Consider the following 55,720-nt stretch of genomic DNA (forward strand, 5'->3'; position numbering starts at 1 on the left):
CCTTTAGCGGCGATTCCACCGGCGATCGCGCGAACCTCGGCGGTCACGGAAAATTCGCTGAGCTCGATGAGATCCAGCCGTTCCGCAATCCGTGCGCGCGCTTGTGCATCGGCCTCCAGTGCGATTGGGCGACCGTGCGCGGCATCGCCGAGTGTCACGATATGCGAGAATTCATGCGCGCCGTTCATGTTGGTGGTCCGGGGAGGCGGTTGGTGGCGATCAGCGTTTCGACCGGCATGGCGGCGAGTGCGCTGCGCAGCTTGGCAACTTCGGCCATGACATGCGCGAGCCCGGATTCGGCGGGTGCTTTGCCGCGCCACAGGTTGCGAACCAGCGCGGCGCCAAGCTCGTCGGATCCGTCGGCTGCACGATAGACGCCCAGTCGGCCGCCGAGCGCACCGACCATCCGGCCGATCTGCTTGCCGACGACCATGTCGCCGAAGCCGATCTGGCGCATCTGGCCGTCCATGTCGTTGACGAACAATTCGGTGAGTTCGACCCCCGCCAACGTCTGCGCCGGATCTTCGTCGATCCGGTGCAGCACGAGCGCGAGGACAAGGCTGACCATATCGAAACGGCCATCAAGTGTGTCGGGAACGGTGCCTTCGACATACCAGTGCGGCGCGCGCGCGGCGGCGACCACTGCGTTCCACAAGGGGCGACGTGCCTCGCGCGGGTCGGATCCGGATTTGAAGAATTTGCGAAGTGAGAACATGCGGGCTGCTTAGGAGCATTCGCGCCGGCGGAAAAGGGGTACTGGTCAGCTTGTGGCAAGCTTTGCTGCGGCACAAGCGGCTTGTGCGCCCCCGGCGCTTGCGGTTAAGAGGCGCGAGAGCCAGCGCCGACCGCCGGGAGAAGCGGCGGACAGGCGCCATGGAGATAATTATGACGACTTCGATCCTTTCGCTTTCCGTCCCGCGTGCGCGCCTGGTCGCCCTCGGTCTAGTCGTCGCGCTGACCGTCGGTGGTTGTTCGCAGCTCAAGGGCCGGCAAGGCTATATCGTCGATCCGGTGCTGACTGATTCGGTCTCGGTCGGTGTCGACAACCGCGAATCAGTGGAAAAGACGCTCGGTCGCCCCACGTTCGTCGGCCAGTTCAGCAACAATGAATATTATTATGTGTCGCGCGAAACGCGTCAGTTGGCCTTTGCCAAGCCGCGCCCAATCTCGCAGCAGGTGCTGCGGGTGCGCTTCGATCCTGCCGGTAATGTCGTCGCGGTCGATCGCACAGGGATCGAGCTGGTCAGCAAGTTGAGCCCGTCGGGTGACAAGACTCCGACGCTCGGCCGCAACCGCAGCTTCTTTGAGGATATTTTCGGCAATATCGGTGCGGTCGGCGCGCCGGGGGCCGGCGCTCCTGGACAGTAGGGTCTCGCCCTCGTGACGGCGGGGTTTCTGGCGATATAAGGCAATATCAATCGGCGCCCCTGTCTTTGCAGGGGCGCCGATCTTGTTTTACTGCGCGATTCCGCCCGCTGCGAGAACCGCGAGGGTGACGAGATCGGACGCGGTCGATGCCATCGTCGCGACCTGCACCGGCTTTTCCATGCCAACCAGCATCGGGCCGATGACGGCGCCACCGCCCAGTTCGCGGAGCAGCTTGGCCGACAGATTGGCCGATTGCAGTCCCGGCATGACCAGCACATTGGCGGGCCCCGACAGGCGGCAGAAGGGATAGTTTTTCATCACCTTCGCGTTCAGCGCGACGTCTGGCGCCATTTCGCCTTCATATTCGAAGCCCGGCTGGCGCTGATCGAGGATAGCCACCGCCTCGCGGATATTGTCGAGCCACGACCCCGGCGGGTTGCCGAAGGTCGAATAGGACAGGAAAGCGACGCGTGGTTCATGCCCCATGCGACGCGCAACTTGCGCGGTGCGTTCGGCGATGTCGGCCAGCATTTCGGCCGACGGGCGTTCGTTGACGGTCGTGTCGGACATGAAGATGGTGTGATGCTGGTCGACCAGCACATGGATGCCGAACGGCGTCTTGCCCTCGGCATGGTCGATCACGCGGCGCACTTCGCGCATCGTCTGCGAATAGGTGCGTGTCGTGCCGGTGATCATCGCATCGCCAAGGCCGAGCTTGAGCAGCAGCGAACCAAAGATGTTGCGATCACGATTGACCATGCGTTCGATGTCGCGGCGCAGATATCCGCGACGCTGCAGCCGTTCATAGAGCATGTCGACCATCTGCGGCACATGCGGCGAATTGACGCTGTTGTGGACTTCAAAGCTCTCGGGATCGGCGACGCCCATGGCGCGGAGTTTGTCGTGCAGCCCTTCGCGCCCGACGAGTACCGGGATGCCATAGCCGCCGTCGCGGAACTGGATCGCCGCACGCAGCACGACTTCCTCTTCGCCCTCGGCAAAGACGACACGCTTGGGATTGGCGCGCGCCGCTTCATAGGCGAGCGTCAGCACTGAAGTCGTCGGGTTGAGGCGCGCGCGCAACTTCGTGCGATACGCATCCATATCGGCGATCGGAAACTGTGCGACGCCCGTGTCCATTGCCGCTTGGGCGACCGCCGCGGGGACGATTTCCATCAAACGCGGATCGAAGGGCGATGGAATAATATATTCGGGGCCGAAGCTGGAGGCGCGTCCCCCATAGGCCACGGCGACTTCCTCGGGCACCTGCTGGCGCGCGAGATCGGCGATTGCATAGGCCGCAGCGATCTTCATCTCTTCGTTGATCGCAGTCGCGCGTACGTCGAGCGCGCCGCGGAAGATGAATGGGAAGCACAGGACATTGTTGACCTGGTTCGGATAATCTGACCGGCCTGTGGCGATGATCGCGTCAGGCCGTGCTGCGCGCGCGTCGGGCGGCGAGATTTCGGGGTCGGGGTTCGCCATCGCGAAGATGATCGGCGCGGGCGCCATATCCTTGACCATCTCGGGCTTCAGCGCACCCGCGGCCGACAGGCCCAGAAACACGTCGGCGCCGACCAGCGCTTCGGTGAGGTCGCGCGTTTCGGTCGGCACCGCATGCGCCGATTTCCACTGGTCCATGCCTTCGGTGCGGCCCTGATAGATCACGCCCTTGCGGTCACACATGATGACATTTTCGTGGCGTACGCCCATCGCCTTGATCAGTGCGGTACACGCGATCGCCGCGGCGCCGGCGCCGTTGACCACGACCTTTACCGTCGCAAGATCGCGGCCCGTCAGGTGACAGGCGTTGATCAGCCCGGCCGCGGTGATGATCGCGGTGCCATGCTGGTCGTCGTGAAACACCGGGATGTTCATGCGTTCTTTCAGCGCCGCTTCGATGATGAAGCAGTTAGGCGCCGCGATATCTTCGAGGTTGATGCCGCCAAAGCTGGGCGCGAGCAGTTCGACCGCTTCGATGAAACGTTGGGGATCTTCGGTATCGACCTCAAGATCGATCGAATCGACGTCGGCGAAGCGCTTGAACAGCACCGCCTTGCCTTCCATCACCGGCTTCGATGCGAGCGCGCCGAGGTTGCCGAGGCCGAGGATTGCGGTGCCGTTGGAGATCACCGCGACCAGATTACCCTTGATCGTATAATCATAGGCCTTGGACGGATCCTCGGCGATCGCAAGCACCGGCACGGCGACGCCGGGCGAGTAAGCGAGGCTGAGGTCGCGCTGCGTCGCCATCGGTTTCGACGCGACGATCTCGATTTTTCCGGGGCGGCCATATTCGTGGTAGAGTAGCGCCTCGCGGTCCGAGAATTGCACTTTGCTACCACTGTCCATTTTTCAATCCCCTAAAAGTCACAGGATGTGCATCCACGCCCGTTCCCTAGCGTCGCCATCCGCAAAAAGTAACCGTCAATCTCGACGCTGCGCGCCTTGCCATGTCGCCGTCAATGGCTAAGCAGGGCGAATGCCTGCTACCGCCACCACCCGTGCTCCCCAAATTTCCAGCCCCGCGCCGACTCCTGCCGCGACGCCGATGATGGCGCAATATTGGACACTGAAGGAAAAGGCAGGCGACTGTCTGCTTTTCTATCGCATGGGCGATTTTTTCGAGCTGTTTTTTGACGATGCCAAGGCTGCGGCCTCGACGCTCGATATCGCGCTGACCTCGCGTGGCGAATATGACGGCGCGCCGGTGGCGATGTGCGGCGTGCCCGTCCATGCCGCCGAATCCTATCTCGCGCGCCTGATCCGCGCCGGACATCGGGTCGCGATCGCCGAACAGATCGAAACCCCCGCAGAGGCCAAGGCGCGCGGCGGGTCGAAGGCGCTGGTCGCGCGCGCGATCGTGCGCTTCGTCACCGCAGGAACGCTGACCGAAGAAAGCCTGCTCGAGGGCCGCAGCGCCAACCGCCTCGCCGCGCTTGCCGAAATCGGCAGCGAGGGCGATGTCGCGATCGCCGCCGCCGATATTTCGACCGGGCGGTTCGAGGTCGTTGCGGTGCGCCGCGATGCGGTCGACGCCGAACTCGCGCGGCTTGCGCCGTCCGAGCTGCTGGTCAGCGAAGGTGCGGGCGATGTTCCCGACTGGAGCGTGCGCCAGGTCGTGCGGCGCCCGGCGAGCGATTTTGCGAGCGGTCCCGGCCAGAAGCGGCTCGAGGCGATGTTCGCGGTTCAGACGCTTGACGGCTTTGGCAATTTCACCCGCGGTGAAATGGCGGCGATGGGCGCGATCGCCGCCTATCTCGACCATGTCGCCACCGGCCAGCCGATCTTCCTCCAGCCGCCGGTGCGGCACCAGTCGGGCGACCGGATGGCGATCGACGCTGCGACGCGCGAGAGCCTCGAACTCGTTCGCACGATGACCGGCGCGCGCGACGGCAGCCTGCTCGGGACGATCGACCGCACCGTGACTGCGGCGGGCGCGCGGCTGCTCGCCGACGATCTGGCGAGCCCGCTCACCGATAAGGGCGCGATTCTCGATCGGCTCGACCTTGTCGATGCGCTCGCGCGCGATGCGCTGTGGCGCGGTGAGCTGCGCGCGGGTCTGCGCGCGCTCCCCGATGCCGGGCGGGCGCTTGGGCGCCTCGTCGCGGGACGGGGCGGGCCGCGCGATCTCGCGCAGCTTCGCGATGCGCTCGGCGGCGCGCGGCTTCTGCGCGAGCGTCTCGCGCGGCGTGCCGATCTGCCGCCGCTGCTCGCGCGGCTGCTTCCCGGGCTCGACGGCCATGGCGCGCTCGTTGATGAACTGTCGCGTGCGCTCATTGAGACCCCGCCGGTCGACGCCGCGCAGGGCGGCTATGTCGCCGAAGGCTATGACGCGGCGCTCGACGCGCTGCGCGAAACCGCGCGCGACGGGCGCAAGGCGATCGCGGTGCTCGAGGCGGGCTATCGCGACCGTACCGGCATCGTCTCGCTCAAGATCCGCCACAATGGCGTCCTCGGCTATCATGTCGAGGTGCCCGCCAAGCACGCCGATGCACTGATGCTCCCCGAATCGGGTTTCACCCATCGCCAGACGCTTGCCGGCGTTGTGCGCTTCAATTCGTCGGACCTTCACGAAGCCGCGAGCCGGGTGACGCAGGCGGGCGTTCATGCGCTCGCGGCCGAGGCCGCGCATCTCGAAACATTGACCGAACAGGCGACGCAGCGCCGCGAGGCAATCGCCGCGAGCTGCGACGTGCTTGCGCGCATCGACGTCGCCGCCGCGCTCGCCGACCATGCGATGAGCCACAATTGGTGCCGTCCCGATATTGCCGACGAACCCTGCCTCGACGTCGCCGGTGGCCGCCATCCGGTGGTCGAGGCCGCGCTCGCCAGGTCGGGCGAACGCTTCGTTCCCAATGATGTGTCGCTCTCGCCCGATGACCGACTCTGGCTCGTCACCGGTCCGAACATGGGTGGTAAATCGACCTTCCTCCGCCAGAATGCGCTGATTGTCGTCCTTGCGCAGGCCGGCGGGTTCGTTCCTGCGGCGTCGGTGAAACTGGGGCTCGTCGACCGGCTGTTCAGCCGCGTCGGCGCGAGCGACAATCTGGCGCGCGGTCGCTCGACCTTCATGGTCGAAATGGTCGAAACCGCGGCGATCCTTGCGCAGGCGACCCCGCAAAGCTTCGTCATCCTCGATGAGGTCGGGCGCGGGACTTCGACCTATGACGGGCTCGCGCTCGCCTGGTCGGTGGTCGAGGCGGTGCATGAGGTCAACAAGTGCCGCTGCCTGTTCGCGACCCACTATCACGAACTGACGCGGCTCGCCGAAACGCTGGATGCGCTGTCGCTCCACCATGTCCGCGCGCGTGAATGGCAGGGTGATCTGGTGCTGCTCCACGAACTCGCGGACGGTCCCGCCGATCGCAGCTATGGCCTTGCCGTTGCCCGCCTTGCGGGCGTTCCTGCGGGCGTCGTCAAACGCGCCGAAGCCGTGCTTGCAAAGCTTGAGGCGGGACGCGAGGCGACCGGCGGGCTCGCGGCGGGGCTCGACGACCTGCCGCTCTTCGCCGCGACGCTCGCCGCAGCGCCCGCAGCGGCGAAGGATGCGTTGCGCGAGGCACTGGCGGCGATCGACCCCGACGCGCTCGCGCCGCGCGATGCGCTGGAAGCGCTCTATACACTCAAACGCCTGATGACCGACGCGCCATGAGCGATATGTTCGCCCATCTCGACGACCGCCGCGCGATCATTGATCGGCGCCGGCTCGCAGGCGAGCTCGACGAGATTGCGGCGGACAGCAAGGATGGCGGTGCGCGGCGGCGCGCGATGGTGGCGTTGCTCAAGGCTGCGCTCGACGACGGGCGCGCCGAGATCGAGCGGCGGCTGCTGGCCCGGCCTTCGTCGGGGCGGCTCGCGGCGAGCGCGACGGCCTTTCTGATCGACCAGATCGTCCGCCTCAGCCACGATTTCACGACCGGTCATCTCTACCCCGCGAACAACCGCTCGGCGGGCGAACGGATCACGCTGATTGCGGTCGGCGGCTATGGCCGCGGCGAAATGGCGCCGCACAGCGACATCGACATCGGCTTTCTGACTCCGTTCAAGCAGACGAGCTGGACCGAACAGGTGATCGAGGCGCAGCTTTATACTTTGTGGGACCTGGGGCTGAAGGTCGGTCATTCGAGCCGCTCGGTCGACGAGATGATCCGTGCCGCGAAGGAGGATCTGACGATCCGCACCGCGCTTCTGGAAGCGCGCTTCATCTGGGGAGACCGCGCCCTTTACGAACAGGCGAGCGCGCGCTTCGATGCTGAGGTTGTGGCGGGCAACGCGCGCGCTTTCGTCGCCGACAAGCTCGCCGAGCGCGACGAGCGGCATAAGAAAATGGGCGATTCGCGCTATGTCGTCGAACCCAATGTGAAGGAAGGGAAGGGCGGGCTTCGCGACCTTCACACATTGTTCTGGATCGGCAAATTCATCCACCGCGTCCGCACCGTTCCCGAACTGGTCGACGCCGGACTGCTATCGGCACGCGAGCTTCGCCAGTTCGAGCGCGCCGAAAACTTCCTTCTCGCGGTGCGCTGCCACCTCCATATCCTCGCGGGCCGCGCCGAGGATCGGCTGACTTTCGATTTCCAGCCCGAAATCGCGCGCCGGATGCATTTCGCCGAGCGGCCGGGGAAAAGCGCGGTCGAGCGCTTCATGCAGCTCTATTTCATCCATGCCAAAAGCGTTGGCGACGTTACCGGCACCTTCCTCGCGCATCTCGACGACCAGCTCGCGGCGCGGGGGCGGCGCTTCCTGCCGACGATCCGCCGCCGGCCGGGAAAGCTCAACGGCTTTGTCCTCGATCGCGGGCGCCTCGCGCTGCCGACCGACGGTTTCTTTCGCGACGACCCTGTACGTCTGGTCGAGATTTTCGCGCTCGCTGACAAATATGGGCTCGAAATTCATCCGCAGGCGATGCGCCAGGCGCGTCACGAAGCGAAACTGATCGACGCACGCGCGGTGCGACGGATCGCGCGTGCCAACGCGCTGTTCCTTGATGTGCTGACGTCCCCGCGCGATCCTGAAACGGTGCTGCGCTGGATGAACGAGGCGGGGGTATTCGGCCGCTTTATTCCCGATTTCGGCCGTGTCGTCGCGCAGATGCAGTTTGACATGTATCATCACTATACCGTCGACGAACATACGATCCGCGCTATCGGGCTGCTCGCCAGGATCGAGCAGGGGCAGCTGAAGGAAGATCACCCGCTGTCGACGGTGATTCTGCAACAGATCCAGTCGCGCCGCGTCATCTATGTCGCGGTATTGCTCCACGACATCGCCAAGGGGCGCGGCGGCGACCATAGCGTGCTCGGCGCCGAACTTGCGCTGCGCGTCTGTCCGCGCCTCGGGCTCAGCGATGCCGAGACCGAGACCGTGTCATGGCTCGTGCGCTATCATCTGCTGATGTCGGCGACGGCGTTTAAGCGCGACCTTGCCGATTTCAAGACGATCCTCGATTTCGCCGGGCTGGTGCAGTCGCCTGAACGGCTGCGCCTGCTGCTCGTGCTTTCCGTCGTTGATATTCGGGCTGTCGGCCCCGGGGTGTGGAACAGTTGGAAACGCCAGTTGCTCAGCGAACTTTATGACGCCGCCGAAGAGGTGCTGCGCCTCGGCCACAAGCAGCGCGGGCGTGAATCGCGGATCGCGAGCAAGAAGGAAGCCGTCGCCGACATGCTCCGGCTCGACGAAAAGACGTTTGCCCATCTGGCCCGGCGCCTACCCGAAAGCTATTGGATCGCCGAACCGGTAGAGGTCATCGCCGCGAATCTGATCCACATGCAGAATGCCGGTGATGCCCCGCTGCACATCGCTGCGGTTCCCGACGATGATCGCGGCGCCACATTGGTGATGGTCCTGGCGGCCGATCATGCCGGACTTTTCTATCGCATCGCAGCCGGAATCCACCTCGCCGGCGGCAACATCATCGACGCGCGCATCCACACGACGCGCGACGGGCTCGCGCTCGACAATTTCCTCGTACAGGACCCGCTGGGGCGGCCGTTCGCCGAAGCCGAGCAGATCGTCCGGCTGACCCGCGCGATCGAAGATGCGCTCGCGGGCCGGCAGAAACTGCTGCCGAAGCTCGAAGCGCGCGCGCTGCCGCGCCCCCGTGCCGAGGCGTTCACTATCGCCCCCAATGTCTTCGTGGACAATAAGGCGTCGAACCGCTTCACGGTGATCGAGGTCAACGCGCAGGACCGTCCGGCATTGCTCAACCAGCTCGCCTATGCGCTCTTCCAGTCGAAGGTTACCGTGCACAGCGCGCATGTCGCCACCTATGGCGAGCGCGCGGTCGACACCTTCTATGTCACCGATTTGATCGGCGACAAGATCGACAGTCCGGCGCGGGTGAAGAGCCTCGAGAAGCGTATGCTCGAAGCCGCGGTCAGCAACAGCGATGCGGCGGTCGCGGCCTAGAAATCAAACCCATGCTGAACCGGGGCCACGGTGACCGGCACGCCTTCGAGTTCGAGCATCCGCGCCTTGGATGTCGAGCCGCCGGGGGCAGAGAAACCCCCGATCTTGCCGCCCGCCGCCATGACGCGGTGGCAGGGAATGATCAGGGGGACCGGGTTCGTCGCCATCGCTTGACCGACCGCGCGGGCGTGTTCGGGACCCGCGTCCAGCGCCCGCGCAACAGCGCCATAGGTGGTCGTTTCGCCCCAGCCGAGCGTGCGGACGAAAGCATAGACCTGCGTGAAGAAGGGTGGTTGCTGGCCCGGATCGACCGCGGTTTCGAAAAACTCTATCCGCTCGCCTTCGAAATAGCGGATCGCGGCTTCGACGACCGTGGCTATGTCGGCCGGAGGCTCCGCACGCGCCGCGCCGGGTAAGCTGCGCAAGACGGATCGTTCGGTTTCGGACGCCGCGGGAGCGGGCAAACGAAAGCTCGTGATCGCGGCGCCCCTCCAGCCGATTGCCGCTACGCCAGCCGCTGTTCTAAAAAGCTGATACTGGTCGTGGCTCGCCATACCCGATCCTTCATCGTTGATGCGGATATATAGGGCTGCGTCCGGCCGAAAACCATATAGCCCGCGCCGGCTCAGCCCCGCGCAGGGCCCGCCATGACCGCCGCCGCCGCGAGCAGCCCGCCGTTGAAGCGCTGCGACAGCGCGGCGTCAGGGATGGCGTTGAAGGCATGGATCGCGCCGGCATAGCTGTGCAGATCGACCGGGACGCCCGCTGCGGTGAGGCGGCGTGCATAATCCAGATTCTCGTCGAAGAAGAGGTCGAGGCTGCCGGTCGCGATATAGGCGGGGGGCAGGCCCGATAGGTCCTCGGCGCGGCTCGGCGAAAACCAACCGCGTCTTGCGTCGTCGGCCTTGTAGTCGCCTTGCAGCGCGTTCCAGCCAAAGCGGTTGCTCGCGCGCGTCCAGATGAATTCGCCGGTCGTCGGGTTGCGATAGGGACAGTCCTCGCCGCCGGTGCGGTGATCGAGCATCGGATAGGTGAGAAGCTGGCCCGCGATCGCAGGGCCCCCCAGATCGCGCGCCATGATCGCGAGCGCCGCGGCGAGCCCGCCGCCCGCGCTTTCGCCCGCGACGATGATCCGGCTCGCGTCGAAACCGAGGGTCTCCGCCTGGCCCGCGAGCCAGGTCAGCGCCGAATGGCAATCCTCCTGCGGGGCAGGGAAGGGATGTTCGGGCGCGAGGCGATATTCGACCGATGCGACCGGTACCCCGGCCACAGCAGCCAGCGCGGCAGGCCCGGCCTGCATCTGTTGCACCGACCCCATGACCATCCCGCCGCCATGAATATGGAGGATCGCGCCGCTACCCGGCTTGCTCGCCGCCGGGCGATAGAGAAAGATAGGAATGTCAGGTCCGCTGTGAATCGACGGCACCAATATCTCTTCGGGCGCGATGACCGGCGGCGGCAGGATCGCATAGCTTTCCGCCGCACTGGCGCGAATTTGATCGATCGGTGCCGAGGCGAGATCGACCCGCGGAAAAAGATCGATCAGCGGTGCAATCTCGCGGTCGACGAGGTGACGGGTGTCCATGGTACAACTCTCCCTATTGTCTCGTCGGTGCGAGTGAGCGTCAGCCCCGCAGCACCGCCCCGGCCTTCGCCGCCGCCGCGACCACCTTGTCGGCGATCGCTTTCAGCTCGGCGTCAGTGAAGCTCTTGTCCTGCGGTTGTAGTTCGACTTCGACCGCCAGGCTCACCTGTCCTTCGGGAACGCCTTGCCCGGCGAAACGGTCGAACAGCCGGGCATCGACGATGCTCGTCTTGTCGGCGCCACGGATCGCGCGCACCAGATCGGCGGCGGTCAGCGTTTCGGGCGCAAGGAAAGCGAAATCGCGGCGCACCGACTGCAGTGCGGGCGGGGTGAAGGCGGAGCGTGCCGGGCCGCTCGCGCGCTTCGCCGGGATCGCATCGAGGAAAATCTGCACCGCCATCACCGGACCATCGACGTCGAACGTGCGGGTCAGCAGCGGGTGGAGCGCGCCGAACTCGGCGAGCACCGCTTTGGGGCCGAGGCGCAGCGTCGCCGACTGGCCGGGGTGCCAGATGCTGCCTTCGGCGACGGCCTCCATCACCTGCAACCGGTCGGTCGGCGCGCCTGCCGCCTCGAGCAGCGCAAGCGCCGCGGCCTTGGCGTCGAAGGCGTCAAACGGCGCGGCCTTGCCGACCTGCCAGCTGCGCGCGCTTTTGTTCCCGGCCATCACAATCGCCAGCGTCGGATGCTCGGCATCGGCCAGATAGCGGCGGCCGATTTCGAACAGGCGGACACTCGTTGCGCCGCGATGCTGGTTACGCTGCGTCGCGGCGAGCAGGCCGGGCAGCAACGACGGCCGCATGACCTTGAGGTCCTCGCTGATCGGATTGGCCAGGCTCCATGCCCCGCCGCCGAAGGGCGCGGCTTCGCGTTCGCTGATGAACGACCAGGTTACCGCTTCGTGGAAACCTGTCGCGGCTGCGGCGCGGCGCGCACGGCGTTCGAGCAGCTGTTCGGGGGTTGCGGTCGGCTTGGCGACGCCTTCGCTGCGCGGCAGCGGGGTCGACGGGATGGCGTCGAAACCGTGGATGCGGGTCACTTCCTCGACCACATCGGGCGCGGCGTCCATGTCGCGGCGCCAGCTCGGCACGGCGACCTGCCAGCGGGCACCTTGCTCGATCACGCCGAAACCGAGCGCGGCCAAAATCTCGCGCTGGCGTTCGGGGGCGATCGCGATTCCGCCCAGCGTCTCGGCGAGCGTCGGATCATAATCGATGTGGCGCACGTCGGCGGGCGGGGTTCCCGCACGCGTCACCGCCGACGGCGTGCCGCCGCAGATGGCAAGGATATGGCCGGTGACGATCGCGGTCGCATCGTCGAGGAAGGCGGGGTCGACCCCGCGCTCGAAACGGCTGCGCGCGTCGCTGGTCAGCGCCAGTGCCTGTCCGGTCAGCGCGATGCGTTCGGGGGTGAAATAGGCGATTTCGAGCAACACGTCGGTCGTCGTCTCGCTGCACCCGCTATGCTCGCCGCCCATGATGCCCGCGATGTCGTGGACGCCATGATCGTCGGCGAGCACCGTCATCGTGTCGGTGAGCGCATATTCCTTGCCGTTGAGCGCGGTCGCGGTTTCGCCATTCTTTGCGCGACGAGCGACGAGCGCGCCGGTCAGTTGCGCGCGGTCATAGACATGGCTCGGGCGGCCAAGGTCGAACATCACATAATTGCTGATGTCGACAAGCGCCGATATCGAGCGTTGGCCGACGGCTTCGAGGCGGCGGCGCATCCATTCGGGCGCAGTGCCGTTGGTGACGCCGGCGATCGTGCGGCCGAAGAAGGCGGGGCAACCCTCGGCATCGTCAGTACGGATTTCGGTCGTGGGCGCACCTTCGCCCGCGATCGTCGGGACATCGAGCGGCTTCAGCGTGCCGAGTCCTGCAGCGGCGAGGTCGCGCGCGATCCCGCGCACGCCCATGCAATCCTGGCGGTTCGGGGTAATCGAAATGTCGATTACGGGTTCGCCCGCACCCGAATAATCGGCGAAGCTCGCGCCGATCGGCGCGTCGGCGGGGAGTTCGATGATCCCGTCATGATCGTCGCCCAGCTCAAGTTCGCGCGTTGAGCACATCATGCCGTGCGATTCGACGCCGCGCACTGCGGCAACCTTCAGCACCATGCCGTTCGCGGGGACGACCGCGCCGGGCAGGCCGAGCACGCCGATCAGGCCTGCGCGCGCATTGGGGGCGCCGCAGACGATCTGCAGCGGCGCACCACCGTCGCCCGTGTCGACCGTCAACACCTGCAATTTGTCGGCCTGCGGATGGCGTTCGGCGGTCAGCACCTTGGCGACGCGGAAACCGGTGAGCTTCTCGGCCGGATTCTCGACGCCTTCGACCTCAAGGCCGATGCGGTTGAGCGTCGCGACGACATCGTCGACGGTCGCAGTCGTGTCGAGATGCTCTTTGAGCCAGTCGAGGGTGATCTTCATGCCGAAATTCCTCCGCTGAGCGTCGGGACACTCAGCGCGTTAAACCCGTAATGGGCGAGCCAGCGCAGGTCGCCGTCGAAGAAGGCGCGCAGGTCGTCCATGCCATATTTGAGCATCGCGAGCCGATCGACCCCGACGCCGAAAGCGAAGCCCTGCCATTCGTCGGGATCGAGCCCGCAATTGGCGATCACATGGCGGTTGACCATGCCGCTGCCGAGGAGTTCCATCCAGGCGTGGCCTTCGTCGTCACCACTGCCTCCAACGATGCGGCGGCCCTTTTCCTGCTTGTAACCGACATCGACCTCGGCCGAGGGTTCGGTGAAGGGGAAATAGCTGGGGCGCAGGCGCAGGACGATGTCGTCGCGCTCGAAATAGGCTTTGAGGAAGGTTTCGAGCGTCCATTTGAGGTGGCCCATATGGATGCCGCGGTCGATCACGAGCCCTTCGACCTGGTGGAACATCGGGGTGTGGGTCGCGTCGCTGTCGCTGCGATAGACGCGGCCCGGCGCGATGATGCGGATCGGCGGTTCTTCGCTCATCATCGTGCGGATCTGGACCGGCGAGGTGTGGGTGCGCAGCAGCATCGCGCGGCCTTCGGCATCCTTGTCGGGGAAATAGAAAGTGTCGTGCATCGCGCGCGCAGGGTGCGTTTCGGGGATGTTGAGCGCGGTGAAATTGCGCCAGTCATCCTCGATTTCGGGACCCGTCGCCACGGCAAAGCCCATGTCGGCGAAGATTTCGGCAAGCTCGTCCATCACCTGGCTGACCGGATGGACGCTGCCGCGCGGCGTGGCGTCGGCGGGGAGCGACATGTCGATCGCTTCGGCGGCGAGCTTGACGTCGAGTGCGGCGGCGTCGAGCGCCGCCTTGCGCGTCGCGATCGCGGCGGTCACTGCTTCGCGCAGGCCCTGAATCTCGGGCCCGCGCGACTGGCGTTCCTCGGGAGACAGGCTGCCGAGTGTTTTCAGAAGCGCAGTGACGCTCCCGGCTTTGCCCAGCGCCGCGACGCGTAGCGCTTCCAGCGCGTCGAGGTCGGCCGCCGCCGCTATATCGCCCACCAGCCGGGTCTGCATCGCCTGAACTTCGCTCATCGTTATTCGTCCTGCCGCGGCGGGACGCATGACTGCGCCGCCGCTTGCTTCTCAATGACTGCAATTGGGTGCGGAGAGCCCGCCTTTGCCTTGCCGCCGCTTGCACCGAAGGCGCGGCGCGGGTCAACCCCGAACGGCGCTATCCGGCGGGTTTGTGCAGCCCCTGGACCGCTGCACCGGCGGCGGCGGCGCGGGCAAAGGCGGCGGCGCCCAATATCGGCTTCGACCGTCCTGCATAGGCGCGCGGACTCATCCCCATGAAGCGGTGAAAGTCATGGGTGAATTGCGCCTGGTCATAATATTGATGATCGAGCGCATCGATCCACGCCATCGACGGGTCGAGCATGAAGCGCCCGAGCGAGCGCAGGAAGCGCTGGCGGCGCAACAGCAATTTCGGCGAAAAGCCGAAGGCGCGGTGACTCAGCCGCTCGACCGAGCGTTCGGACAAGGACAATTTGGCCGCAAGATCGGCGACGGTCGCCAGATCGTCGTCGACGAGCGCGCGGTGCGCCGCGAGAATGGCGGGATCGTCGGGCGGCGCATCAGCGAGCAGGCCCGTCAGAAGCGAGTTGATCATCGCCGCTGCCGCATCATCATCCTGTTGCTGCCGCAACGCGCCGGCCAGCGACGCAAAGGCGGCGAAGGCGGGATGTTCGGCGCCGTCGCACGAACGGTCGGCAAGGTCATCGGCGGGCAGGGGGATGAACTTGGCCCAGCCCATCGGCAGGATGCCGATGCCCCAGGCGCGCATATTGCCGACGGTAAAGTGCGTTGCGTGGCTTGTCGGTCCGGTGACCGAGAAATGCGGGCTCGCGGTCAGGGGGGCGTCGCCGATCGCGGCGAGGGGCGCTTCGCCGTCGATAAAACGCAAATTCGCCCATTCGGGGTGCAGATAATCGTCAATCCGTTCGCCATCGGGCACCGCGATATCGCTCAGGTAAATCGCGCTGACATAGGGGTGCAGATTTGCGGAGAGCGGAAAGAAGCGCGTGACGACATGAGCCCCCGGAGGAGAAATATCGGATGGGATGGTCCGGCCGTGCATGTCCGCACATCTAGCTGACAATGTGGGCAAAGAACAATGTTACCGTATCTCGCGTGTCGGGTTTTTACAATTTTGCGGGCCTCGACTGGCGCATAGATGAAAGGTCCGTTTTCTGGAGGGAGCGGACAGGCCACGGAAGTTTCGGCCGTCGGCGTCAATGGATGGGATTGGCGTGGACCTGAAATAGACGACGGATTTTCCAGAGCTTTGTCCAAGCCGTCAGCTTTCTGCGACCCACGGCTATTCGGCTTGGACAGGGGGGCGATGGTTTTCTAGCGAAACCATTGTCGAGGCGGCGCGGGGCGAGAGCTTCGCGCCGCTTCTTCGTTCGGGAAGCAAGCAGGTGGCGCAGGGTAACAGAAATAGGGAGCGATCCGGCAAGATGGTCAGAAATTCGGTCGCTCCGCATTCCCGCTACCGATGAAATCAAAAGGCGTGGTTTGATAGATTTCGTTGATCCAGTTCGCGAACAGCAGGTGAGCATGGCCGCGCCATCGATTCTGCGGGGACCGGGTAGGATCGTCGGCCGGAAAATAGCTTTTCGGAAGCTGAGCAGGGCCGTCGCGGTGGTATTCATCCGCGAGCGTGCCGGTATCATATTCAAGGTGATTGAACATGTGCAACGTGCTGTGAGCGCGGTCGTCGACCAGGCCCGCGCCGGCTTCGGCACTGCCGGCAAGAATCTGAAGCCCTTTCGCGCCCGCCAAAGCCGAAGGGCAAACTTCTGTCCAGCGCGAAACCGGAACATCGAAGTTATCTGAAAAACCCCGAAGATAGGGCGATGTGGGGGCAAGGTTCTGGTGGTTGAATATGCCGAAGGCTTTGCGCGACAGGTCGCGCTTCGGTATGCCGTGAAAGTGGAAAAGCGCGGCTTGTGCAGCCCAGCAGATCGTGAAGCAGCGATGGACATGCGTTTGGGTCCAATCAAGGATCGACCGCAGTTCGGGCCAATAGCGAACATCCTCATAAGGCAGACGCTCGACGGGTGCGCCCGTGATGATGAAGCCGTCGAATCGCTCGGCGCTAACGTCGCTCCACGGTCGATAGAATGCCGCCATGTGATCGGCCGATGTGTTGCGTGAGATGTGATCTGTGATCCGCACCAGCGTCAATTCGATTTGAAGCGGGGTTGCCCCAAGCAGTCGGGCTAGCTGGGTTTCGGTGCTGATCTTGTTTGGCATGAGGTTGAGCAAACCGATCCGCAGCGGCCGGATGTCCTGGCGTACTGCATCGGCTTCACCCATCACCATAACCCCCTCGGCCTCAAGCGTATGTCGAGCAGGGAGCTGATCGGGTATTGTTATCGGCACGGTGCGTCGCTTCCTCTTTCGGGGGCGACGCTTGGTGGCTTGATCCGTTTCAGTTGCCGGCTCGGCCACATCCTCCTTGCGGAGTGCCACCTTGCCCGGATTGGCAGGTTGGCGTTGGGCGTCGCCCCAACTCTTGATGTTCGATTCGTCTTACGTCGCTGGAGCAGACTTCGCAACGGCCGGTGTGGGCGGTCCTGTGGCGAATCGGAACGACGCGAGACGGCTGCTTCCGGATAGCCGCTATCCGTATACTGCTTCCCAAACGAAAAAGGGCGGCCCCGATGGGACCGCCCTTGTTTCTTTTGCCTTGGCGTGAAGCGTCAGGCTGCCTTGGGCAGCGCTGCCTTCGCCTGGCTGATGATCGTGGCAAAAACATTGCCTTCGTTCATCGCCAGGTCGGCCATGATTTTCCGGTCGAGATCGATCCCGGCCAGCTTCACGCCGTGCATGAACTGCGAATAGGTCAGACCTTCGGCGCGAACCGCAGCGTTGATGCGCTGGATCCACAGAGCGCGGAAGTTGCGCTTCTTAACCTTGCGGTCGCGATAGGCATACTGGCCGGCCTTTTCGACCGCCTGCTTGGCGATACGAATGGTGTTCTTGCGACGGCCATAATAGCCCTTCGCCTGTTCCAATACGCGTTTGTGCTTGGCGCGCGTGGTAACGCCGCGTTTGATGCGTGACATTCCAGGGGCTCCTTACTTCAGGCCGTAGGGCGCCCAGAGGCGCACATGTGCCGTATCCGCTTCGCTGAGCACGCTGGTGCCGCGGTTGGTACGGATATATTTCGCATTATGGCTGCTCAGGCGGTGACGCTTGCCGACGACGCCGTGCTTCACTTTGCCGGAGGCGGTGAATTTGAAGCGTTTCTTCACACCGCTCTTGGTCTTCATTTTGGGCATTTTGGTCTCCTTAGGAAGTCCGTTTGCGTAGCGACATGGCAGCCCTTTCAGCCAGTCGTTACAATCGGAAGCGGCGCGCCTAGACGGATTCGCGCTGAAATGCAAGCGGTGCCGGGGATCAAAAGAAACGGGGACCCGTCGCCGGGCCCCCGTTCTTTCACATCATGAACGACGCTGGGTTCAGAAACGAACGCCCATTCCGACGCCGACGTGGCGGCGTTGGAACTTGATTCCGCCGATGCGGCCATTGTCGCCATAGCCGGCTTCGGCCCGGACATAGAATTTATCGCCAAAGCCATGCTCATAACCGATCGCGCCCTGAACGCCCGAACCGCTGTCGGTCTCTCGCAACGCGCCAACCTGCGCTTCGAGGCGAAGCTTGGCATAGCCGACCTTGCCGTAGATCTGGCCCTTGCTGCCGACGGCATAGCCGATGTGCAGTCCGGCGGCGAGATTGTCCTTCACCTTCAGGTAATCGGCACCGTCGCTGGTTTTGACCGACGATTTTTCGAAGGTGAGATAGGGGCCGACGACGACCGACGAGCTGACCGCGATATCGAAACCGACTTCGCCGCCAAATGCGACCGCGCTGCCAAGCTTGTAGACATCGTCATCTTCGTCGTCGATGTCGCTGACGGTCGGCGTTTCATAGGTTGCGCGCGCTTCGACGCGAAGGCCTGCCTTGGCATTGCTTTCGCTGCCTTCCTGCGCAAGCGCGGGCGAAGCAAAGCCGACCGCGCAGGCCGCAGCCAAAATCAATTTTTTCATTTATTCCCCCAAATATAGTGGACGCTATCTTCGCGTCGGGGGTGCCGGTAGCAGTATTGTCGCTGGTGTAAAGCGAAGATACTGTAAAATTTCCTAAAAACTGGCGCCGTCGACTTTGTGAATTGTCAGGGCGTCAAGGTCGGCGTCGGGGACGCAGCGCAAATTCACTGCGGCCATCTTCTCGCCCGAGGGGCCGGTGCCGACCGAAAAGCCATGAATCCATCCTTCCCGGTTAATGGTGGCAGGCGAGTCCTTCGATCACATCCTCGAGCCGCGCCGGATCGCCGAGCGCGAGGACATGGCCCGCGCTGTCGGCGTTCAGCGGGTCGCCGTTCCAGTCGCACATCGTGCCGCCCGCGCCCTCGACGATCGGGACGAGCGCGGCATAGTCGTGGAGCTTCAGCCCTGCCTCGACCACCAGGTCGATATGGCCGCTGGCGAGCAGGCCATAATTATAGCAGTCGCCGCCGAAGATCAGCCGTTTGTGCGCGGTCTGGCCGGCGAGTGCCATGAAATGTTCGGCGTCATGGTCGGCGAAATATTGCGGTCCCGTCGTTGCGAGGGTCGCGTCGGCGAGTTTGCGGCAGGCGCGGGTACGCACGGGCTGGCCATTGAACAGCGTCGGCTTGCCCAGCGCGCCGACCCAGCGTTCGCCGCCGATCGGCTGGTCGATGATGCCGAGCACGGGCCAGCCGTCCTGCAGCAGCGCGATCAGGGTGCCGAAGATCGGGCGGCCGGCCATGAAGCTGACCGTGCCGTCGATCGGGTCGAGCACCCATTGCCGCGACGCATCGACGCGTTCGGCGCCATATTCTTCGCCGATGATGCCGTCGTCTGGACGTTCGGTGCTCAGGATGCTGCGCATCGCGGCCTCGGCGGCGCGATCGGCCTCGGTCACCGGCGAGGCGTCGGCCTTGGCTTCATGGGTGAAGGCGGCCCGAAACAGCGGGCGGATCGCCGCGCCAGCGGCGTCGGCGAGGCGGTGGGCGAGGGCGATGTCGTCAGTGCGCATGGGGGCTCCAGTGAGTCATGGTCTCTGGCCATGCCGCCCGGCCGCGCAATTGTCACTGGCCAATATCACGCTAGAGCAGCCAGTCGATCGGCAGGTGCGAGAGGAGCCAGATCGACGTGCGGTCCCATGTGGTTGTCCCGGGTTCGGTGGTCAGGATGCCGCGCTTTCCTTTTGCCGCGTCAATCCATTCGAGCTTGCCCTGCGGCGACCGTGTGACGGCATAGCTGTGATCGGGCAGCCGTTCGCGCAGCCCGTCGGCGACCAGGCCCGACAAATAGGGGCTGTCGATCACGAAGCCCATTTCGCAATTGAGCTGGGCCGAGCGCGGATCGAAATTGAACGAGCCGACGAACAGCAACCGCCGGTCGACGACGAAGGTTTTGGCGTGCAGGCTTTCGCCGCCGCCGCTGAAGCGGGTGGCCTTATTCTCGGGCTCTTCGGCGCGGCCCTGCGGGCCCGGGCGAACCTCGAACAATCGGACCCCGGCGTCGAGCAGGGGCTTGCGCTTCTTGATATAGCCGGCGTGGACCAGCGGAACGTCGGTGACGGCAAAGCTGTTGGTGACGACCAGCGTATCGACCCCGCGCGCCGCGAGGCCGGTGAGCAGGCTGGTCCCGAAATCGGCGGGAACGAAATAGCCCGAGACGAGGTCGAAGCTGCTCCGCGCGTCGGCGATCACCGGTTTCAGCCGGTTGATCAGCAGCGACTCGGGGGGCTCGGCCCCCAGCGCCTTTGCCGGATCGTCGCTGAACAATTGCACGTTAGTCCATTGCCAGTTCAGCGTCTGGCTCATCGCGCCCTGAATGAAGGCGGTCCCGGCGATCGCCTGACGATATTGCTGGCCGCGCAGGCTGTTCGATTCGGGCGGGTCGCGCAGCGCATCCATGGGCTCGGTGCGATCGGCGGCGAGCAGCATCTCGGCGGGATAGGCCGATCGGCTGTTCCAATATTGGTCGAACTGCGCCGACACCGCGGGCAGCACCGCGCCGATCGCCAGTGCGTCCATGTCGATGAACAGGCCGTCCTGTTCGGCGCCGAAATATTCGTCGCCGACATTGCGCCCGCCGACGATCGTTACCGCGCCGTCGATGGTCAGCGACTTGTTGTGCATCCGCCGGTTGAGGCGGGGAAAGGCGAAAATATAATTGGCCGGGCGGACGCGCCGCAAGGTCAGCGGGTTGAACAGGCGCACCTCGATCCCCGGATGCGCATTGGCGCCCGCGAGCATCGGGTCGAGCCCGGCGGTGGTGTTGTCGTCGATGAGCAGGCGGACGCGCACGCCGCGGTCGGCGGCCTTGACCAGTTCGGAGAGCAGGATGCGGCCCGACAGGTCATTGTGCCAGATATAATATTGCAGATCGACCGACTGCTGCGCGGCGCGGATCATTTCGACCCGCGCGGCAAAGGCGTCGAGGGCGTCGGGGAGCAGATAAATGCCGCTTTTTCCCGGATGCTGCACTGACGCCGAAGCGACCGCTGCGGCGACCGGGCTATTCGGGTCGGCAAAGGCCTGGCTGCTCCGCCTTCCTTCGAGCGACGGCAGAGGGAAGGCCGCCCACAGCGCCAGCGCCAGCAGGGCGAAGCTTCCGGTCAGGAAGGTCAGAGAGGTCAGCATGCGCCGGAGGAACCGACGGCGGCGTGGGTGTCCCTGTTCAGGCAATCCGCCCCCCGTCTGCCATCATCCTGTCCCATGCCCTGCGTTCCTCACGCAAAGTCTGGGCGCAAAGCGGCGACAAGGCAATGTGTCCTTAGTCGAACAGGCTGCTGACCGAGCTTTCGTCGGCGATCCGCTTGATCGCTTCGCCGAGCAGGGGCGCGACGGTCAGGGCGCGGACCTTTTTGCTGTCGTTGACCGCGTCGGTGGGCTGGATCGAATCGGTGATCACCAGTTCGGTAAGCTCGCTCGCCTCGACGCGCGCGACCGCGCCGCCCGACAGGACGCCATGGGTGCAATAAGCGACGACGCCTTCGGCGCCCGCAGCCTTCAGCGCGGCGGCGGCGTTGCAGAGCGTGCCCGCCGAGTCGACGATATCATCGATCAGGATGCAGAAGCGGCCCTTCACATCGCCGATGATGTTCATGACTTCGGATTCGCCGGCACGTTCGCGGCGCTTGTCGACGATCGCCAGCGGGGCGTTGTCGAGCCGCTTGGCGAGCGCGCGGGCGCGCACCACGCCGCCGACGTCGGGCGACACGACCATCAGATTCTTGCCGCCGAAGCGGGCCTGAATGTCGGCGCTCATCACCGGCGCGGCATAGAGATTGTCGGTCGGGATATCGAAGAAACCCTGGATCTGCCCGGCGTGGAGGTCGATCGCGAGGACGCGGTCGGCGCCCGAAGTGGTGATGAGGTTCGCGACGAGCTTGGCCGAGATCGGCGTGCGCGGACCGGGTTTGCGGTCCTGGCGGGCATAGCCGAAATAGGGGATGACCGCAGTGATGCGCTTCGCCGAGGCGCGGCGCAGCGCGTCGGTGATGATCAGCAGCTCCATCAGATTGTCGTTCGCCGGGAAATTGGTCGGCTGGACGATGAAGACATCCTGGCCGCGGACATTCTCGTGAATTTCGACGAAGACTTCCTCGTCGGCAAAACGGCGGACGCTGGTGTCGGTCAGCGGCAGTTCCAGATAGTCCGCGATCGCGCGGGCGAGCGGAAGATTGCTGTTGCCGGAGATGAGTTTCATGGGGTGCAAAGCCCTTTCGCGCGGGGATGGGGGTTGCGCGCCCCCTTAGCCAGCGCGGACCGATAGGGGAAGGGGTTAAAGCCATGGCGGCGGGTTGGTGCCTTTGCGGGTTCTCCCTGTGCCGGAGGCGTGGGGAGGGGGACCGTCGCCGCAGGCGATGGTGGAGGGGCTGCGACGGAAGCGCCAAAGGCCCCTCCGTCAGCGCTTCGCGCTGCCACCTCCCCATGCCTCCGGCACAGGGAGGATTGATCAGCCATGGGCGGTATTGCGTGGTTTTGACGCGGGTTCCGCCGTCGGATCATTCGCCGCGACCGGCAGGCCGAAGAAGGCGCGGCGCGCGGCCTCGCCCGCTTTGCGCAGCGGGGCGGTGGCGGCGGCACAAGTGGCCTCCCACGCGGCTTCTTCATCGGGGTCGAGGGTGCGCTCATAGTCGGGGTCGCCGAATTCGCCTTCCTCGATGCCGATAAAATCATCGGGTGGCGGGAAGTTGGTGCGCCATTCGCTGGTTTCTTCATCGCGCCACATCGTCATCGCGGCAGCCTCTTCCTCGGGGGTCGGATCGGCTTCGGGTTCCTCTTCGATATCGGCGGAAAACTGCGCAACTTCATTCGCGATCGATGTATCTTTCCACAGGGCAGCAAGCGGGTTGGCGCGATTGTCGCGAGCGGCGAGCCAGCAGGCGAGCGCGGCGGGGTGGCCGGTCGCGTCGGGATTGTCGGCATCGACGTCGAACAGCGACAGGAATCCCGCCCAGTCGCCCGCGATGATCTGCGCCAGCATCGCTTCGCCCGCGCGGGCGCGGGTTTCGACCATCTTGTCGAGGCGCGCGAGCATCGCGAGGCCGAGGCTGGGGATATGGCGGCGGCGTTTGGTGTAATGATGATGATCATTGGCATCGCGGTCGCTCGTTTCTTCGACGCCCCAGATCGCGCGGTCGAGCAATTCGTCGGCGAGCCGCCCGCGCGCGATCAGGATTGCCGCAGACCAGCCGAGGCGAAAGGCGGCGCCTTCGGGGCGCCCTTTGAGCTGATAGGCGGCGCCGGGCGACATGCAGACCATCGCGGCGGCGATCTTGACCGAGCCGTTGATCGCGAGCTGGTCCAGAAATTCGCGCTGGAGTGCGGGCGTCCAGCGGTAGCTGCCGGGGGCGGGGATGTCGGTGGGGTTGGGCGCGGCGCTATCCATGATTCGTCCTTTCGGTGAGTCAAAACCGACAGAATGAACCATATAGGTACAATGTAGGAAAGCGGTTTTTGCGTGGTGGTGGTCCTGTTTCGTTCCGCTGGCCCATCCCCTTTGTCATTCCGGCGAACGCGGGAACCCAGTTGCGAGGCTGCGATACGGCACTGCCGCGCCGTTTTTTGCGTTTACGCTGGGTCCCCGCGTTCGCGGGGATGACAAAGGATGAGGGACGCTAACGACCGAAAGGAAGCGTTCCCCGGCGAAAGCCGGGGGCCAGAGCGTCATGAGACCGACGCTTGCGCGGTAACTCACTGGGCCCCGGCTTTCGCCGGGGAACGGGAGGCTTGTAACGAGACAAGGGCGACCTCTCCCTCCTCGTCATCCCGGACTTGATCCGGGATCCCTTTGCGCCAACCTCGCTGGACCCCGGATCAGGTCCGGGGTGACGAACGGCAGGAAACGACCGATTGTTGACATTGGTGCCACGGACTTACGCATCCCTATGCTCATCAATCCACTGGCGTGCAAAATGAAAGAAACTTACGATTTTCCCGTCGGCGGTAGTGCGAGCGGGGCCACCCCATTGCTTTATAGCAATCGCTAGATCGCAAAGCTTGGCGGCCTCTTCTTCTTCCCCGGCTAAAATTAATGCCGCGACTTGCTCGGCCGACACATGTCCGGCGGGCGCCGCGGAAAAATCGGCGAAATCCGCCAGCGTTAACCCTTCGACGCGAACCGGCATCGTCTTTGAAAATTCTGTGGCAAGCTCGATCATACGATTAAGATCGCCTTCGATCGAGCTACTGAACATTGGAACGACCAAACAGTGCGGCCCACGAGCGCGGAGGGACAAAGGTGTCCCATCCAATCCTTCGAAGCCGAGAATACGGCTCATCAGGTCATCAATAGCAAACGGCTTGACCGCGGCAGAGATCTTTGAACTGTTTCGTTCAGTTGAAATTTCTGGATCCAGATAAACGAACCAATCGTCAATCCGCTTGAACGAAGTCGGTTTAAGGTAGCCCCAGCCAGCAGCCTTTGCTTCCCGTTTCCACGCCGCATCAAACAGTTTTCCGAGTTCGCGGCGCGCTCGTTTCTCTGCTCCGTTTAGCTTCGTTTCGCTCATGCGTTCCCTCAACATCGGTTGCATGGCGTAGCTCACGTCGTGTCCGCTTCCCACCCCATAACGGACGACCCAACGGGTCGGCGGTTGAATTCCGGGTGGTTCGTCCTAAACCGCATGGCATGACCCAAAAGCTTACCATCGTCCTTGCCCAGATGACGCAGGTCGTCGGCGACCTTGCCGCCAATGCCGATGCGATGCGCGCGATCCGTGCGCGGCATCAGGGCGCTGACCTGATCCTCTATCCCGAGCTGCAGCTGATCGGCTATCCGCCCGAGGATCTGGTGCTCAAGCCCGCCTTGGCGGAGCGCGCGGCGACGATGCTCGCTGAGCTGGCGGCGGACACCGCCGATGGCGGACCCGCGATGCTCGTCGGGTCGGTCGAGCGGGAAGGTGATGCGCTCTATAATATCGTCGCATTGCTCGACGGCGGCGAAATCGTCGCGACGCGGCGGAAGCATGAGCTGCCCAATTACGGCACCTTCGACGAAAAGCGCGTGTTCGCGCCGGGGCCGCTTCCCGATATCGTTGCGTGGCGCGGGGTGAAGCTGGGCTTGCCGATCTGTGAGGATGGCTGGTTGCCGACGGTGTCCCGCCATCTCGCCGATCAGGGCGCCGAACTGCTGATCTCGGTCAACGGCAGTCCCTATGAGATCGACAAGGACGAGCGGCGGCTGACGCAGGTGTTCGCGGGGCGCGTCGCCGAAACCGGCCTGCCGCTGATCTTTTTGAACCGCATCGGCGGGCAGGACGAGCTGGTATTCGACGGCTGTTCGTTCGTGCTCAACGCCGACGGCCGTGCGGCGCACCGGCTGGTCGATTGGGAGGCGGAGGAGCGCGTTACCCGTTGGAGCAAAGGTCCGAACGGCTGGGCGTGCGACAGCGGCGCGATCGCCGAATGGGAGGCGCATCCCGCCGATATTTACAGCGCGATGGTCATCAGCCTGCGCGACTATGTCGAGCGCAACCGCTTTCCCGGCGTCGTGCTGGGCCTGTCGGGCGGGATTGATTCGGCGATCTGCGCCGCGATCGCCGCCGATGCGCTCGGCCCCGACAAGGTGTGGTGCGTGATGATGCCGAGCCGCTTCACCAGCCAGGCGAGTCTTGATGATGCGGCGGGCTGCGCGCAGATGATCGGGTGCAGGCTCGACACCATCGCGATTTCGCCGGCGGTCGAGGCGTTCGACGCGATGCTCGCGGGCAGCTTTGCCGACAAAGACGTCGATATCACCGAGGAAAATGTCCAGTCGCGCATCCGCGGCGTGACCCTGATGGCGCTGTCGAACAAGTTCGGGCCGATGTTGCTGACCACCGGCAACAAGAGCGAGATGAGCGTCGGCTATGCGACCATCTATGGCGACATGGCGGGCGGCTATAATCCGCTGAAGGACGCGTATAAGCTGACGGTGTTCGCGGTTTCGAAATGGCGCAACGAGAATGTCCCGCGCCTGTCGCGCAATCCGGTGACCCCGGTGATGCCCGATAGCATCATCACCAAGCCGCCGAGCGCCGAGCTGCGCCCCGACCAGAAGGATGAGGACAGCCTGCCGCCCTATGCCGATCTGGACCGGATGCTGCATATGCTGGTCGAAGAGGAGGCGAGCGTCGATGATGTCGTTGCGAAATATGGCTTCGATCGCGACGCGGTGGTGCGGATCGAACGCTTGCTGATGCTCGCCGAGTATAAGCGCCGTCAGGCGCCGCCGGGGGTCAAATTGTCGACGCGCAACTTCGGGCGCGACCGGCGCTATCCGATTACGCACGGGTTTCGGACGGCATAGGGGCGTGGCGAACTGGCTCACGGGTGTCGGTTATGCGCTGTCGATCATCAGCGTGGCATTGCTTGCGTGGGTCGCTTGGCCCGCGCCCGATGCGGATCGCGCGTTGGTCGGCGCCATTATCGCCGGCGCGGCGCTCTCGGTTGTCGGTATGGTGCTGCGCTGGGCTGCACACATCGTCCAGAACCGAAAGATCGAGGAAGACAACTGACGGCGGTGCATTATGCGGTTATAGGCGCGCCATGACCGTCATTACCCGTTTCGCTCCGTCGCCGACCGGCACCCTTCACGTCGGCAATGTCCGCACCGCGCTCCACAATTGGATGTGGGCGCGCAAGCATGGCGGGCGCTTCCTGCTGCGGATCGACGACACCGATCTGGAACGGTCGAAAGAGGAATATGTCGATGCGATCCGCGCCGACCTCGCGTGGCTGGGGTTCGATATCGATGGCGAGGAGCGCCAGTCGGCGCGCTTTGCCCTGTATGAGGGCGAGTTTGCGAAGCTGAAGGCGGCGGGTCGGGTCTATGCCTGTTACGAGACCCCCGAGGAACTCGATATCCGGCGCAAGATCTTGCTCTCGCGCGGGCTGCCCCCGGTTTACGAGCGCAAGCCCGCCGATGCGCCGGTCCCCGAGGGGGTCGCGCCGCACTGGCGTTTCCGCCTCGATCATGATGCGCCGATCGCGTGGGCCGACATGGTGCGCGGTGATCAGCATTTCGAGCCCAAAACCATGTCCGATCCGGTGGTGCGCCGCGCCGATGGCAGCTGGCTCTATCTGCTGCCGAGCGTGATCGACGATATTGATATGGCGATCACCCATGTCGTGCGCGGTGAGGATCATGTGTCGAATACCGCGACGCAGATCCAGATGTTCGAAGCCTTGGGCGCTACGCCTCCGGCCTTTGCGCATGAGGCGCTGCTCGTCGGGACCGAGGGTAAATTGTCGAAGCGGCTGGGCTCGCTCGGCATGGACGGGCTGCGCGAGGCGGGGATCGAACCGATCGCGCTCGCGGCCCTGCTTGCGCGGCTGGGGACGAGTGATCCGGTCGAGCCGGTGACGTCGCTGGAACCGCTGATCGAAAGCATCGACTTTGCGCGCTTCGGCCGCGCCCCGGCGCGATTCGACGAGGGTGAGCTGGCGCTGCTCAACCAGAAGATCCTCCACCATACCGATCATGCGGCGGTCGCCGATCGCCTACCCGCCGCGATCGGCGAAGCGCGCTGGCATGCGATTCGCCCGAATCTGATGACGGTCGCCGAAGCCGCCGAGTGGGTGGCGGTGTTCGACGGTCCGTTTGACGCGCCGCCCGCCGATGACGCCGACCGGCCGGTGCTTGCCGCCGCAGCCGCTGCCGCGCCCGGCATCGACTGGGATGCCGACCCCTGGCACGCGCTGACCGGTGCGGTGAAGGAGGCGACCGGCGCCAAGGGCCGCGCGCTGTTCCTGCCGCTGCGCCGCGCGCTGACCGGGCGTGACCATGGGCCCGACATGGGCGAACTGCTGCCGCTGATCGCCAAGGATCAGGCGGTGGCGCGGCTTTCGGCCAGCTAAAAGGCGCTTTTTGGGATGTGCCGGATTTGCCGACTCTGGCGCTTGACAATATTGGTGATGTTATAATATCTCTTACGCCTGACTTGGTCGATAGCCGCAGTCGGAAGGTGGCGCGGCCGGGTCGTTAGGCAAGGAGAGAGGCCATGACCCTGATACCCCTGATTTCGGCGATCGTCGCGACGCCCGAGACGGTGACCGCACCGGTTGGTGCGGCGATGCCTTTGCGGCGCGGTTCCTATGATTCGGGCGGCGGGCATCGACCGCTAGCGGCGACGCTGGCGATCGGCCTTCCTGTCGCGCTGGTCGTCGCGGTGGCGCTGTCGCCGATGATCATCGAGCGTGCGCCGCAATCCGAGCCGACGCCGTGGAAGTCATTCCCGCTTTCCAAGCCCACACCGCCCGAGCCCCGGCCCGATGCCAAGCCACAGGCCAAGCAGGTGGAGACGCATTTTACGGCGCCCGAGACGATCCTGCCGCCGCTGGCCGAGAATCCGCCCGACGCGCCGCCGCTACTGCCCTATGTCCCGCCGACGGGAACCGGCACGGGAGGGCCGACCGCCGAGCCCGCGCCGCCACCTACACCGCCGCTGGTCCTTGCACAACTCGACCCGCGCTTTGCCGGGTTGTTCCAGCCCGATTATCCGGCGAGCGAACAGCGGCGCGAGATTGAAGGCATGGCGAAGGTTCGCGTGCTGATCGGTACCGACGGCCGGGTGAAGGCGGTCGAGCTGGTGAGTAGCGACAGTCAGGGGTTCTTCGAGGAGACAAAGCTGCGCGCGCTGGCCAAATGGCGCTTCAAGCCCGCGACGCGCGGGGGCGTCGCCGAAGATAGCTGGAAGACGATGACCGTCCGTTTCCAGATTCGCAACGGCTGAACGCGATTATGGCGGGCGGCTAGCGCCGTCAGCCAAAGGTCGCGGCCCACGCCTTTCGCTTGACAGAAAGGGCGAATCCCGCCAAAGGCGCCGGGATATCGGGGGCGGCGCCACATGCGCGGCCCTTATATGTTTTCATCACAAGCAGTCGGGGCCCTGGTCCCGCCGCATAGGCCGCCCGGCGGCAGATGTGCCAATATTTCGAGGAACAGGGCCATGGCCAAGCCGACGACCGTCAAGATCAAGCTGGTGAGCACCGCTGACACGGGCTTTTTCTATGTGACGAAAAAGAATCCCCGCACGATGACCGAGAAGATGGCCGTGCGCAAATATGACCCCGTCGTGCGCAAGCATGTCGAGTTCAAGGAATCGAAGATCAAGTGATGCATCGCCCCGTGCGCTGAAAGGCGCGCGGGACGGACATGTATCATCCCGGCGAAAGCCGGGATCCGGGGCGGCCTTTTGCGCCGCCCTTTTTCGTGCGCGTTGGAAATGTCGAGCGTGGAGAAGAGGCGCGGATTTTGCCGCTCCTCCCTTCGTCGCCCCGGACTTGATCCGGGGTCCCGCTCCTTGATCTGACCACCCATCGAAGCGATGACAAAGCGGGACCCCGGGTCAAGCCCGGGGTGACGAGAAAATAATGTCGCGTTTCGATCGAAGGCGGCCATCGCCGCCGCTTCCACGGGGAGCTCGCGGTCAGCGATCGCGCAGCGGACGCCGCGCCAGCTCATTCTCGATGATGTTGCGGATCGTGATGAGCGTCTTGAACGAATGGACGCCCTTGTCCTCGCCGAGCGCGCGGCGCGTGAAGACATCATATTCCTCCATCGATCCAACCTGAACCTTCAGCAGGAAATCATCGTCGCCGGTCACGTCCCACGCGGCCGTGATTTCGGGATGGCGGACGATCTCGCGTGCGAAGCTGTCCATGGTTTGCGGGCCCGCCTGCTGCATCTGGATCAGCACATGCATGGTGAGCGCCGATCCGGTCAGCGCCGGATTGACCACCGCGATGTCGGCGACGATCACCTTTTCTTCGCGCAGGCGGCGCAGGCGGCGCAGCACGGCGGACAGAGACAGCCCGACCTTTTCCGCCAGCACGCGCGCGGGCTGGAGATTGTCGTGGCGCACCTCGTCGAGCAGGCGGCGGTCGAAACTGTCGAGGTCGATCATTTTTCGCATGATTTCGCATATAGCGCGAAAATTGGTCACAATCATGCGCAATTTTGGCGCCAATAGCCATTTCTTCCGGCGTAGATGTGCGTCGTCCGGGCCGCCCTCCCTCCCCCCCCAAAGGCGGCCCGGACGCAAGGAGATTGACGATGAACCAGAATCCCGAATCGAACTGGCTCAGCCGCGCCTGGGCCGTCATGACCGGCGCGTCAGCCGCCGCTGTGGCCATTCACTATGCCGCGCCGTGGAAGCGGCCGCGCGCATAGTCGCGAGGCGACGGCGGCGCCTGCGCGGCGTAACCGCGCCTACTGCGCCTTGAACAGGTCGTAACGCGCCGGGTCGAAAGCCTGAAAGCGGGTCGCCCCGGCGGTTTCGGTCCAGCCCAGTGACAGCGCGGCTGCGGCTTCCGCGCCGGCCGGACCGAGCAGTTCCGACCGGATAGCGTCGCAATCGACGATCGCGCTCGCCCGGCAAACCACAGGCCCCGGCGGAAGCGGGGCGGATCGCCACAGCAAGGCAAGGCGCGCGGCGCCTGCGGGATTGTCGGCCTGCAGCTTGTGCCAGGGTTCTTCGGCGAGCGCCCCGACATCGGCGCGCCCCGCCAGCAGATCCTCCAGCACCGCCTCATGCGTTCCCGCGTGGCGCCGGGCCATGAAGGGCGCGGCGTGCGCACCGATCGACCGCAGCGCATCGGCCTGAACCAGCGCGCCGGATGTGGAGCCCGGAAGCACTTCGCTGTAGCGCAGCCCACCGGCGCGGGTCTTGAGTTCCATGAGGTCCGCAACGCCGACATCGCGGCGCGACAGCAGGACGCCGCGATATCGTTCCAGCACCGGCGCGGGTGTATCGAGCACCGCGACCGCGCTGACCTTCGGGCATTCGCGAATCTTCACGAACGCGCCAAGGTTGGTCATCGCGACATCGACATCGCCGTTGCACATCGCATCGGCGAGCGCATCGGGGGTGTCGAGAAGCAGGATTTGCGCCGGCCGTCCGGAGATGCGCGCGATCATCCGTGCGAGCGGGCCGAGCGCAACTTTGCGGTCATAACGGGGGTAGCTGTATGTCCCGACCCGAATGGCGGGCGGGGGTTCGGATGGCGCCGTCAGCGCGGCCAGAAAGACAAGAAACACAGGGCGACCTTCCGCGCGCTCAGGCGAAAACCCCGACGCTCTCGATGAATTTGATCACCGAAATCGGTTTCGAGACATAGGCTTCGGCCCCCGCGGCGCGAATCTGTTCCTCGTCGCCTTTGCCGGCATAGGCGGTCACCGCCATGATGGGGACGGCGCGCAGGGTCGGATCGGCCTTCATCTGGCCGATCAGTTCAAGCCCGCTGACATGCGGCAGCTGGATGTCCATGATGATGAGGTCGGGCGACACCTCGCGCGCTTTTGCCAGCGCATCGCGGCCGTCGCGCACCGGATGGGCGCTATAGCCATGGGCATTGAGCAAGTCGCAAAACAGGCGCAGGTTAAGCTCATTATCTTCGACGACCAATATGGTCTTGCCCATGTTTTACGCTTTCCCCGCTTGCGTCCGCGGTCCGTTTAGGCGAATCGGCGCCATGACACAATTGCCTCCCGGCGAAGGGACAAATGCTTTGCACGACGATGATGCGGCGCTGGCGCTTGGTGCGCTCGGATGGATATTGGCCGATGAGCCGCGCGCCGAACGATTGCTCGCGCTCACCGGGCTCGCGCCCGATGAATTGCGGGCGTCGCTGGGCGAGCGCGCGACGCTGGCGGCGATCCTGTCGTTCCTGACGGCGCATGAAAGCGATCTGATTGCCTGCGCCGCCGCGTTGCAGGTCAAACCCGAACAACTCGCCGCCGCGGCGCATCGCCTTGAGGGGCTGGAAGGAATGGACGCATGAACCGCCCGCTGGTGATCACCGACTGCGACGAGGTGCTGATGCACATGGTCGTGCCCTTCGCCGAATGGGTCGACGCCGAACATGGTGTGCTGTTTCGCATCGAGGATGCAAGCTTTGCCGGGGCGCTCAAGCGCAAGGAGTGCGGCACGCCGCTGGAGGCGTCCGAGGTCTGGCCGCTGCTCGATGCCTTCTTCCGCAAGGAAATGGGGCGGCAATATCCGATCGCGGGTGCCCTGACTGCAATGGCGGCGATTGGCGCACAGGCCGATATCGTTGTGCTGACCAATGTCGGCCCCGAACATCAGGCGGCGCGGGTCGAACAGCTTGCGCTTCATGATTTTCATGCTCCGGTGATCGGCAGCCGCGGCGGCAAGGGCGAACCGGTGCGCCGGCTGATCGAGGAATATAAACCTTCGGTTGCGGTGTTCATCGACGATCTTCCGGGGCATCATACGTCGGTGGCGCAGGAGGCGCCCGACGTATGGCGGCTTCATCTGGTCGGTGAGCCCGCGATTGCCGACAAGATTGCGCCCGCACGGCACGCCCATGCGCGAATCGACGACTGGACCGAAGCACGCGACTGGATTCTCGCGCGCCTCGCCGAAAATATTCCCGCGCCCTCCCCCGCGCTCGCAGAAAAGGACTGATCCCATGGATATCGCCGCCAAACTCGCCGAACTCGGCCTCGAACTGCCTCAGCCTGCGGCGCCGGTCGCCGCCTATGTCCCCGTCGTCGAAGTGGGCGGGCTGCTCCATATCAGCGGGCAATTGCCCTTCCGTGACGGCGCGGTCGTCACTGGCCGACTCGGCGCCGACATGGACGAGGCGTCGGGCTATGATGCCGCGCGCCGCTGCGCGCTGATGCTCGTTGCCCAGATCGGCAAGGCCGTGGGTGGCGATTGGTCGCGGGTCGAGAAGATCGTCAAGCTGGGCGTCTTCATCAGCAGCGCGCCCGATTTCACCGCGCAGCCCAAGGTCGCGAATGGCGCGTCCGAACTGATGGAATCGCTGTTCGGCGACGTCGGCCGCCATGCGCGCAGCGCGGTCGGCGTTGCGGTGCTGCCGCTCGGCGCGGCAGTCGAGGTCGACGCGATCGTCGCGGTGCGTCGGGTATAATCGCCTGATGGCCGAAGCCGACCCGCCCGCGCGGACGATCTCGCTCGGCACCGGGGTAGGCGAGATTGATGCTGCGGCGTGGGACGCACTTCACGACGGTGCCAATCCGTTTGTGAGCCATGATTTCCTGTCGCTGCTCGAAGCGTCGGGCAGCGTCGGGCCGGGTACCGGCTGGCAGGCAGCGCCTTTGCTCGTCGAGGATGAGCATGGCGCGCTGGTTGCGGCGGCGCCTGCCTATCTCAAGTCGCACAGCCAGGGCGAATATGTGTTCGACCAGGGCTGGGCCGATGCGTGGGCGCGCGCAGGCGGCGACTATTATCCTAAGCTGCAGATCGCGGCGCCCTTTACCCCGGTGCCGGGGCCGCGCCTGCTCGCGAAGGATGAGGATGGTGCGCGGCTTTTGATCCGTGCCGCCGAGGCGGTGGTGCGGCAGAATGGGCTGTCGTCGGCGCATGCGACCTTCGTTGCGCCCGAGCAGATGGTCTTGTTCGAGGATGCGGGCTGGCTCGTCCGCCGCGACGTCCAGTTTCATTTTGCGAACAGCGGCTATGCCGATTTCGAGGCTTTTCTGGCGACGCTGACCTCGGCGCGGCGCAAGCAGTTGCGCAAGGAGCGCGCGCGGGCGGTTGCAGGGTTGCGGGTCGAGGAATTGACCGGCGATGCGATCGGTCCCGATCATTGGGATGCGATGTGGCTTTTCTATCAGGACACCGGCGCGCGCAAATGGGGCCAGCCCTATCTGACCCGCGAGGCGTTCGACCTGATCGGTGCGCGCATGGCCGATCGGGTCATCCTGTTGATCGCCTATGACGATGCAGAGCGCGCGGTTGCGGGGGCGATGCACTTCGTCGGCGCCGATACGCTCTATGGCCGCTATTGGGGCTGCCTGACCGACATTCCCTATCTGCATTTCGAATTATGCTATTATCGCGCGATCGATATTGCGATCGAACGCGGTCTGGCGCGGGTCGAGGCGGGCGCGCAGGGCGGGCACAAGCTTGCGCGCGGCTATGGCCCCGTCGCGACCTGGTCGGCGCATTTCATCGCCGACCCGGGGTTCCGGCGTGCGGTGGCGGAGTTTCTGGAACGCGAGCGCGCGGCCGAAGCGCAGGAAATGGAGTGGCTGGAAGGGCATATGCCGTTTCGGCGGAAGGATTAACTGCCCCGGCCTGCTTCGTCACCCCGGACTTGATCCGGGGTCCATGCCGTCGTCGTCGCAATGGATGCCGGATCAAGTCCGGCATGACGACGCGTGTGAGCGCCTGAAAATCCTCAGGCCGCAAACCGCCGGGCCGCGGGGCGGCGCGCGGTTGCATCGAGCCAGGCGCGCGCCTGACGCTGGGCTTCGGAAATCTCGTCGCGCGACATTTCGTCGGACAGGTCGGCACGGCACTTCTGGCCTTCGACATTGCCGCCGAGCGCGGCCAGATTGAACCATTTATGCGCCTGGATCAGGTCGACATCGACCCCGCCGGTGCCGGTCGAAAAAGCGATCCCGAGATCGAAATAGGCGCCTGCATCGCCGCGGGCGGCATCGAGCAGCCGGCTTTCGATCAGATATTGGGCAGACTTCAGACTGTTCGCCATGATAACCCCCTGTCACTTCCACCCCACATGGAAGCTTTCGGGGCCAATCCTTGACGTTCATGGTCAACAAAGCGTTAACGATGATGCGAATTTCTTGGGGATAAATGACGAACTGACTGGAAAACTGCCACTTTTCGTCGCGGTCAGCCCACGGGATAATTGTCGATCAGCCGCGTTTTGCCCATTCGTGCCGCCGCGAGCAGGCGCGCCGAGGCGCGAAAGGTGGCGAGCTGTTCGAGGCTGTCGGCATCGGCGAGCGCGATATAATCGACGCTGTCGAACCCGCCGGCGATGATCGCGGCTTCGGCCTTCGCCAGCGTTTCATACATGTCGTCGCCGTTCGCCAGCGCGGCGGCGGCGGTCTGAAGCGCCTTGGGAAAGCTGACCGCTGCCTTGCGCTGTTCGGGCGACAGATAGGCGTTGCGCGACGACAGCGCGAGGCCGTCGTCGGCGCGCGCGATCGGGGCGCCCAATATGTCGATATCGAAATCGAGGTCGCGCGCCATGCGGCGGATGATCGCGAGCTGCTGCCAGTCCTTTTCGCCGAATATCGCGATATCGGGGCGGACCTGATTGAACAATTTGGCGACGACGGTCGCGACGCCGTCAAAATGGCCGGGGCGCGCGGCGCCGCAATAATCGGCGCCGAGTTCGGCGACCTCGATATGCGTGGCGTGGCCCGCCGGATACATGACGCCGACATCGGGCGCCCACAGCAGGGCGACGCCCTCTTCGACCAGCATCCCGGCGTCGCGGGCTTCGTCGCGCGGGTAGGCGGCGAAATCCTCGTTCGGGCCGAACTGGGTCGGGTTGACGAAGATCGACGCGACGACATGGTCGGCGACGCGCCGCCCCATGCGAACGAGCGAAATATGACCTTCGTGGAGCGCGCCCATGGTGGGCACCAGTGCCACGCTTTTGCCGCCCTGCTTCAGCGCCGCGACGGCGCGATGAAGCGTGGCAATATCACGGATGATTTGCACCCTTGCCCGGCCTCCGATATTGGCGGCGCCCATGCACCACCCACGCGCACGCCATGCGCCGCTGACAGGAAAATCGCAACGCCCCATGACGAATTCCGCGACGAAGCCCCCACCGCACCGGATCATCTTCGCCAATGAAAAGGGCGGGACCGGCAAATCGACTTGCGCCGTCCATTTCGCGGTCGCGCTCGCCAGCCAGGGATGGCGCGTCGCGGGGATCGATCTCGACCCGCGCCAGCGCACCTTTCACCGCTATCTCGAAAATCGCAAAAACACCGAACAGCGCCGCGAGATCAAGCTGCCGACCCCGCATTTCGAAGTGTTCGAAGGCTCGACGATCGAAGAACTCGACGAACAGGTCGCGCGGCTGAGCGAAAATGCCGACTATCTGATCGCCGACACGCCGGGCCGCGACGATGTGTTCGCGCGCCACATGGCGACGAGCGCCGACACGCTGGTCACCCCGATCAACGACAGTTTCATCGATTTCGACCTGATCGGGCAGGTCGATCCCGAGACTTTTCAGGTCGTGCGTCCGAGCTTTTATTCCGAACTGATCTGGGACACGCGCAAGGCGCGCGCCAAGACCGATGGGCGGACGATCGACTGGATCATCCTGCGCAACCGCCTCCAGCATGTCGACGCGCATAATATGCGCCGCGTCGGCGAGGCGCTGACCCAGCTGTCGCGCCGCGTCGGCTTTCGCGTCATCCCGGGGCTGGGCGAACGCGTCATCTATCGCGAGCTTTTCCCGGCCGGGCTCACCCTGCTCGACAAGGCGCATCTGGGCGGCATGGGGATTGGCCATGTCGTCGCGCGGCAGGAATTGCGCGAAGCAATGGGCGGGCTCAACCTGCCGGCGCGCGAGCGGATGCACCCCGACGGCGATTTGTTCGCCGCCGCCTGACTTTTCTCTCCCCATCAGCGAGACCTTATATGACGCATGTTTTCCACCCGACGATGCTGCGCGAATATGACATTCGCGGCGTTGTCGGCGACACGCTGTCGGCAGCCGACGCCTATGCGATCGGGCGCAGCTTTGCGACGATGGTGCGCCGCGCGGGCGGAAAGCGCGTTGCGGTGGGGTATGACGGGCGGCTGTCGTCGCCGATGCTGTGCGACGCGCTGATCGAAGGCATTAATGCCGCGGGCGTCGACGCGCTGAACGTCGGCCTCGGACCGACCCCGATGCTCTATTATGCGGCGTCAACCGAAGAGGTCGATGGCGGCATACAGATAACCGGCAGCCACAACCCCCCCGACTATAATGGCTTCAAGATGGTGTTTCAGGGGCGTCCTTTCTTTGGCGCCGACATTCAGGCGATCGGCACCATGGCCGCCGCCGGCGACTGGGACAGCGGAAAGGGATCGTCGGAGAGCATCGACATCATCGACGCCTATGTCGACCGGCTGGTCGAGGGCTTCGCCGGCGAAGCGCTGCGCATCGGCTGGGATGCCGGCAATGGGGCCGCGGGCACCGTCATCGAGAAGCTGACCGCGAAGCTGCCCGGTGAGCATTTCCTTCTCTACACCGATATCGACGGCCATTTCCCGAACCACCATCCCGATCCCACCGAAGAGAAGAATCTGGCCGACCTGAAGGCGCTGGTCGCGGAAAAGAGCCTCGATTTTGGCGTCGCTTTCGATGGAGACGGCGACCGGATCGGCGCGATCGACGGCGAGGGCCGGGTGATCTGGGGCGACCAGCTGCTGCAAATCTATGCCGCCGCGCTGCTCGCCGACATGCCCGGCGCGACGATCATCGCCGATGTGAAGGCGAGCCAGGCGCTGTTCGACCGCGTCGCTGAACTGGGCGGCCACCCGGTGATGTGGAAAACCGGCCACAGCCTGATCAAGGCGAAGATGAAAGAGGTTGGAAGCCCGCTGGCGGGCGAGATGAGCGGCCATATCTTCTTCGCCGACCGCTATTATGGTTATGACGATGCGCCCTATGCTGCGGTGCGGCTGATCGAGGCGGCGGCGAAGCTCGGCAAGAGCGTCACCCGATTGCGCGGCGAAATGGCGCCGATGGTCAACACGCCCGAGCTGCGCTTCCAGGTCGATGAGGTACGCAAATTCGCCATTGTGGAGGAAGTTCTGGACCGGCTCGCGGCAGCGGGGGCGAATATCGACCGCACCGATGGTGCGCGGGTTCTGACCGATGATGGCTGGTGGCTGCTCCGCGCGTCGAACACGCAGGATGTGCTCGTCGCGCGCGCCGAGGCGACGGATGAGGCGGCGCTAGCGCGGCTGCTCGCCGCGATCGACGAACAGCTTGCCCTGTCGGGGATCGCGCGCGGACCGCAGGCGGGGCATTGAGTATTTCTCCCCTCCCGCTCGCGGGAGGGGAGGCAAAAGCCGCCCTGCAAATATCTTGCCAGATTGACGTTCGGCGCGCTCCTCGGGTAACGCCCGCACAGGCCTTCACAGGAAGCGACGAGTTTATGACCGACGAACCGACCCTGGCACCGCTTGCTCCCGACGGCGATCATGGCGTCGCCGAGCATCGGGCGCATGTCCAGCTGGACGCGGCGGCGGGCAATGGCCTTGCGGTGGTGTCGATCGCCAAAAGCTATGACAAGCGCGTCGTCCTGTCGGACGTGTCGCTGTCGGTGGGCAAGGGCGAGGTCGTCGGCCTGCTCGGCCCCAATGGCGCGGGCAAGACGACCTGTTTCTATTCGATCATGGGGCTGGTGAAGCCCGACGCCGGGCGCATCATGCTCGACGGCGCAGACATCACGTCGCTGCCGATGTACCGCCGCGCCATTCTGGGGCTGGGCTATCTGCCCCAGGAAACCTCGATCTTTCGCGGCATGACGGTCGAACAGAATATCAGCGCGGTGCTCGAACTCAGCGAACCCGACAAGGTGTCGCGCGAACGGCGGCTCGAGGAATTGCTCGACGAATTCGGCCTCGCACGGCTGCGCGATTCGGCGGCGATGGCGCTGTCGGGCGGCGAACGACGCCGCGCCGAAATCGCCCGCGCGCTCGCGGCCAATCCGTCGATCATGCTGCTCGACGAACCCTTTGCCGGGATCGACCCCCTGTCGATCAGCGACATTCGTGACCTTGTCGTCGATCTGAAGACGCGCGGCATCGGGGTGCTGATCACCGACCATAATGTCCGCGAAACGCTCGACCTCGTCGATCGCGCGTGCATCATCTATGACGGCAAGGTGCTGCTCGCCGGTTCGCCGGAAGAGCTTGTCGCCGACCCCGAGGTGCGCCGCCTCTACCTCGGCGAGGGTTTCTCCCTGTGACACGCTGACGCGCTATGGCGTTGGGACCCCGTCTGGATTTACGCCAGTCGCAATCGCTGGTGATGACGCCGCAGTTGCAGCAGGCGATCAAACTGCTTGCGCTGTCGAATCTCGAACTCGAAGCCTATCTGGCCGAGGCGCTGGAGGGGAATCCGCTGCTCGACACGGCGTCGGGTGACAATGATGGCAGCGCCGGCGATCCGGAAGGCGAGCCCGGCGGCGACGCGCCAGTGGCCGAAGCGGCATCGCTCGAGGCCGATCAGGCGCTGGCGGCGGACGCGGGTACTGCGAATGACCTCGACGTCGATCTCGCGGCCGAAAGCTTTCACCACGACAGCGCGAGCGACAGCGTCGGCCTGTCGGGTGCGGACAGCGAAGGCATCGACTTCGACAGCTTTGCGGGCGCCGACGAGACGCTCCACGGCCATTTGCTGGCACAGGTCGGCGAGCGCTTCGGCGGGCTCGAGGCGATGGTCGCCGAGCAACTCGTCGCGCTGATCGACGAGACGGGATATTTGCGCGCCGACCTCACCGAACTGGCGCAGCGGCTCGGCGTGCCGCTCGCGCTGGTTGAGGCTGTGCTGGCGGAGGTGCAATGTTTCGATCCCTCGGGAGTCGGCGGGCGCGACCTTGCCGAATGTATCGCGATTCAGGCGCGCGAGGCCGACCGCTACGATCCCGCGATGGCGACGATGATCGCGCATCTCGACCTTGTCGCCAAGGGCGCCTTTCCGCAGCTCAAGCGCATCTGCGGGGTCGATGACGAGGATCTCGCCGACATGATTCGCGAGCTGCGCAGCTATGATCCCAAGCCCGGCCTGCGATTCGGTGGCGATGCGGTACAGGCGGTCGTCCCCGACCTGTATATCCGCCAGACGGCAAAGGGCTGGGTGGTCGAGATCAACAGCGGCACGCTGCCGCGCCTGCTCGTCAATCGCCGCTACCATGCCGAACTGGCCAAGGGGGCGGCGGCGAAGAACAAGGCGTGGCTGTCCGAACAGCTTGCAGGGGCCAACTGGCTGGTGCGCGCGCTCGACCAGCGCCAGCGCACGATCGTCAAGGTCGCCAGCGCGATCGTCAAGCAGCAGGAAGGTTTCTTTCTCCACGGCGTCGCGCATATGCGCCCGCTGACGCTGCGGCAGGTCGCCGAGGAAATCGGCATGCACGAATCGACCGTCAGCCGCGTCACCAGCAACAAATATCTGTCGTGCGCGCGCGGGCTGTTCGAGCTGAAATATTTCTTTTCGAGCGGAATTTCGGCGACCGCGGGCGATGGCGCGGTGTCGTCCGAATCGATCAAGAGCCGGATCAAGGCGATGATCGAGGCCGAAGATCCAAAGGCGATCCTCTCCGACGAAGTGATCGCGCAGAAATTGTCGGGCGAGGGGCACGACATCGCGCGGCGCACGGTGGTCAAATATCGCGAGGCGATGGGTTATGGTTCGTCGGTGCAGCGGCGGCGGCAAAAGGCGCTGGCGGGGTAGCGCAGTCCTTGTTCCGTTCGTGTCGAGCGAAGTCGAGACACCCATCGGGGTAGCGCCACGCTGAAGGGCATCTCGACTTCGCTCGATGCGAACGGGAAATATGGGGATTTTGTGCCGGGCGGCGGTTGACATTTCACCGCCATCGCCATAGTTGCGCCGCTTCGCGTACAAGCGCCAAATTATCGGATAGAGACCATGAAGATTCGCAACAGCCTGAAGTCGCTGAAGGACCGCCATCGTGACAACCGCGTGATCCGTCGTCGCGGCCGGACCTATGTGATCAACAAGACCAATCGCCGTTTCAAGGCGCGCCAGGGCTGATGCTCCGGCGCGGGGTGGCTTCACCCCGTTTGCTTTTGATGACCAGCGTTACGCCGTCGGATGCTTCCGGCGGCGCTTTCGCGTGCGTGGAGTCCCTATGATCAGCCGCAGCGTGATCTTCGATGTCGGCCGTGTCCTCTTCGACTGGGACCTGCGCTTTCTCTTTTCCAAGCTGATTGCCGATTCGGACGAGTTGGAAGCATTTGTGACGCATGTCGTCACGCCCCAATGGCATTTCCAGCACGACGCCGGGCGCCCGCTTGCCGAGATGCTGCCCGAGCGCAAAGCCGAATTTCCGCAGCACGGCGCGTTGATTGACGCCTATGCGACGCGGTTCAACGAAACCATCCCCGGCCCGGTCCCCGGCAGCCTTGAGCTGGTCGAGCGACTCGACGCGGCGGGCGTTGCCTTGTTCGCGATCACCAATTTCGGGCATGAATTTTGGGAGGGCTTTCGCCCGACCCAGCCGATCTTTGACCGCTTTCAGGATATCATTGTCTCGGGCACCGAGAAGATGATGAAGCCCGACCCCGCCATCTACCGCCTCGCGATCGAACGATTCGGCATCGACCCTGCGGGCGCGCTGTTCATCGACGATGTCGCGGCGAATGTCGCGGGCGCCGAATCACAGGGCATTGGTGGGCACCAGTTCCGCGATGCGGCGACGCTGGAGCGCGAACTGGTCGCGCGCGGATATTTGGTGGCGGGATGAGCCGGGCCGATCGCCTCGAGCGCCTCGACGGCCGCCGTGAAGAGCTGGAAGCCGAGTATCGGCTCGCTCTGCTCGATGCCTTGCGCAAGACCGCGGCTGGCTCGTGGGGGCTGTTCGGGCACACGAAGGACCGCGCGATGCAGGCCAAATGGGCGCCGGTCGTCACCGATTTGTGCGACCGCGGCGCGGAAATCGACCAGTTGCGCGACCAGCTCGGCCTCGAGCCCTTTGCGCTGCACGAAGATTTTGAGGCGTCGCGCGGGCCGGTCCGGTCGAACGCTCCGGGTGAGCCCAAGCAGGCCAAGGCGTGGCTGGAGCAGCTCGGCGAGGATATTTAGCCGAGCCCCGGCGCTGCAAGCGGCTTCGGCCGTGCGCGCTTGTGATGCTGCCTAGGCGAGCGAATCGAGGTCCTGCATGACCTTTTCCGGATCGGTTTCATGCGCCAGAATCGGAAGATTGGCGCCATATTCCAATGTCATCAGGGGTCTATATCGCTCATAGCTATAGATGAGCGTTCCGCTGTGCTGCCGGTTGTCGGCCGGCGAGACATATTCGAATGATATTTTCATATCGCCCTTTACCGTCCGGTCGCGATAGGCGGGGTGGCTTGCCTGCAACTTTTCGGCCTTGTCGCAAGGGAGGCTCTCACTCGTCATGGTCGTTTTGGAAAGCAGGCCGTCCTCCTCCGCATAGAGGTAGCATATGGCCTCGACGCCGGTCGCCGCCGCCATCACCGGCGTATAATTTATCGCCCGATTGAGCGCCGCCATTGAGAGGCTGATGAGCGGGACCGCCAGAAGGGCTGTAAAAAGCCAGGTTCGAAATGACATGCTAACCCCCGTTCGATGGAACGGAGGCTAGCTGTCAGTGGTTAGATTTTCGTGAATGGAACCCGGGGCTTACTTCTCCACCCCCAGTTGTGTCAGCACGAAGGCAAACTCCTCGGCATCCTCGCGCAAGGCGCTCCAGCGGCCCGATTTCCCGGCGTGGCCCGCGCCCATATTGGTGCGCAGCAGCAGCGTCGCGTCGTTGGTGCGGGTGGCGCGGAGCTTGGCGACCCATTTGGCGGGTTCCCAATAGGTGACGCGTGGGTCGTTGAGCCCGGCCGACACCAGCATCGGCGGATAGGCTTTTGCGGTGACATTGTCGTAGGGGCTGTACGACAGCATATAGTCGAACGCCGCCTTGTCGGTGACCGGATTGCCCCATTCGGGCCATTCGCCCGGGGTCAGCGGCAGCGTTTCGTCGACCATCGTGTTGATGACGTCGACGAAGGGCACGCCTGCGAGCACCGCGCCCCATAGTTCGGGGGCTTCGTTATAGACCGCGCCCATCACCTGTCCGCCGGCCGAGCGACCCTCGATCGCAATCTTGCCCGCGCTGGTATATTTCTGCGCGATCAGGCCTTTGGCGACGTCGACGAAATCGTTGAAGCTGTTTTTGCGCTGGGTGGTCTTGCCCGCGAGATACCAGGCGCGGCCGAGGTCGTCGCCGCCACGGACATGCGCGATCGCATAGATCATCCCGCGATCGACGAGGCTGAGCCGCGTCGTCGAGAAGCCCGGCGGGACGCGGTAGCCGTAGCTGCCATAGACATAAAGGTGCATCGGCGCGCTGCCGTCGCGCGGGGTGCCCTTTTTATAGACGAGCGAGGTCGGAACCATCGTCCCGTCGCGGGCTTCGATATTTACCAGTTCGGTTACATATTGCGAGGCGTCATAACCCGAAGGGATTTCCTGCACCTTCAGCGTTTCGAGCTTTCCGGTTGCGATATCATAATCATAGACGGTGTCGGGGGTGACCATCGATTCATAGTCGAGGCGGAGCTTGTCCTGATGATATTCGGGATTGTCGCCGAGCCCCGCGACATAAGTCGCCTCGGGGAACGGGATCCGGCCTGCGGTCAGCGGCGCGTTATAGTGGCGCAGATCGACCTGATCGAGACCGTTTTCGCGCGTTTCGAGGACGAAATAGTCGCGGAAGATCGCGAGGCCGGTGATGTAGGTCGAATCGGAGCCGGGGATCAGCGTCGTCCACGCATCGGGCTTGGCGAGGCTGGCAGTTGCGACGCGGAAATTGGCGTGATCGTCGTTGGTGTGGATGTAGAGCGTCTTCTCGCGGACATCGACGCTATATTCGCGGCCTTTCTGGCGCGGCGACACCATGACGGGTTTAGCGAGCGGATTGTCGGCGGGGAGCAGGCGCACCTCGCTCGTTTCATTGTCGCCGGTCGCAATGACGATCCATTTGTCGTCGGCGGTCTTGCCGATCCCGACCCCGAAACCGATGTCGGGTTCCTGGTAGAGCAATTTGTCGTCGCTGAGCGGGGTGCCGAGGACGTGCAGCCGCGCATTGTCGGTGCGCCAATTCTCGTTCGCGAGGCCATAGAGGATCGCATCATTGCCCGCGGTCCACACCAGCGACGACAAAGTGCCGGGGATGACATCGGGCAGCATCGCGCCGGTTTCGAGGTCGCGCACGCGCACCTCGAAGCGTTCGGAGCCATTGTCGTCGAACGAATAGGCCATCAGCTTGCCGTTCGGGCTGATCGACAGTTCGGACAGGCGGAAATATTCCTTGTCCTTTGCCATCGCGACCTCGTCGAGGATCAGGACGGCGTCACCGCCGGCGGCGGGCCTCCGATACCATTTCTTATATTCGGCGCCCTCTTCATATTCGACCCAATAGATCCAGTCGCCGTCCTTCTGCGGCACGCTCGAATCGGCTTCCTTGATCCGGCCCTTCATCTCCTGAAACAGCGTTTCCACCAGCGCGGCGTGCGGCTTCATGGCCGCGTCGAAATAGGCGTTTTCGGCTTTCACATAGTCGAGGACATCCTTGTCATCGATCACCGGATAGCTTTCGTCGCGCAGCCAGTGCCAGGGATCGGAAAGTGTCTTGCCGTGCAGGGTCGTCTGATGCGGGCGCTGCTCGGCAACCGGTGCGGCGGGCTGCGCGGGGGTCGTGCTGGTCAATATGGGGTCTTTCTCTTTGGCAGATAGCGCGGGGGCAGAGAGGGCAGGCGATGCGACAAGCGGGGTGGCAATTGCCGCCCAAAACATCCAAATAGTGCGCATCACAAAATATTCCCGCAGCATCGCCCATATGGGCGGGTTCGCCGCGATGTAGGAACAAGGAAGCGCATATGTCTACCCCCCGGTCCAGCGCCGTCCACGCCGAACGCCTCGCCCGCCTGCGCGCCGAGCTGAAGGCGCTGGGTCTCGACGGTTTCGTCGTGCCGATCAGCGACGAGCATATGAGCGAATATGTCGGCGAATATGCGCAGCGCATGGCGTGGCTGACCGGCTTTGGCGGGTCGGCGGGGACCGCGGCGGTGCTGCCCGAAAAGGCGGCGGTGTTTATCGACGGGCGCTATACGGTGCAGGTCCGCGATCAGGTCGACGGCTCGCTGTTCGACTATGTCGGCGTGCCGCAGTCGAGCGTCGCCGAATGGCTGGGGACGAACGTCGGCGCCGGGCAGAAGATCGGCTTCGACCCATGGCTGCATGGCATCGACTGGGCGCGCGGGCTTGGCCATGCGCTGAAGGCGAAGGGCGCGCAGCTGGTCGCGGTCGATGCCAATCCGCTCGACGCGGCGTGGGACGACCAGCCGGCGCCGAGCGACGCGCCGGTCGCCGTTCATGACGCCAGGCTCGCCGGTCAAAGCGCGGTCGACAAGCGCGCGGGGATCGCCGACTGGCTGAGGGCGAAGGGGCTCGACACGACGGTGATGACCGCGCTCGATTCGCTTGCATGGACCTTCAACATCCGCGGGTCGGACGTCAGCCACACGCCGGTGGGGCTGGCCTTTGCCTTGCTCCACGCCGATGCGACCGCCGATCTGTTCATCGCGCCCGAAAAAATCACCGACGCGGTGCGCGCGCATCTGGGCAATAGCGTCCGCATCCATGATCGTAGTGCGTTTGAGGCCGCGCTGGCGGGCCTCAAGGACAAGAAGGTTGCGGTCGATCCCGACCGTGCGGTCGCAGCGATCTTTACTGCGCTGGAAGCCGCGGGTGCCAAGATCGAACGCCACCGCGATCCCGCGGTGCTGCCCAAGGCGATCAAGAATGACGTCGAATTAAATGGCACGCGCGCGGCGCATGTCCGCGACGGTGTCGCGGTGTCGCGCTTTTTGCAGTGGATGGAAAAGGTTGCGCCGCAGGGCGGGCTCAACGAACTGGGCGCGGCGGCGAAGCTGCGCGAGTTCCGCGAGGAAGGCGGCGGACTCGTCGATCTGAGCTTCGACACCATTTCGGCCGCAGGGCCGAACGGCGCGCTGCCGCATTATAAGGTCGACGAGACCACCAACCGCGCGATCGAGACCGGCACGCTCTATCTGGTCGATTCGGGCGGGCAATATGCCGACGGCACCACCGACATCACGCGCACAATCGCGATCGGCGCGCCGACCGCCGAAATGCGCCGCCGCTTCACGCAGGTTTTGAAGGGCCATATCGCGCTGGCGATGGCGCGCTTTCCCAAGGGGACGCGCGGCAGCCAGCTCGACATTCTCGCGCGCCAATATCTGTGGGCCGACGGGGTCGATTATGCCCATGGCACCGGGCATGGCGTCGGCGCCTATCTGGCGGTCCATGAAGGGCCGCAGCGCATCGCCAAGCCGGCGGGCGGACAGGCGGGCACCGAGGAAGCGCTGCATGCGGGGATGATCCTGTCGAACGAGCCCGGCTATTATAAGGCGGGGGCATTCGGCATCCGGATCGAGAATCTGGTGATCGTGGTGCCGATGAAGATCGACGGCGCCGAGGAAGATATGCTGGGGTTCGAGACGATCACCTTCGCGCCGATTGCGCAGAATCTGATCGAAGGCGCGCTGCTGTCGCCCGCCGAGGCCGACTGGCTCGACGCCTATCATGCCCAGGTGCTCGAAAAGCTGGGTCCGGGGATGGAGGGGGCCGACCGCGACTGGCTCACCGCCGCCTGCGCGCCGGTCGACCGCGCGCCCGCCGCGCTTGCGGCCTGAGGCGCGCTGAACATGGACCGCGCCAACTGGGATGTGCCGCTAGAGGATTTCCGCGTTCATGAGACGGTGCGGGTGCGCTTCAACGAGATCGACGGGCAGAATATCGTCTTCAACGCCCATTATCTGGCCTATGCCGATATCGGGGTGACCGAATATTTTCGTGCGCTGGGCGAGGGGCAGCCCGGCGCCTTCTTTCACCAATATGGTACAGATATTCGCGAAGCGCATTGCGAAATCGATTATCATGGCCCGGCGCGGCTCGATGAGCTGATCACCATCGCGGCGCGGATCAGCCGTTTCGAGCGCGATAGCTTCACGCTGCATTGCGGGATATTTCGCGGCGAAGAGCGGCTGACCGATATCGAGATCAGCTATGCCCACCTCGACCTCGACAGCGGCGGCGCGACTGCGTTGCCGGGCAGCTTCATCGCCGAAGTGCGGCGATTCGAAAAAACCCTGCCGATTCAGGCATAAATCGCCGCTTTCGGCGGGGGAAGCGATCTGCTCGCTGTATTCGCCGAGGGCGAAAAAAAAGGGCCGCCCCGAAGGGCGGCCCGTAAAAGTTTTGGGAGAGGATGCCTAAAAGGCAAGTGTCTTATTGCAGCGCACCATAAATTGTGCAACTGCGAAATGAACATCTGTAGTTGCAAAATTTGCAATCGTTTCGCAAACCGCAATCATCTGCTGCAATCTTCTGCCCCTCGCAAAATGACGCGACATCGCCTAAATTGGGGCGATGAAGATGATGAGCACTGTCGATGTCACGGGCGGCCTGTCCGATTTCTGGGACTATATCCGTCAGCCGCGCCCGCACCGCTGGGCGGTCTGGGGCGTCGCGGTGGCGCTGCCGATCTTCATTTTCTATGGCTTTTCCAAATATCTGATCCCGCACGAAGAGCCCAAGCGGCAGATTATCTATTTCGAAAACTGGACCCAGGATCGCAGCGTCGAGGAAATTCGCGCCGACTGGGTTGCGCGCGCGAAGGCGACGACGCTCCACAATGCAGAGAAGCGCGCCGAATATCAGCGGCTGGCCGACATGATGGGGGTCGAATATGATTCGGCCGAGGCCGACCAGGTGACGCGCGAGACGCTGGGCGACGAGGCCGCGCTGGCGGCGAAGAAAAAGCCCGAACCGCCGAAGCGCTCGACGATCGCCGAACGCGCCGCGCGCGGGGCGCAAGCCGCCCCGGCCGCGACACCGGCGACCGACCGCTAAGCCCGGATGCAACGCCCGCCCGCCGACACCGACTGGATGGCCGTCGCCATCGCGTTGTCGGAGCGTGGCCGCCCGGCATCGGCACCCAATCCCAATGTTGGTTGCGTGATAATTTCCGAAGGCCGTGTCGTCGGGCGCGGCTGGACCCAGAACGGCGGCCGCCCGCATGCCGAGGCGATGGCGCTCGCCGCCGCAGACGATGCAGCGCGGGGGGCGACCGCCTATGTCAGCCTTGAACCCTGCGCCCACGCCAGCCCGCGTGGAAACTGCTGCACCGACGCGCTGATCGCGGCGGGCATCGCGCGCGTCGTCGTCGCGGTGCAGGACCCGGACCCGCGGACCAATGGCGCAGGCATCGCGCGGCTGCGCGCCGCCGGGCTTGAAGTGATCGAAGGTGTGCTGGCCGCTGACGCACGCGCGGCGATGGCGCCCTGGTGGTCGCGCGCCACGCGTGGGCGGGCGTTTGTGACGCTGAAGCTCGCAACCTCGCTTGATGGCTGCATCGCGCTCGCCGACGGGACGAGCCGCTGGATCACCGGTGACCGTGCGCGGGCGCATGGTCATCTGGAGCGAGCGCGGCATCAGGCGATTCTCGTCGGGCGGGGGACGCTCGATGCCGACGCGCCAAAGCTCGATGTGCGGCTGGCGGGCCTGGAACAGCGCAGCCCGCAGCGATTGCTCCTCACGCGAGGCGCGGCGCCCGAAGGCTGGACCGCCGTGGCATCCCCCGAATCGCTCGATTCGCTGGTCGGTGTCGATTCGGTGCTGGTCGAGGGCGGCGCCGGCGCGGCGTCGGCTTTCCTAGCCGCCGACCGCGCCGACCGCCTGCTCCTCTATCGCGCGCCGATCCTGATTGGCGGCGGCCGTCCCGCGCTTGGCGACATGGGTTTGACCGATCTGGCCGACGCGCACGGGCGCTGGCGCCGCACCGACAGCCGCCAGCTTGGCAGCGACCAGCTCGACGTCTACGAGCGGGTCAGAGAAGGATAAGCACCCCATATGTTCACCGGCATCATCACCGACATTGGCACCATCCGCAGCCGCGAGGATCGCGGCGACACGCGGCTGATCATCGGCACCGTCTATGACACGGGCACGATCGACCTTGGCGCGTCGATCGCCTGTTCGGGCGCGTGCCTGACCGTCGTCGACAAGGGCGCCGACGAGGCCGGTCCCTGGTTCGCGATCGATGCGAGCGCCGAAACGCTGGCCTGCACCGCGCCGGGCATGTGGGATGCGGGCCGCCGCCTCAACCTCGAACGCGCGCTGAAGGTCGGCGACGAGTTGGGCGGACATATCGTCACGGGTCATGTCGATGCGGTGGGCAAGGTCGTGTCGGTCGTCCCGGTCGGCGACAGCGTCACCGTCACCATCGCCGCGCCCGCGACGCTGGCGGCGCATATCGCGCCCAAGGGCTCGATCACCGTCGACGGCGTCTCGCTGACGGTCAACGACGTGACCGACCAGCCAAGCGGCGAGGCGCATTTCACGCTCAACATCATCCCGCACACGCAGGCGATGACGACCCTCGACGAGGCGGCGGCGGGGCGCCCGGTCAATCTGGAGATTGATATTCTCGCGCGTTATCTCGCGCGGATGCAGGCGCGGGGATGATGGCAGGGGACGCCCCCCGCCTGCCACTTGGGTGGGTGCGCTATGCGGCATGGATATGCGTTGTCGTCGCGGTAGCGGCTTTCTATTCCCCGCGCCGCGATTTCGACCTGCTGTCCGCCGCTTCGATCGCCGCGCTGATTCTCTTTGCTATTGCGCTTCCGCATGTCGAGAAGACCCCGCGCCCGCTGAAAAACTATCTGCGCGCCGGACTTGGGGTGGCTGCGCTCGCACTGGTTCTGATCGCGATGCCATTGCTGATGGGCGCCGAGCTATGGCTCGGCCTGATCCTCTGGGCGGGACTTTCAACTGCGCTGCTCGCGTGGGTATATTTTTACGAGCGCACCGAACCGCGCTGACCGCGCCTAGCCCTCGTTTTACCCTAGCCCCAATTCCGGGTCGGCCGCGAGCATCGACCGCCGCATCGCCAGCCGTCCGATCCGCAGCAATTCGGCCTTGCGCCGCGGCGGGGCGAGGTCGCAGCTCGCGGCTTCGCGCACCACCGCCGCGCCATAGCGGTCGGCGATGATCAGTCCCGATGTTTCGGGGCGGTAATCGGGAGTTTCGAGGATTGCGGGGTCGAGCCCCGATGCGAGCGCCCAGTAAAAATGGTCGCACCAGTCGCAATAGTCGGGCCATTTGCCGTCGCCGTGCAGGTCGGCGCGGCTGACCTTGATTTCGACGATCGTAATCCGGCCCTTGGCATCGATCGCGGTGAGATCGGTGCGGCGCCCGTTGGGGAGCGGCACTTCGGGGATGGCGACCAGCCCTTGCTGCACGAACAACCGGCACACGCCGCGCGCGACATCGGCGGCGGTGATTCCCGTCTCGGCGCCGACGCCAGCTAGTCCAGCCACAGTCTCACCCCAAACCGCTCGCCCTGAGCCTGTCAAAGGGCCGTTCTTCCTTCCCGCAACGTAGAAGACAAGTACGGCGCTTCGACAGGCTCAGCGCAAGCGGGCGTTTGGATTTATGCTCAGAACGGAACGTCGTCGTCGAGATCGTCGTCGAAGGGCGGCCGGCCACCGCCGCCACCGCTCGCGCCGCCGCCAAAGCCGCCGCCGCTCGAAGCGCCGCCGCCCGACGAAGCGCCGCCGCCCTGGTTCCAGCCGCCGCCCGAGCCACCGCCCGATGCGCCGCCGCTCCAGTCATCGCCGCCGCCGCTGCCGCCGCCGCGCGAACCGCCGCCGCCGCCGCCGCCGGGGGCGCCGTCGAGCATGGTCAGCGTGCCGCCCATGCCCGCGATCACGATCTCGGTCGTATATTTGTCGTTACCGTCGCGGTCCTGCCATTTGCGGGTGCGAAGCGAGCCTTCGATATAGACTTTGCTACCCTTTTTCAGAAAGCGTTCGACGACCCCGACCAGCCCTTCGCCATTGATGACGACCTGGTGCCATTCGGTGCGCTCCTTGCGCTCGCCGGTCATCCGGTCCTTCCACTGTTCGGACGTCGCGATGCGGAGATTCGCGATCTTGCCGCCGTTCTGGAAGGACTTGATTTCGGGATCGGCGCCCAGGTTGCCGATCAAAATTACCTTGTTGACGCTGCCAGCCATCGCCGCTCCGCTCCGCTATTGAGATGGGGGATCAGCCAAGGCCAAAGGCGACGGCTGTCCAGTAAGTGATACCAGCAGCGGCATAGGCCAGCGCGAACAAATAGCCAACCATGAACATGGGCCATTTCCACCCATTGGTCTCGCGCCGGGTGATCGCGATCGTCGAAATGCACTGCGGGGCAAAGACGAACCAGGCGAGGAAAGCGAGCGCGGTGGCAATGCTCCATTTGCCCTGGAGGCGGTCGCCGAGCGATTGCGCCATCGCTTCCTCGTCATCGCCCGCGTCGATCGCATTGGCCGTCGCCATCGCCGACACCGCGACCTCGCGCGCCGCCATGGCGGGGATCAGCGCGAGCGCTATGTCGTGGTTGAAACCGATGGGTTTGACGACGACTTCCAGCCCGCTCGCGATGCGGCCGGCGATGCTATATTCGACCTGGCTTTCGCCCTCGGGTGCCTGCGGGAAGGTGAGCAGCAACCACAGGACGACGGTGGTCATCGCGATGATCGTTCCGGCGCGGCGCAGGAAGATCCAGGCGCGCTGCCACAGGCCGATCGCAATGTCGCGCAGCCGCGGCATCTGGTATCGCGGCATTTCCATCATGAAGCCCGCCGCGGCGCCCTTGGCCACGGTGCGGCGCAGGACGACGGCGACGAGGAGCGCGCCGACGATCCCCGACAGATAGAGGCCGAAGAGCACCAGCCCTTGCAGCCCGACCGGCGATCCGCCGACGGTCTGGTTGGGGATGAAGGCGGCGATGATCAGCGCATAGACCGGAAGTCGCGCCGAACAGGTCATCAGCGGCGCAATCAGGATCGTCGTCAGCCGGTCCTTTTCATCGGGGATCGCGCGCGTCGCCATGATGCCGGGGACCGCGCAGGCGAAGCTCGACAACAGCGGGATGAAGCCGCGCCCTGACAGGCCGACCTTGCCCATCAGCCCGTCCATCAGGAAGGCGGCGCGGGTCATATAGCCCGACGCCTCGAGCAGCAGGATGAAGAGGAAGAGGATCAGAATCTGCGGCAGGAAGACGACGACCGCGCCGACGCCCGCGAGCAGGCCTTCGACGACCAGCCCGCGCAGGAAATTGTCGGGGAAGGTCGCGACCACCCATTGCTGGATCACGCCGATCCCGCCCTCGAGGAAGTCCGCGGGGGCCTCGGCGGCGGCATAGACCGCCTGGAACATGATGAACATCAGCGCGAGCAGGATGACGAGCCCGGCGACCGGATGCAGCACGATATTGTCGACGCGCTGGGTCCAGCGCCGCACCGGCGTTTCCTGGAGGATCGCCGCGCGTGCCAGCGTGCGGGCGCGTGCGTGCAGCGATTCGTCATTGGCTTCGGCGGGCGCGGCGGCGCCGCGCACCGGATGCGCCAGGATCGCGGCATCGACCGCGGCGAGCAGCTCGGTCAGGCCGCGCTTGCGCACTGCGACGGTCGGCACGACGGGCACGCCGAGTTCCTTCGACAGGCGTGCGGCGTCGAGGGTCAAGCCATCGCGCTCGGCAAGGTCGACCATGTTGAGTGCGATGACGGTCGGCAGATCGAGTGCGAGCAGTTCGAGCGCGAAACACAGATGATTGTCGAGGTTCGCGGCGTCGACCACGACGACCAGCGCATCGGGGCGCTTCTCGCCCTCGCGCTGGCCGAGGATGACGTCGCGCGTCACCGCCTCGTCGAGGCTCGACGGGGTCAGGCTGTAGGTACCGGGAAGGTCGATCAGCGAGATCGGCCGGCCGTCGGCGAAGCTGGAATGCCCCGCCTTCCGCTCGACGGTGACGCCGGGATAATTGGCGATCTTTTGCCGCGCACCGGTCAGTGCGTTGAACAGGCTCGACTTGCCGGCATTGGGATTGCCGACGAGCGCGATCGAGGGGATGGCGCCGGTCATGCTGTCGGTTCCACTTCGATGACTGCGGCCTGGCGTGCGCGGATGATCACTTTCATGCGTCCGATGGTCAGCGCGAGCGGATCGCGCGAGAAAATGCTGCCGCGATGCAGCGGGGTGACTTCGCACCCTTCCATCAGGCCGAATTCGCGCAGGCGCCGTCCTTCGTCGTGCGACATGGCATCCCAATTAATGCGGGCGATCCGCACCGCGACGCCCAGCGGCGCCTTATCAAGCAAAGCAGTCATTTGCGAGCGATTATCAATAACAGCGGGGGAGCGCCAGCCCTGCTTTGTAATTTATGATTACCGTCCGGGATAGCGCAGCCGCCCGATGAAGCGCGCGAGGCTGGGACGTTCGATGCTGCGCGACGCGCGGCGATGCTTCCAGCTTTCGAAGCGCATCACCGCGTCGATGCGGCGCGCGAGGAAGGCGCGGGTGTCGGCGAAATTCTCGCTCTCGTCATTCAGGAACACCGCCATCGTCGAGGCGTAGACGGTGCCGAGGATCGCGCGTTTGCTGTAATGATTATAGTCGGTTGCGGTGTCGCCGGCGAGCCGCCACATCAGGTCGGCGGCGCGCCAGCCGAGCTTGGCGGCGTGCGGCGCGTTGGTCGGCAGCGCAAGCAGGGCGAGCGCGCGGCGCAGCGATTCGCGGCTGTTCGCGAGCAGGTCGATCCGCGTTTCGACCAACGTCAGGATACGCTGGCGGATCTTGAGTTCGGCGAGTTTTTCGGCGGGACAGCGTTCGGCCATCGCGGCGTCAATGTCCGCGAACCAGGCATCGACCATATCGCGGCCGCCACCGGGAAAGGCGAGCCGCGCGACATCGGCGTCGATTCGCAGCCGCCCGGCGGCATCCTCAAGCGCCGCGGTGCCGAAGCCGTCGAAGGCGGCGCCCGCCGCAATCAGCGGCGCCAGCGCGGCGCGGATTTCGTCGAGGGTCGGGTCGGCGGGAAGGATCGAAGCCATGCGTGTCAGATAGGCTGTGCGCGGCGGCTCGGCAACCGAATCAACACCAGCGCCGCGCCGACCATCATCCCGCCGAAAATGTCGATCGGCCCGAGCAGTTCGCCGAACGCCCACCAGCCGGCGAGCGCTGCGACCGCAGGCTGGACGAGCAGGGTCAGCCCGACGACCAGCGGTGAGAAGCGCGGCAGCGCCCAGATCAGCAGCCCCTGACCGATAATCTGGCTGGTGATGGCGAGCATGATGATCGGCGTCCAGTTGTGCGGCATCACGACTTCGCCGAGGACGAGCGCGGTTCCGAGCAAGAGCGGGACGCAGGCGGCCGACGACAGGCTGAGCGCGGTCCATGGCCCCAGCGTGCCGCGCACGCGCTGCATCATCAGGACATAGCCGGTGTAAAGGAGGCCCGCGAGCAGGCTGAGCAGGTCGCCGGCCAGATAGGCGGGCGACAATTCATAGCTTTGCCCCATCAGGATCGCCGATCCTGCGAACGCCAATATGATGGCGATAGCCTGCCAGCCGCGCGGCCATTGGCGCATCTGGACGATGCCCCAGATCACGAGCAGCAGGCTGGTGCAATTGCCGAACAGGGTCGCATTGGCGACCTTGGTCTGGAGGATGCCGAGGTGCCAGGCCATCAGGTCGAGCGCGAAGAAGAGGCCCGCGCCGACGGCGACAAGGATCGAACCGCGTGGCGGTGCGCGCCCGCCGCTTTCGCGCCAGGCGAAAAAGGCCAGCACCGGCAGCGCGAGCGCCATGCGCCAGAAGGCCGACGCGATCGGGCCGGTGTCTGCCAGCCGCACGAAAACTGCTCCCACCGCCAGCGCGACATTGCCGCCAAGCAAAGCGGCAAAGGCCCAGCGACTCGCACCGGTCGATGGCGCGACGCCCACAGCGTCAAAGCCCTGATCCTTGGTCGTCATATAGATTTTCTTTTGCTACCCACTGTTGCCCCGGGGGTGGAGCGTCCATAGCTTTGGGGCACATAGCGGCGCCCGTTCGGGACGTCGCGGGGAAAGTCTCCTATGGAGTTACTATGACGATATCACTGTTCGATCCGATTTCGCTGGGCGCCATCGCGGCGCCGAACCGCATCATCATGGCCCCGCTGACGCGCGGCCGCGCCGGGCCGGGCTTTGTCCCCAATGAACTGGCGCGTGAATATTATCGCCAGCGCGCCTCGGCGGGGCTGATCATTTCGGAAGCCACCGGCATTTCGCAGGAAGGGCTCGGCTGGCCTTCGGCGCCGGGTCTGTGGACCGATGCGCAGGTCGAGGGCTGGAAGCCGGTGACCGAGGCGGTACACGGCGCCGGCGGGCGCATCGTCGCGCAGCTCTGGCACATGGGCCGTGTCGTCCATTCGGTGTTCAACGATGGCAAGCCGCCGGTGTCGGCATCAGCGACGCAGGCGCCCGGCAAGGCGCACACCCCGGCGGGCCGGTTCGAATATGAAGTGGCGCGGCCGCTGAACCTCGATGAAATTCCGCGCGTGATCGGCGATTATGTCAAAGCCGCCGAAAATGCGAAACGCGCCGGGTTCGACGGGGTGCAGCTCCACGGCGCCAACGGCTATCTGATCGACCAGTTTCTGCGCGACGGCAGCAATTTGCGCGACGATGATTATGGGGGCTCGGTCGAAAACCGGATTCGCCTGCTCCGCGAAGTCACCGAAGCGCTGATCGGGGTGTGGGGCAAGGATCGCGTGTCGGTCCGCCTGTCGCCCAATGGCGAGACGCAGGGTGTCGACGACAGCGCGCCCGAGAAACTGTTCCCGGTCGCGGCCGCGGCGCTCGATGCGCTGGGCATCGGCTTCCTCGAGCTGCGCGAACCCGGCCCCGACGGCACTTTCGGCAAAACCGATGTGCCCAAGCAGTCGCCGGCGATCCGTCAGGCGTTCAAGGGGCCGCTGATCCTCAACAGCGACTATGACGTCGCGCAGGCCGAAGCGGCGCTTGCCAGCGGGCTCGCCGATGCGATCGCCTTTGGCCGTCCGTTCATCGGCAATCCCGATCTGGTCGAGCGGATCAAGCATGGGGCTGAATGGGCCGCCGACAATCCGCAGACCTGGTATGCGCCGGGGCCAGTCGGCTACACCGACTATCCGGCTTTGGTTGAGGCGTAAGCCGGTCTCTATCCTCCCCGTCGCAAAGCGATGGGGAGGGGGACCGCGCCCGGAGGGCGTGGTGGAGGGGCTGCAACGCTAGCGCCAAAGCCCCTCCGTCAGCGCTTCGCGCTGCCACCTCCCCATGGCTTCGCCACAGGGAGGATTGGTTTGGGCTAGCCCTTCTCGGCCAGCGCCTTGTCGACGAAGCTCGCGCCGATCGGCCCCAATATCTTGCCGCCGAACTGGAACAGCAGGAACGCA

57 protein-coding genes and 1 riboswitch (2 of these 58 only partly in view) are annotated in these 55,720 nt (G+C 64.8%); of the genes, 26 read left to right on the forward strand and 31 right to left on the reverse strand.

Annotated elements, in window-relative coordinates; genetic code table 11:
• Positions 1-188, reverse strand: partial view of a YceD family protein gene (locus tag CDQ91_RS15660; RefSeq protein WP_088473657.1) — the start only. Its footprint begins 346 nt before the window's first position; 188 of the gene's 534 nt are visible here — the first part of the coding sequence; it begins with the start codon at positions 186-188; its stop codon lies beyond the left edge, outside the window.
• Complete coding sequence (locus CDQ91_RS15665; protein ID WP_088473658.1) at positions 185-715, reverse strand: ubiquinol-cytochrome C chaperone family protein; 531 nt, start codon at positions 713-715, stop codon at positions 185-187. The genes CDQ91_RS15660 and CDQ91_RS15665 overlap by 4 nt, the downstream gene beginning before the upstream one ends.
• Positions 716-885: 170 nt before the next feature.
• On the opposite strand from CDQ91_RS15665, the gene CDQ91_RS15670 reads away from it, so the two are divergent.
• On the forward strand, positions 886-1,368 hold the full coding sequence (locus tag CDQ91_RS15670) for an outer membrane protein assembly factor BamE (RefSeq protein WP_088473659.1): 483 nt from the start codon (positions 886-888) through the stop codon (positions 1,366-1,368).
• A gap of 87 nt (positions 1,369-1,455) precedes the next feature.
• Here CDQ91_RS15670 and CDQ91_RS15675 read toward each other — a convergent pair whose 3' ends face one another.
• A complete protein-coding gene (locus tag CDQ91_RS15675; protein WP_088473660.1) occupies positions 1,456-3,720 on the reverse strand; it encodes an NADP-dependent malic enzyme in 2,265 nt (754 codons plus the stop codon).
• 130 nt (positions 3,721-3,850) lie between these two features.
• Between CDQ91_RS15675 and mutS the strand changes: the two genes are divergently transcribed.
• Positions 3,851-6,523, forward strand: coding sequence for a DNA mismatch repair protein MutS (mutS, locus tag CDQ91_RS15680; RefSeq protein WP_419722569.1), 2,673 nt, complete (start codon positions 3,851-3,853; stop codon positions 6,521-6,523).
• Complete coding sequence (locus tag CDQ91_RS15685) at positions 6,520-9,279, forward strand: [protein-PII] uridylyltransferase (protein ID WP_088473661.1); 2,760 nt, start codon at positions 6,520-6,522, stop codon at positions 9,277-9,279. The genes mutS and CDQ91_RS15685 overlap by 4 nt, the downstream gene beginning before the upstream one ends.
• On the opposite strand, the gene CDQ91_RS15690 is transcribed toward CDQ91_RS15685, so the two are convergent.
• The 14 genes from CDQ91_RS15690 to CDQ91_RS15760 all read right to left on the reverse strand — a co-directional run bounded on the left by CDQ91_RS15690 (position 9,276) and on the right by CDQ91_RS15760 (position 24,412).
• The gene (locus tag CDQ91_RS15690) at positions 9,276-9,704 is read right to left on the reverse strand and encodes a methylated-DNA--[protein]-cysteine S-methyltransferase (protein WP_201791909.1); all 429 of its coding nucleotides are present in this window, start codon (positions 9,702-9,704) and stop codon (positions 9,276-9,278) included. The two genes, CDQ91_RS15685 and CDQ91_RS15690, sit on opposite strands and share 4 nt — an antisense overlap.
• A gap of 200 nt (positions 9,705-9,904) precedes the next feature.
• Positions 9,905-10,864 carry an alpha/beta hydrolase gene (locus CDQ91_RS15695; protein ID WP_088473663.1) on the reverse strand — a complete coding sequence of 320 codons (960 nt, stop codon included), beginning with the start codon at positions 10,862-10,864 and terminating at the stop codon, positions 9,905-9,907.
• A 40-nt stretch (positions 10,865-10,904) separates the two neighbouring features.
• A complete protein-coding gene (gene pheT / locus CDQ91_RS15700) occupies positions 10,905-13,292 on the reverse strand; it encodes a phenylalanine--tRNA ligase subunit beta (RefSeq protein ID WP_088473664.1) in 2,388 nt (795 codons plus the stop codon).
• Positions 13,289-14,383, reverse strand: coding sequence for a phenylalanine--tRNA ligase subunit alpha (pheS, locus tag CDQ91_RS15705; RefSeq protein ID WP_088473665.1), 1,095 nt, complete (start codon positions 14,381-14,383; stop codon positions 13,289-13,291). The genes pheT and pheS overlap by 4 nt, the downstream gene beginning before the upstream one ends.
• Before the next feature lie 139 nt (positions 14,384-14,522).
• Complete coding sequence (locus tag CDQ91_RS15710) at positions 14,523-15,428, reverse strand: helix-turn-helix domain-containing protein (protein WP_088473666.1); 906 nt, start codon at positions 15,426-15,428, stop codon at positions 14,523-14,525.
• 386 nt (positions 15,429-15,814) lie between these two features.
• A complete protein-coding gene (locus CDQ91_RS15715) occupies positions 15,815-16,738 on the reverse strand; it encodes a homoserine O-succinyltransferase (RefSeq protein ID WP_088473667.1) in 924 nt (307 codons plus the stop codon).
• A 39-nt stretch (positions 16,739-16,777) separates the two neighbouring features.
• Positions 16,778-16,883: riboswitch (SAM-I-IV-variant riboswitch) on the reverse strand.
• Between the two features lie 175 nt (positions 16,884-17,058).
• Positions 17,059-17,424, reverse strand: a complete 366-nt coding sequence (gene rplT, locus CDQ91_RS15720) for a 50S ribosomal protein L20 (protein ID WP_088473668.1) — start codon at positions 17,422-17,424, stop codon at positions 17,059-17,061.
• A gap of 12 nt (positions 17,425-17,436) precedes the next feature.
• Positions 17,437-17,640, reverse strand: coding sequence for a 50S ribosomal protein L35 (rpmI, locus tag CDQ91_RS15725; RefSeq protein WP_088473669.1), 204 nt, complete (start codon positions 17,638-17,640; stop codon positions 17,437-17,439).
• 180 nt (positions 17,641-17,820) lie between these two features.
• Positions 17,821-18,408, reverse strand: coding sequence for an outer membrane beta-barrel protein (locus CDQ91_RS15730; RefSeq protein ID WP_088473670.1), 588 nt, complete (start codon positions 18,406-18,408; stop codon positions 17,821-17,823).
• A 232-nt stretch (positions 18,409-18,640) separates the two neighbouring features.
• The gene (gene hisN, locus CDQ91_RS15740) at positions 18,641-19,420 is read right to left on the reverse strand and encodes a histidinol-phosphatase (RefSeq protein WP_088473671.1); all 780 of its coding nucleotides are present in this window, start codon (positions 19,418-19,420) and stop codon (positions 18,641-18,643) included.
• 70 nt (positions 19,421-19,490) lie between these two features.
• Complete coding sequence (locus CDQ91_RS15745; protein WP_088473672.1) at positions 19,491-21,035, reverse strand: phospholipase D family protein; 1,545 nt, start codon at positions 21,033-21,035, stop codon at positions 19,491-19,493.
• A gap of 133 nt (positions 21,036-21,168) precedes the next feature.
• Positions 21,169-22,104 (reverse strand): ribose-phosphate pyrophosphokinase, encoded by a 936-nt coding sequence (locus tag CDQ91_RS15750; RefSeq protein WP_088473673.1) that lies wholly within the window; start codon positions 22,102-22,104, stop codon positions 21,169-21,171.
• 249 nt (positions 22,105-22,353) lie between these two features.
• The gene (locus CDQ91_RS15755) at positions 22,354-23,289 is read right to left on the reverse strand and encodes a hypothetical protein (RefSeq protein ID WP_088473674.1); all 936 of its coding nucleotides are present in this window, start codon (positions 23,287-23,289) and stop codon (positions 22,354-22,356) included.
• A gap of 487 nt (positions 23,290-23,776) precedes the next feature.
• Positions 23,777-24,412 carry a hypothetical protein gene (locus tag CDQ91_RS15760; protein ID WP_144036795.1) on the reverse strand — a complete coding sequence of 212 codons (636 nt, stop codon included), beginning with the start codon at positions 24,410-24,412 and terminating at the stop codon, positions 23,777-23,779.
• Between the two features lie 119 nt (positions 24,413-24,531).
• Here CDQ91_RS15760 and CDQ91_RS15765 point away from each other — a divergent pair, with 119 nt between their 5' ends.
• The 5 genes from CDQ91_RS15765 (at position 24,532) to rpmG (ending at position 28,999) form a co-directional block, all read left to right on the forward strand.
• Positions 24,532-26,190 (forward strand): NAD+ synthase, encoded by a 1,659-nt coding sequence (locus tag CDQ91_RS15765; RefSeq protein ID WP_088473676.1) that lies wholly within the window; start codon positions 24,532-24,534, stop codon positions 26,188-26,190.
• Positions 26,191-26,194: 4 nt separating this feature from the next.
• A complete protein-coding gene (locus tag CDQ91_RS15770) occupies positions 26,195-26,398 on the forward strand; it encodes a hypothetical protein (RefSeq protein WP_088473677.1) in 204 nt (67 codons plus the stop codon).
• 31 nt (positions 26,399-26,429) lie between these two features.
• Positions 26,430-27,740 carry a glutamate--tRNA ligase gene (gene gltX, locus CDQ91_RS15775; protein WP_088473678.1) on the forward strand — a complete coding sequence of 437 codons (1,311 nt, stop codon included), beginning with the start codon at positions 26,430-26,432 and terminating at the stop codon, positions 27,738-27,740.
• Between the two features lie 143 nt (positions 27,741-27,883).
• Positions 27,884-28,615: an energy transducer TonB gene (locus CDQ91_RS15780; protein ID WP_088473679.1), complete on the forward strand. Its 732-nt coding sequence runs from the start codon at positions 27,884-27,886 to the stop codon at positions 28,613-28,615.
• 216 nt (positions 28,616-28,831) lie between these two features.
• Positions 28,832-28,999 carry a 50S ribosomal protein L33 gene (rpmG, locus tag CDQ91_RS15785; protein WP_088473680.1) on the forward strand — a complete coding sequence of 56 codons (168 nt, stop codon included), beginning with the start codon at positions 28,832-28,834 and terminating at the stop codon, positions 28,997-28,999.
• A 312-nt stretch (positions 29,000-29,311) separates the two neighbouring features.
• Here rpmG and CDQ91_RS15790 read toward each other — a convergent pair whose 3' ends face one another.
• The 3 genes from CDQ91_RS15790 to CDQ91_RS15800 form a co-directional block, all read right to left on the reverse strand.
• Entirely contained in the window at positions 29,312-29,797 is a 486-nt protein-coding gene (locus CDQ91_RS15790) for an Lrp/AsnC family transcriptional regulator (protein ID WP_088473729.1), read from the reverse strand.
• A gap of 296 nt (positions 29,798-30,093) precedes the next feature.
• The gene (locus CDQ91_RS15795; RefSeq protein ID WP_088473681.1) at positions 30,094-30,921 is read right to left on the reverse strand and encodes a phosphate/phosphite/phosphonate ABC transporter substrate-binding protein; all 828 of its coding nucleotides are present in this window, start codon (positions 30,919-30,921) and stop codon (positions 30,094-30,096) included.
• A 19-nt stretch (positions 30,922-30,940) separates the two neighbouring features.
• Positions 30,941-31,303 carry a response regulator gene (locus CDQ91_RS15800; protein ID WP_088473682.1) on the reverse strand — a complete coding sequence of 121 codons (363 nt, stop codon included), beginning with the start codon at positions 31,301-31,303 and terminating at the stop codon, positions 30,941-30,943.
• A 52-nt stretch (positions 31,304-31,355) separates the two neighbouring features.
• Between CDQ91_RS15800 and CDQ91_RS15805 the strand changes: the two genes are divergently transcribed.
• From CDQ91_RS15805 to CDQ91_RS15820, 4 genes are read left to right on the forward strand one after another with little or no spacing between them, the layout of a single operon-like run.
• Entirely contained in the window at positions 31,356-31,664 is a 309-nt protein-coding gene (locus tag CDQ91_RS15805; RefSeq protein WP_088473683.1) for a DUF3572 family protein, read from the forward strand.
• On the forward strand, positions 31,661-32,311 hold the full coding sequence (locus CDQ91_RS15810; protein WP_088473684.1) for an HAD family hydrolase: 651 nt from the start codon (positions 31,661-31,663) through the stop codon (positions 32,309-32,311). The genes CDQ91_RS15805 and CDQ91_RS15810 overlap by 4 nt, the downstream gene beginning before the upstream one ends.
• Before the next feature lie 4 nt (positions 32,312-32,315).
• Positions 32,316-32,780, forward strand: coding sequence for a RidA family protein (locus tag CDQ91_RS15815; RefSeq protein WP_088473685.1), 465 nt, complete (start codon positions 32,316-32,318; stop codon positions 32,778-32,780).
• Between the two features lie 7 nt (positions 32,781-32,787).
• Positions 32,788-33,939: a GNAT family N-acetyltransferase gene (locus tag CDQ91_RS15820; protein ID WP_088473686.1), complete on the forward strand. Its 1,152-nt coding sequence runs from the start codon at positions 32,788-32,790 to the stop codon at positions 33,937-33,939.
• Between the two features lie 113 nt (positions 33,940-34,052).
• Here the strand turns inward: CDQ91_RS15820 and CDQ91_RS15825 are convergent, their stop codons facing one another.
• Positions 34,053-34,367, reverse strand: coding sequence for an SEL1-like repeat protein (locus CDQ91_RS15825; RefSeq protein ID WP_088473687.1), 315 nt, complete (start codon positions 34,365-34,367; stop codon positions 34,053-34,055).
• A 143-nt stretch (positions 34,368-34,510) separates the two neighbouring features.
• On the reverse strand, positions 34,511-35,350 hold the full coding sequence (gene panC, locus CDQ91_RS15830; protein ID WP_088473730.1) for a pantoate--beta-alanine ligase: 840 nt from the start codon (positions 35,348-35,350) through the stop codon (positions 34,511-34,513).
• 85 nt (positions 35,351-35,435) lie between these two features.
• Between panC and CDQ91_RS15835 the strand changes: the two genes are divergently transcribed.
• The 7 genes from CDQ91_RS15835 to CDQ91_RS15865 all read left to right on the forward strand — a co-directional run bounded on the left by CDQ91_RS15835 (position 35,436) and on the right by CDQ91_RS15865 (position 41,465).
• On the forward strand, positions 35,436-36,257 hold the full coding sequence (locus CDQ91_RS15835) for a division plane positioning ATPase MipZ (RefSeq protein ID WP_088473688.1): 822 nt from the start codon (positions 35,436-35,438) through the stop codon (positions 36,255-36,257).
• Positions 36,258-36,286: 29 nt separating this feature from the next.
• Positions 36,287-37,669 carry a phosphoglucomutase/phosphomannomutase PgmG gene (gene pgmG, locus CDQ91_RS15840; RefSeq protein ID WP_088473689.1) on the forward strand — a complete coding sequence of 461 codons (1,383 nt, stop codon included), beginning with the start codon at positions 36,287-36,289 and terminating at the stop codon, positions 37,667-37,669.
• A gap of 125 nt (positions 37,670-37,794) precedes the next feature.
• The gene (gene lptB, locus CDQ91_RS15845) at positions 37,795-38,610 is read left to right on the forward strand and encodes an LPS export ABC transporter ATP-binding protein (RefSeq protein ID WP_174688515.1); all 816 of its coding nucleotides are present in this window, start codon (positions 37,795-37,797) and stop codon (positions 38,608-38,610) included.
• A gap of 14 nt (positions 38,611-38,624) precedes the next feature.
• Positions 38,625-40,094, forward strand: coding sequence for an RNA polymerase factor sigma-54 (gene rpoN / locus CDQ91_RS15850; protein ID WP_088473690.1), 1,470 nt, complete (start codon positions 38,625-38,627; stop codon positions 40,092-40,094).
• A gap of 195 nt (positions 40,095-40,289) precedes the next feature.
• Entirely contained in the window at positions 40,290-40,415 is a 126-nt protein-coding gene (gene ykgO, locus CDQ91_RS15855; protein ID WP_003046794.1) for a type B 50S ribosomal protein L36, read from the forward strand.
• 97 nt (positions 40,416-40,512) lie between these two features.
• A complete protein-coding gene (locus CDQ91_RS15860; RefSeq protein ID WP_088473691.1) occupies positions 40,513-41,127 on the forward strand; it encodes an HAD family hydrolase in 615 nt (204 codons plus the stop codon).
• Positions 41,124-41,465 carry a hypothetical protein gene (locus CDQ91_RS15865; RefSeq protein WP_088473692.1) on the forward strand — a complete coding sequence of 114 codons (342 nt, stop codon included), beginning with the start codon at positions 41,124-41,126 and terminating at the stop codon, positions 41,463-41,465. Before CDQ91_RS15860 ends, CDQ91_RS15865 begins: the two co-directional genes overlap by 4 nt.
• Before the next feature lie 51 nt (positions 41,466-41,516).
• Here the strand turns inward: CDQ91_RS15865 and CDQ91_RS15870 are convergent, their stop codons facing one another.
• Together CDQ91_RS15870 and CDQ91_RS15875 are read right to left on the reverse strand one after the other, a co-directional pair.
• Positions 41,517-41,957, reverse strand: a complete 441-nt coding sequence (locus CDQ91_RS15870; RefSeq protein WP_144036796.1) for a hypothetical protein — start codon at positions 41,955-41,957, stop codon at positions 41,517-41,519.
• A 69-nt stretch (positions 41,958-42,026) separates the two neighbouring features.
• Positions 42,027-44,189, reverse strand: coding sequence for a S9 family peptidase (locus CDQ91_RS15875; RefSeq protein ID WP_174688519.1), 2,163 nt, complete (start codon positions 44,187-44,189; stop codon positions 42,027-42,029).
• Positions 44,190-44,272: 83 nt separating this feature from the next.
• On the opposite strand from CDQ91_RS15875, the gene CDQ91_RS15880 reads away from it, so the two are divergent.
• The 6 genes from CDQ91_RS15880 (at position 44,273) to CDQ91_RS15905 (ending at position 49,300) form a co-directional block, all read left to right on the forward strand.
• Positions 44,273-46,111: an aminopeptidase P family protein gene (locus CDQ91_RS15880; RefSeq protein ID WP_088473694.1), complete on the forward strand. Its 1,839-nt coding sequence runs from the start codon at positions 44,273-44,275 to the stop codon at positions 46,109-46,111.
• 12 nt (positions 46,112-46,123) lie between these two features.
• On the forward strand, positions 46,124-46,585 hold the full coding sequence (locus tag CDQ91_RS15885) for an acyl-CoA thioesterase (protein ID WP_088473695.1): 462 nt from the start codon (positions 46,124-46,126) through the stop codon (positions 46,583-46,585).
• Positions 46,586-46,853: 268 nt separating this feature from the next.
• On the forward strand, positions 46,854-47,330 hold the full coding sequence (locus CDQ91_RS15890; protein ID WP_088473733.1) for a hypothetical protein: 477 nt from the start codon (positions 46,854-46,856) through the stop codon (positions 47,328-47,330).
• 6 nt (positions 47,331-47,336) lie between these two features.
• Positions 47,337-48,320 (forward strand): bifunctional diaminohydroxyphosphoribosylaminopyrimidine deaminase/5-amino-6-(5-phosphoribosylamino)uracil reductase RibD, encoded by a 984-nt coding sequence (ribD, locus tag CDQ91_RS15895; protein WP_237246014.1) that lies wholly within the window; start codon positions 47,337-47,339, stop codon positions 48,318-48,320.
• 9 nt (positions 48,321-48,329) lie between these two features.
• On the forward strand, positions 48,330-48,944 hold the full coding sequence (locus tag CDQ91_RS15900; protein ID WP_088473696.1) for a riboflavin synthase: 615 nt from the start codon (positions 48,330-48,332) through the stop codon (positions 48,942-48,944).
• A complete protein-coding gene (locus tag CDQ91_RS15905; RefSeq protein ID WP_144036797.1) occupies positions 48,941-49,300 on the forward strand; it encodes a hypothetical protein in 360 nt (119 codons plus the stop codon). Before CDQ91_RS15900 ends, CDQ91_RS15905 begins: the two co-directional genes overlap by 4 nt.
• 18 nt (positions 49,301-49,318) lie before the next feature.
• Here CDQ91_RS15905 and CDQ91_RS15910 read toward each other — a convergent pair whose 3' ends face one another.
• The 6 genes from CDQ91_RS15910 to CDQ91_RS15935 all read right to left on the reverse strand — a co-directional run bounded on the left by CDQ91_RS15910 (position 49,319) and on the right by CDQ91_RS15935 (position 54,278).
• Positions 49,319-49,798, reverse strand: a complete 480-nt coding sequence (locus tag CDQ91_RS15910; RefSeq protein WP_088473698.1) for an MmcB family DNA repair protein — start codon at positions 49,796-49,798, stop codon at positions 49,319-49,321.
• Between the two features lie 119 nt (positions 49,799-49,917).
• On the reverse strand, positions 49,918-50,496 hold the full coding sequence (gene ssb, locus CDQ91_RS15915; protein WP_088473699.1) for a single-stranded DNA-binding protein: 579 nt from the start codon (positions 50,494-50,496) through the stop codon (positions 49,918-49,920).
• Between the two features lie 31 nt (positions 50,497-50,527).
• Positions 50,528-52,390, reverse strand: a complete 1,863-nt coding sequence (gene feoB / locus CDQ91_RS15920; RefSeq protein WP_088473700.1) for a ferrous iron transporter B — start codon at positions 52,388-52,390, stop codon at positions 50,528-50,530.
• Positions 52,387-52,635, reverse strand: a complete 249-nt coding sequence (locus CDQ91_RS15925) for a FeoA family protein (RefSeq protein ID WP_088473701.1) — start codon at positions 52,633-52,635, stop codon at positions 52,387-52,389. The genes feoB and CDQ91_RS15925 overlap by 4 nt, the downstream gene beginning before the upstream one ends.
• 57 nt (positions 52,636-52,692) lie before the next feature.
• Positions 52,693-53,358 (reverse strand): COQ9 family protein, encoded by a 666-nt coding sequence (locus CDQ91_RS15930; protein WP_088473702.1) that lies wholly within the window; start codon positions 53,356-53,358, stop codon positions 52,693-52,695.
• A gap of 5 nt (positions 53,359-53,363) precedes the next feature.
• Positions 53,364-54,278 carry a DMT family transporter gene (locus CDQ91_RS15935; protein WP_088473703.1) on the reverse strand — a complete coding sequence of 305 codons (915 nt, stop codon included), beginning with the start codon at positions 54,276-54,278 and terminating at the stop codon, positions 53,364-53,366.
• A gap of 113 nt (positions 54,279-54,391) precedes the next feature.
• Here CDQ91_RS15935 and CDQ91_RS15940 point away from each other — a divergent pair, with 113 nt between their 5' ends.
• Complete coding sequence (locus tag CDQ91_RS15940; protein WP_088473704.1) at positions 54,392-55,477, forward strand: alkene reductase; 1,086 nt, start codon at positions 54,392-54,394, stop codon at positions 55,475-55,477.
• A gap of 155 nt (positions 55,478-55,632) precedes the next feature.
• Here CDQ91_RS15940 and CDQ91_RS15945 read toward each other — a convergent pair whose 3' ends face one another.
• Positions 55,633-55,720, reverse strand: partial view of a hypothetical protein gene (locus CDQ91_RS15945; RefSeq protein ID WP_088473705.1) — the end only. The gene runs 545 nt beyond the window's last position; the window shows 88 of its 633 coding nt (coding positions 546-633); its start codon lies off the right edge, out of view — the gene reads right to left on this strand; it ends in the stop codon at positions 55,633-55,635.

It is taken from the genome of Sphingopyxis witflariensis (assembly GCF_002205635.1).
GTDB lineage: Bacteria > Pseudomonadota > Alphaproteobacteria > Sphingomonadales > Sphingomonadaceae > Sphingopyxis > Sphingopyxis witflariensis.

Bases quoted from the DNA above. Each gene is read 5' to 3' on its own strand.
- CDQ91_RS15665 (WP_088473658.1), bottom strand. From the start codon at position 715: ATGTTCTCACTTCGCAAATTCTTCAAATCCGGATCCGACCCGCGCGAG.
- CDQ91_RS15670 (WP_088473659.1), top strand. From the start codon at position 886: ATGACGACTTCGATCCTTTCGCTTTCCGTCCCGCGTGCGCGCCTGGTC.
- CDQ91_RS15675 (WP_088473660.1), bottom strand. From the start codon at position 3,720: ATGGACAGTGGTAGCAAAGTGCAATTCTCGGACCGCGAGGCGCTACTC.
- mutS (WP_419722569.1), top strand. From the start codon at position 3,851: ATGCCTGCTACCGCCACCACCCGTGCTCCCCAAATTTCCAGCCCCGCG.
- CDQ91_RS15685 (WP_088473661.1), top strand. From the start codon at position 6,520: ATGAGCGATATGTTCGCCCATCTCGACGACCGCCGCGCGATCATTGAT.
- CDQ91_RS15695 (WP_088473663.1), bottom strand. From the start codon at position 10,864: ATGGACACCCGTCACCTCGTCGACCGCGAGATTGCACCGCTGATCGAT.
- pheT (WP_088473664.1), bottom strand. From the start codon at position 13,292: ATGAAGATCACCCTCGACTGGCTCAAAGAGCATCTCGACACGACTGCG.
- pheS (WP_088473665.1), bottom strand. From the start codon at position 14,383: ATGAGCGAAGTTCAGGCGATGCAGACCCGGCTGGTGGGCGATATAGCG.
- CDQ91_RS15710 (WP_088473666.1), bottom strand. From the start codon at position 15,428: ATGCACGGCCGGACCATCCCATCCGATATTTCTCCTCCGGGGGCTCAT.
- rplT (WP_088473668.1), bottom strand. From the start codon at position 17,424: ATGTCACGCATCAAACGCGGCGTTACCACGCGCGCCAAGCACAAACGC.
- rpmI (WP_088473669.1), bottom strand. From the start codon at position 17,640: ATGCCCAAAATGAAGACCAAGAGCGGTGTGAAGAAACGCTTCAAATTC.
- CDQ91_RS15730 (WP_088473670.1), bottom strand. From the start codon at position 18,408: ATGAAAAAATTGATTTTGGCTGCGGCCTGCGCGGTCGGCTTTGCTTCG.
- hisN (WP_088473671.1), bottom strand. From the start codon at position 19,420: ATGCGCACTGACGACATCGCCCTCGCCCACCGCCTCGCCGACGCCGCT.
- CDQ91_RS15745 (WP_088473672.1), bottom strand. From the start codon at position 21,035: ATGCTGACCTCTCTGACCTTCCTGACCGGAAGCTTCGCCCTGCTGGCG.
- CDQ91_RS15750 (WP_088473673.1), bottom strand. From the start codon at position 22,104: ATGAAACTCATCTCCGGCAACAGCAATCTTCCGCTCGCCCGCGCGATC.
- CDQ91_RS15755 (WP_088473674.1), bottom strand. From the start codon at position 23,289: ATGGATAGCGCCGCGCCCAACCCCACCGACATCCCCGCCCCCGGCAGC.
- CDQ91_RS15760 (WP_144036795.1), bottom strand. From the start codon at position 24,412: ATGAGCGAAACGAAGCTAAACGGAGCAGAGAAACGAGCGCGCCGCGAA.
- CDQ91_RS15765 (WP_088473676.1), top strand. From the start codon at position 24,532: ATGACCCAAAAGCTTACCATCGTCCTTGCCCAGATGACGCAGGTCGTC.
- gltX (WP_088473678.1), top strand. From the start codon at position 26,430: ATGACCGTCATTACCCGTTTCGCTCCGTCGCCGACCGGCACCCTTCAC.
- CDQ91_RS15780 (WP_088473679.1), top strand. From the start codon at position 27,884: ATGACCCTGATACCCCTGATTTCGGCGATCGTCGCGACGCCCGAGACG.
- rpmG (WP_088473680.1), top strand. From the start codon at position 28,832: ATGGCCAAGCCGACGACCGTCAAGATCAAGCTGGTGAGCACCGCTGAC.
- CDQ91_RS15790 (WP_088473729.1), bottom strand. From the start codon at position 29,797: ATGCGAAAAATGATCGACCTCGACAGTTTCGACCGCCGCCTGCTCGAC.
- CDQ91_RS15800 (WP_088473682.1), bottom strand. From the start codon at position 31,303: ATGGGCAAGACCATATTGGTCGTCGAAGATAATGAGCTTAACCTGCGC.
- CDQ91_RS15805 (WP_088473683.1), top strand. From the start codon at position 31,356: ATGACACAATTGCCTCCCGGCGAAGGGACAAATGCTTTGCACGACGAT.
- CDQ91_RS15810 (WP_088473684.1), top strand. From the start codon at position 31,661: ATGAACCGCCCGCTGGTGATCACCGACTGCGACGAGGTGCTGATGCAC.
- CDQ91_RS15815 (WP_088473685.1), top strand. From the start codon at position 32,316: ATGGATATCGCCGCCAAACTCGCCGAACTCGGCCTCGAACTGCCTCAG.
- CDQ91_RS15820 (WP_088473686.1), top strand. From the start codon at position 32,788: ATGGCCGAAGCCGACCCGCCCGCGCGGACGATCTCGCTCGGCACCGGG.
- CDQ91_RS15825 (WP_088473687.1), bottom strand. From the start codon at position 34,367: ATGGCGAACAGTCTGAAGTCTGCCCAATATCTGATCGAAAGCCGGCTG.
- CDQ91_RS15835 (WP_088473688.1), top strand. From the start codon at position 35,436: ATGACGAATTCCGCGACGAAGCCCCCACCGCACCGGATCATCTTCGCC.
- pgmG (WP_088473689.1), top strand. From the start codon at position 36,287: ATGACGCATGTTTTCCACCCGACGATGCTGCGCGAATATGACATTCGC.
- lptB (WP_174688515.1), top strand. From the start codon at position 37,795: ATGACCGACGAACCGACCCTGGCACCGCTTGCTCCCGACGGCGATCAT.
- rpoN (WP_088473690.1), top strand. From the start codon at position 38,625: ATGGCGTTGGGACCCCGTCTGGATTTACGCCAGTCGCAATCGCTGGTG.
- ykgO (WP_003046794.1), top strand. From the start codon at position 40,290: ATGAAGATTCGCAACAGCCTGAAGTCGCTGAAGGACCGCCATCGTGAC.
- CDQ91_RS15860 (WP_088473691.1), top strand. From the start codon at position 40,513: ATGATCAGCCGCAGCGTGATCTTCGATGTCGGCCGTGTCCTCTTCGAC.
- CDQ91_RS15865 (WP_088473692.1), top strand. From the start codon at position 41,124: ATGAGCCGGGCCGATCGCCTCGAGCGCCTCGACGGCCGCCGTGAAGAG.
- CDQ91_RS15870 (WP_144036796.1), bottom strand. From the start codon at position 41,957: ATGTCATTTCGAACCTGGCTTTTTACAGCCCTTCTGGCGGTCCCGCTC.
- CDQ91_RS15875 (WP_174688519.1), bottom strand. From the start codon at position 44,189: ATGTTTTGGGCGGCAATTGCCACCCCGCTTGTCGCATCGCCTGCCCTC.
- CDQ91_RS15880 (WP_088473694.1), top strand. From the start codon at position 44,273: ATGTCTACCCCCCGGTCCAGCGCCGTCCACGCCGAACGCCTCGCCCGC.
- CDQ91_RS15885 (WP_088473695.1), top strand. From the start codon at position 46,124: ATGGACCGCGCCAACTGGGATGTGCCGCTAGAGGATTTCCGCGTTCAT.
- CDQ91_RS15890 (WP_088473733.1), top strand. From the start codon at position 46,854: ATGATGAGCACTGTCGATGTCACGGGCGGCCTGTCCGATTTCTGGGAC.
- ribD (WP_237246014.1), top strand. From the start codon at position 47,337: ATGCAACGCCCGCCCGCCGACACCGACTGGATGGCCGTCGCCATCGCG.
- CDQ91_RS15900 (WP_088473696.1), top strand. From the start codon at position 48,330: ATGTTCACCGGCATCATCACCGACATTGGCACCATCCGCAGCCGCGAG.
- CDQ91_RS15905 (WP_144036797.1), top strand. From the start codon at position 48,941: ATGATGGCAGGGGACGCCCCCCGCCTGCCACTTGGGTGGGTGCGCTAT.
- ssb (WP_088473699.1), bottom strand. From the start codon at position 50,496: ATGGCTGGCAGCGTCAACAAGGTAATTTTGATCGGCAACCTGGGCGCC.
- feoB (WP_088473700.1), bottom strand. From the start codon at position 52,390: ATGACCGGCGCCATCCCCTCGATCGCGCTCGTCGGCAATCCCAATGCC.
- CDQ91_RS15925 (WP_088473701.1), bottom strand. From the start codon at position 52,635: ATGACTGCTTTGCTTGATAAGGCGCCGCTGGGCGTCGCGGTGCGGATC.
- CDQ91_RS15930 (WP_088473702.1), bottom strand. From the start codon at position 53,358: ATGGCTTCGATCCTTCCCGCCGACCCGACCCTCGACGAAATCCGCGCC.
- CDQ91_RS15935 (WP_088473703.1), bottom strand. From the start codon at position 54,278: ATGACGACCAAGGATCAGGGCTTTGACGCTGTGGGCGTCGCGCCATCG.
- CDQ91_RS15940 (WP_088473704.1), top strand. From the start codon at position 54,392: ATGACGATATCACTGTTCGATCCGATTTCGCTGGGCGCCATCGCGGCG.